Source organism: Streptomyces sp. NPDC059169, from assembly GCF_042755225.1.
Taxonomy (GTDB): domain Bacteria; phylum Actinomycetota; class Actinomycetes; order Streptomycetales; family Streptomycetaceae; genus Streptomyces.
The window spans coordinates 1-57671 of sequence record NZ_JBHZCF010000010.1 but is presented as its reverse complement, the minus strand read 5'-3'; the positions used below and the strand labels follow the sequence as shown (position 1 = coordinate 57671).

Annotated in this window: 41 protein-coding genes; 22 read left to right on the top strand and 19 right to left on the bottom strand. The window is 71.2% G+C overall.

What is annotated here, in order from left to right; all coding sequences use genetic code 11:
- Window positions 1-134: 134 nt before the first annotated feature.
- On the bottom strand, window positions 135-707 hold the full coding sequence (locus tag ACFXOM_RS19720; RefSeq protein WP_384930903.1) for a TIGR03086 family metal-binding protein: 573 nt from the start codon (window positions 705-707) through the stop codon (window positions 135-137).
- Window positions 708-891: 184 nt separating this feature from the next.
- Here ACFXOM_RS19720 and ACFXOM_RS19715 point away from each other — a divergent pair, with 184 nt between their 5' ends.
- The 3 genes from ACFXOM_RS19715 to ACFXOM_RS19705 all read left to right on the top strand — a co-directional run bounded on the left by ACFXOM_RS19715 (window position 892) and on the right by ACFXOM_RS19705 (window position 3046).
- A complete protein-coding gene (locus ACFXOM_RS19715; protein WP_384930905.1) occupies window positions 892-1701 on the top strand; it encodes a methyltransferase domain-containing protein in 810 nt (269 codons plus the stop codon).
- Window positions 1702-1835: 134 nt separating this feature from the next.
- Window positions 1836-2189, top strand: coding sequence for a VOC family protein (locus tag ACFXOM_RS19710; protein ID WP_384930908.1), 354 nt, complete (start codon window positions 1836-1838; stop codon window positions 2187-2189).
- A gap of 332 nt (window positions 2190-2521) precedes the next feature.
- Entirely contained in the window at window positions 2522-3046 is a 525-nt protein-coding gene (locus ACFXOM_RS19705; RefSeq protein ID WP_384930910.1) for a DUF4232 domain-containing protein, read from the top strand.
- 493 nt (window positions 3047-3539) lie between these two features.
- Here ACFXOM_RS19705 and ACFXOM_RS19700 read toward each other — a convergent pair whose 3' ends face one another.
- Both ACFXOM_RS19700 and ACFXOM_RS19695 read right to left on the bottom strand, forming a co-directional pair.
- Window positions 3540-4130, bottom strand: coding sequence for a GNAT family N-acetyltransferase (locus tag ACFXOM_RS19700; protein ID WP_384930913.1), 591 nt, complete (start codon window positions 4128-4130; stop codon window positions 3540-3542).
- 19 nt (window positions 4131-4149) lie between these two features.
- The gene (locus ACFXOM_RS19695) at window positions 4150-4398 is read right to left on the bottom strand and encodes a DUF1049 domain-containing protein (protein WP_384930916.1); all 249 of its coding nucleotides are present in this window, start codon (window positions 4396-4398) and stop codon (window positions 4150-4152) included.
- Between the two features lie 685 nt (window positions 4399-5083).
- Here ACFXOM_RS19695 and ACFXOM_RS19690 point away from each other — a divergent pair.
- From ACFXOM_RS19690 to ACFXOM_RS19665, 6 genes are all read left to right on the top strand, one after another.
- Window positions 5084-5830, top strand: coding sequence for a GntR family transcriptional regulator (locus ACFXOM_RS19690; protein ID WP_384945869.1), 747 nt, complete (start codon window positions 5084-5086; stop codon window positions 5828-5830).
- Window positions 5831-6219: 389 nt separating this feature from the next.
- A complete protein-coding gene (locus tag ACFXOM_RS19685; protein ID WP_384930921.1) occupies window positions 6220-7308 on the top strand; it encodes an adenosine deaminase in 1089 nt (362 codons plus the stop codon).
- A 1031-nt stretch (window positions 7309-8339) separates the two neighbouring features.
- Window positions 8340-9530: an AMP-binding protein gene (locus ACFXOM_RS19680; RefSeq protein WP_384930924.1), complete on the top strand. Its 1191-nt coding sequence runs from the start codon at window positions 8340-8342 to the stop codon at window positions 9528-9530.
- 55 nt (window positions 9531-9585) lie between these two features.
- Complete coding sequence (locus tag ACFXOM_RS19675) at window positions 9586-11175, top strand: acyl-CoA carboxylase subunit beta (RefSeq protein ID WP_385038619.1); 1590 nt, start codon at window positions 9586-9588, stop codon at window positions 11173-11175.
- A 489-nt stretch (window positions 11176-11664) separates the two neighbouring features.
- Window positions 11665-12882 carry a cytochrome P450 gene (locus ACFXOM_RS19670; RefSeq protein WP_384930928.1) on the top strand — a complete coding sequence of 406 codons (1218 nt, stop codon included), beginning with the start codon at window positions 11665-11667 and terminating at the stop codon, window positions 12880-12882.
- A 128-nt stretch (window positions 12883-13010) separates the two neighbouring features.
- Entirely contained in the window at window positions 13011-14078 is a 1068-nt protein-coding gene (locus tag ACFXOM_RS19665; RefSeq protein WP_384930930.1) for a Gfo/Idh/MocA family protein, read from the top strand.
- Window positions 14079-14195: 117 nt separating this feature from the next.
- Here ACFXOM_RS19665 and ACFXOM_RS19660 read toward each other — a convergent pair whose 3' ends face one another.
- Window positions 14196-15071, bottom strand: a complete 876-nt coding sequence (locus ACFXOM_RS19660; protein ID WP_385038617.1) for a 1,4-dihydroxy-6-naphthoate synthase — start codon at window positions 15069-15071, stop codon at window positions 14196-14198.
- 240 nt (window positions 15072-15311) lie between these two features.
- Between ACFXOM_RS19660 and ACFXOM_RS19655 the strand changes: the two genes are divergently transcribed.
- The 3 genes from ACFXOM_RS19655 (at window position 15312) to ACFXOM_RS19645 (ending at window position 17988) form a co-directional block, all read left to right on the top strand.
- Window positions 15312-16394 (top strand): arylcarboxylate reductase, encoded by a 1083-nt coding sequence (locus ACFXOM_RS19655; RefSeq protein ID WP_384930936.1) that lies wholly within the window; start codon window positions 15312-15314, stop codon window positions 16392-16394.
- A gap of 65 nt (window positions 16395-16459) precedes the next feature.
- Window positions 16460-17623 carry an aminofutalosine synthase MqnE gene (gene mqnE / locus ACFXOM_RS19650; protein ID WP_384930938.1) on the top strand — a complete coding sequence of 388 codons (1164 nt, stop codon included), beginning with the start codon at window positions 16460-16462 and terminating at the stop codon, window positions 17621-17623.
- A gap of 59 nt (window positions 17624-17682) precedes the next feature.
- The gene (locus ACFXOM_RS19645; RefSeq protein ID WP_384930941.1) at window positions 17683-17988 is read left to right on the top strand and encodes a ferredoxin; all 306 of its coding nucleotides are present in this window, start codon (window positions 17683-17685) and stop codon (window positions 17986-17988) included.
- 248 nt (window positions 17989-18236) lie between these two features.
- Here the strand turns inward: ACFXOM_RS19645 and mqnC are convergent, their stop codons facing one another.
- Genes mqnC through ACFXOM_RS19630 form a run of 3 tightly spaced genes read right to left on the bottom strand, consistent with a single transcriptional unit; the run spans window position 18237 to window position 21230 of the window.
- On the bottom strand, window positions 18237-19460 hold the full coding sequence (gene mqnC, locus ACFXOM_RS19640) for a cyclic dehypoxanthinyl futalosine synthase (protein ID WP_385038716.1): 1224 nt from the start codon (window positions 19458-19460) through the stop codon (window positions 18237-18239).
- A 46-nt stretch (window positions 19461-19506) separates the two neighbouring features.
- The gene (locus tag ACFXOM_RS19635) at window positions 19507-20412 is read right to left on the bottom strand and encodes a menaquinone biosynthetic enzyme MqnA/MqnD family protein (RefSeq protein WP_384942699.1); all 906 of its coding nucleotides are present in this window, start codon (window positions 20410-20412) and stop codon (window positions 19507-19509) included.
- A gap of 47 nt (window positions 20413-20459) precedes the next feature.
- Complete coding sequence (locus ACFXOM_RS19630; protein WP_385038614.1) at window positions 20460-21230, bottom strand: thioesterase II family protein; 771 nt, start codon at window positions 21228-21230, stop codon at window positions 20460-20462.
- Window positions 21231-21551: 321 nt separating this feature from the next.
- Here ACFXOM_RS19630 and ACFXOM_RS19625 point away from each other — a divergent pair, with 321 nt between their 5' ends.
- From ACFXOM_RS19625 to ACFXOM_RS19615, 3 genes are all read left to right on the top strand, one after another.
- Window positions 21552-21953, top strand: coding sequence for a DUF6069 family protein (locus ACFXOM_RS19625; RefSeq protein WP_384942696.1), 402 nt, complete (start codon window positions 21552-21554; stop codon window positions 21951-21953).
- Window positions 21950-22933 (top strand): hypothetical protein, encoded by a 984-nt coding sequence (locus ACFXOM_RS19620; RefSeq protein ID WP_384942694.1) that lies wholly within the window; start codon window positions 21950-21952, stop codon window positions 22931-22933. Before ACFXOM_RS19625 ends, ACFXOM_RS19620 begins: the two co-directional genes overlap by 4 nt.
- A gap of 281 nt (window positions 22934-23214) precedes the next feature.
- Complete coding sequence (locus ACFXOM_RS19615) at window positions 23215-26289, top strand: non-ribosomal peptide synthetase (RefSeq protein ID WP_385038611.1); 3075 nt, start codon at window positions 23215-23217, stop codon at window positions 26287-26289.
- 846 nt (window positions 26290-27135) lie between these two features.
- Here the strand turns inward: ACFXOM_RS19615 and ACFXOM_RS19610 are convergent.
- From ACFXOM_RS19610 to ACFXOM_RS19600, 3 genes are all read right to left on the bottom strand, one after another.
- A complete protein-coding gene (locus ACFXOM_RS19610) occupies window positions 27136-27750 on the bottom strand; it encodes an adenylyl-sulfate kinase (protein ID WP_384948845.1) in 615 nt (204 codons plus the stop codon).
- Between the two features lies 1 nt (window position 27751).
- Entirely contained in the window at window positions 27752-29086 is a 1335-nt protein-coding gene (locus tag ACFXOM_RS19605) for a sulfotransferase family protein (protein ID WP_384942687.1), read from the bottom strand.
- A gap of 163 nt (window positions 29087-29249) precedes the next feature.
- Window positions 29250-29981: a VC0807 family protein gene (locus ACFXOM_RS19600; protein ID WP_384942685.1), complete on the bottom strand. Its 732-nt coding sequence runs from the start codon at window positions 29979-29981 to the stop codon at window positions 29250-29252.
- Window positions 29982-30421: 440 nt separating this feature from the next.
- Here ACFXOM_RS19600 and ACFXOM_RS19595 point away from each other — a divergent pair, with 440 nt between their 5' ends.
- From ACFXOM_RS19595 to ACFXOM_RS19575, 5 genes are all read left to right on the top strand, one after another.
- Window positions 30422-31654, top strand: a complete 1233-nt coding sequence (locus ACFXOM_RS19595; RefSeq protein WP_384948839.1) for a class I SAM-dependent methyltransferase — start codon at window positions 30422-30424, stop codon at window positions 31652-31654.
- Window positions 31655-32025: 371 nt separating this feature from the next.
- On the top strand, window positions 32026-32646 hold the full coding sequence (locus ACFXOM_RS19590; protein ID WP_384948836.1) for a dTDP-4-dehydrorhamnose 3,5-epimerase family protein: 621 nt from the start codon (window positions 32026-32028) through the stop codon (window positions 32644-32646).
- The gene (locus ACFXOM_RS19585) at window positions 32639-33619 is read left to right on the top strand and encodes an NAD-dependent epimerase/dehydratase family protein (RefSeq protein WP_384942679.1); all 981 of its coding nucleotides are present in this window, start codon (window positions 32639-32641) and stop codon (window positions 33617-33619) included. The genes ACFXOM_RS19590 and ACFXOM_RS19585 overlap by 8 nt, the downstream gene beginning before the upstream one ends.
- Before the next feature lie 185 nt (window positions 33620-33804).
- Window positions 33805-34587 (top strand): ABC transporter ATP-binding protein, encoded by a 783-nt coding sequence (locus ACFXOM_RS19580; protein WP_384942677.1) that lies wholly within the window; start codon window positions 33805-33807, stop codon window positions 34585-34587.
- Between the two features lie 118 nt (window positions 34588-34705).
- The gene (locus ACFXOM_RS19575) at window positions 34706-35461 is read left to right on the top strand and encodes an ABC transporter permease (RefSeq protein WP_384942675.1); all 756 of its coding nucleotides are present in this window, start codon (window positions 34706-34708) and stop codon (window positions 35459-35461) included.
- A 251-nt stretch (window positions 35462-35712) separates the two neighbouring features.
- Here ACFXOM_RS19575 and ACFXOM_RS19570 read toward each other — a convergent pair whose 3' ends face one another.
- Both ACFXOM_RS19570 and ACFXOM_RS19565 read right to left on the bottom strand, forming a co-directional pair.
- Window positions 35713-36744: a ketoacyl-ACP synthase III family protein gene (locus tag ACFXOM_RS19570; RefSeq protein ID WP_384942673.1), complete on the bottom strand. Its 1032-nt coding sequence runs from the start codon at window positions 36742-36744 to the stop codon at window positions 35713-35715.
- 34 nt (window positions 36745-36778) lie between these two features.
- Complete coding sequence (locus ACFXOM_RS19565) at window positions 36779-43960, bottom strand: type I polyketide synthase (protein WP_385038608.1); 7182 nt, start codon at window positions 43958-43960, stop codon at window positions 36779-36781.
- A gap of 518 nt (window positions 43961-44478) precedes the next feature.
- Between ACFXOM_RS19565 and rfbH the strand changes: the two genes are divergently transcribed.
- Window positions 44479-45780 (top strand): lipopolysaccharide biosynthesis protein RfbH, encoded by a 1302-nt coding sequence (rfbH, locus tag ACFXOM_RS19560; protein WP_384942669.1) that lies wholly within the window; start codon window positions 44479-44481, stop codon window positions 45778-45780.
- Window positions 45781-45867: 87 nt separating this feature from the next.
- On the opposite strand, the gene ACFXOM_RS19555 is transcribed toward rfbH, so the two are convergent.
- The 5 genes from ACFXOM_RS19555 to ACFXOM_RS19535 form a co-directional block, all read right to left on the bottom strand.
- Entirely contained in the window at window positions 45868-47097 is a 1230-nt protein-coding gene (locus ACFXOM_RS19555) for a macrolide family glycosyltransferase (protein ID WP_385038605.1), read from the bottom strand.
- Window positions 47098-47198: 101 nt separating this feature from the next.
- A complete protein-coding gene (locus ACFXOM_RS19550) occupies window positions 47199-48206 on the bottom strand; it encodes an NAD-dependent epimerase/dehydratase family protein (protein WP_384942665.1) in 1008 nt (335 codons plus the stop codon).
- Window positions 48206-49207 carry a dTDP-glucose 4,6-dehydratase gene (gene rfbB, locus ACFXOM_RS19545; protein WP_384942663.1) on the bottom strand — a complete coding sequence of 334 codons (1002 nt, stop codon included), beginning with the start codon at window positions 49205-49207 and terminating at the stop codon, window positions 48206-48208. The genes ACFXOM_RS19550 and rfbB overlap by 1 nt, the downstream gene beginning before the upstream one ends.
- Before the next feature lie 99 nt (window positions 49208-49306).
- Window positions 49307-50374 (bottom strand): glucose-1-phosphate thymidylyltransferase, encoded by a 1068-nt coding sequence (locus ACFXOM_RS19540; protein WP_384942661.1) that lies wholly within the window; start codon window positions 50372-50374, stop codon window positions 49307-49309.
- A 66-nt stretch (window positions 50375-50440) separates the two neighbouring features.
- Window positions 50441-51688: an activator-dependent family glycosyltransferase gene (locus ACFXOM_RS19535; protein WP_384942660.1), complete on the bottom strand. Its 1248-nt coding sequence runs from the start codon at window positions 51686-51688 to the stop codon at window positions 50441-50443.
- 407 nt (window positions 51689-52095) lie between these two features.
- On the opposite strand from ACFXOM_RS19535, the gene ACFXOM_RS19530 reads away from it, so the two are divergent.
- A complete protein-coding gene (locus ACFXOM_RS19530; RefSeq protein ID WP_384948818.1) occupies window positions 52096-53322 on the top strand; it encodes a cytochrome P450 in 1227 nt (408 codons plus the stop codon).
- A 29-nt stretch (window positions 53323-53351) separates the two neighbouring features.
- On the opposite strand, the gene ACFXOM_RS19525 is transcribed toward ACFXOM_RS19530, so the two are convergent.
- Together ACFXOM_RS19525 and ACFXOM_RS19520 are read right to left on the bottom strand one after the other, a co-directional pair.
- Entirely contained in the window at window positions 53352-53555 is a 204-nt protein-coding gene (locus ACFXOM_RS19525; RefSeq protein ID WP_384942656.1) for a ferredoxin, read from the bottom strand.
- Window positions 53556-53730: 175 nt separating this feature from the next.
- A partial coding sequence (locus tag ACFXOM_RS19520) for a type I polyketide synthase (RefSeq protein ID WP_385038602.1) occupies window positions 53731-57671 on the bottom strand: 3941 nt, incomplete at its 5' end.

Here is a 57671-nt window from a genome sequence, read left to right as displayed (position 1 = left end):
TATACGGAGGTTCGGGCACTCCCGCCGCTCCGGGCGGGCCGTTCGCACGATGACGGGCGCCCGTCCCTTCTGGCCTGACCCTGCGACAGGTTCGGGAGCTGCGGGCACCACGAGGGGAACGGACCCCGGTCCGTTCAGGGCCGGCGGCCGAGCAGGCAGAGGAGCCTGGTCTGCGCATCGGCTCCCGGCGGCGGCTCCACGGGGTCCGCGAACAGTCCGCTCTTCCCCAGATCGGCTGCGTGGCGCGAGAGCTCGCTGCCGGCGGCCTCGACCAGGTCGTCGGGGAGGGCCTCGTCCGCCCCGATGCCGCGGGACAGGTCCCAGGCGTGCACCGCCACGTCTGCCGTCAACTGCGCGCAGTACGCCCGGACGGGGGTGTCGCCGTACGAGAGGTGCACGGTTCGGTCCAGCGCACCGGGCTCCCCGAAGGCAGCCTTTGCGGCGGAGGCCGCGCGGTCCCACGAGACGGCCGGGTGTTCGCCCAGGACGTCGCCGACGAAGGAGTCGCCGACGGCGGCAATGGTGCGCCCCGCACCAACCAACGGCGGCACCCAGAGCTGCTCGACGGTCACGTGGTTGACGAGATCGCGGACCGACCAATCGGTGCAGGGTGTCGGATCGTCCCACTGGTCGGGCCGGACGGCGTGCACCCGGTCGGTGAAGAGCGCCAGGGCTGTTCCGAGCCGGTCCGATACGTGCGTGTCCATGGGGTCCACTCTGCGCTGGCAGCGATCCCCGCGCGAGCGCGCGGACGGTACCGAGTCAGAACCGGGCGGGATGGCGACCCGCCTCGTGCGACAGCCCCATGACCATATAGCAAGACAGAAATCTCAGTATTCGACATGACGGCGTACCGTGGAGAGGACCACGTCGAAAGCCGGGAGGACGACCATGCCGAAGGAGACCGCCGTCTACACCCACGGGCACCACGAGTCGGTACTGCGCTCGCACCGCTGGCGGACGGCCGCCAACTCCGCTGCCTATCTCGTCCCCCGGCTGCGGCCCGGTCTGGAGGTGCTGGACGTCGGCTGCGGACCGGGCACGATCACGGCCGATCTGGCGGCTCTGGTCGCGCCCGGCAGGGTCACCGGGATAGACGCCTCCGAGGACGTCCTCGTGCGGGCCCGCACGGAAGCGGCTGAACGGAACCTGGACAGCGTCCGCTTCGCCGTCGCCGACGTCCATGCACTGGACCTGCCCGACGACTCCTTCGACGTCGTCCATGCGCACCAGGTCCTGCAGCACGTCGGGGATCCGGTGGCGGCGCTGCGCGAGATGCGCCGGGTGTGCCGCCCCGGCGGAATCGTCGCGGTGCGCGACAGCGACTACGGGGCCTTCACCTGGTTCCCCGAAATGGCTTCTCTGGACAGCTGGTTGGCGCTCTACCACCGGGTGGCGCGGGCGAACGGCGGCGAACCCGACGCGGGGCGCAGGCTGTACTCGTGGGCCCGCCGGGCTGGTTTTTCCGACGTCACGGCGACGGCGTCCGCCTGGTGCTTCACCACCCCGGAGGAGCGCGCCTGGTGGAGCGGGTTGTGGGCGGACCGCACGACGGACTCGGCCTACGCGCGACGGGCCGTCGAGGGCGGGCACGCGGGGACCGACGACCTCACCGCCATCGCGGACGCCTGGCGGGACTGGGCAGACCGTGAGGGTGCCTGGTTCATGGTGCCGCACGCAGAACTGCTCTGCCGCGCGTAGCGGTCGCCGGCACCGGGCGGTGTCCCTCGGTGGACCGCTCGCCCGGCGGCACCGGATCACGGGCCGAACCGGATCACGGGCGGGCACCGGCGAATGGATCTCGTTGCCGGGCAACGCCAACTACCCTCGCACATATGGAAATCCTGGGAACCACGCTGCGGATCTGCGTCGACGACCTGGAGGCCGCGACCGGCTTCTACGAACGCCTCACCGGTGCCCCCGCGTTGCGGTTCGAGCGTGGCGGCGTGTCCGTCGCGGCGGTGGGCTGCTTCCTGTTGATGAGCGGTCCGGAGACGGAGCTGGAGGTCCTGCGCAAGGTCACGGCGACGATCGCGGTCTCGGACGTCGACGCGGCACACGAGGCGCTCACCGAAGTGGGCGCCAAGGTCCTCGCGGGACCCCTGCCGACCCCGGTGGGCCGCAATCTCCTGGCAGTACACCCGGACGGGTCTGTCTTCGAGTACGTCGACCGCAAGGCGGCCGGGTAGCCCATCCCCGTCGGACGCGTCCGGAGGGCGCGGTCCACCGGCTCAGCCCTGCGGCGCGCCGTCCGGAGGGGCCGGGGCAGGATTTCCCCCGGACGGGATCCCGTCCGGTCGAGCGGCGTGCTTTGACCGTCCCCGCGGGTGCACATCCGCTCGGCGTGCATCACCCGGACGGCGGGTTTACGGTGGATCGGTCTGTGCTCGTGACGTACCCGAGCCGGACGAGGGACCGCGCGGCTGTTCAGGAAGCCGCGCACGCGCCGCAAGCGGCGCGACGTGGACCCGAACACCACGTCCCGAGCCCCGGAACCCACAGCTGATCACGGAGGTACTGCATGTCACGGCCCTATCGCGTCCGCACGGGCATCACTGCCGTCTCGGCCCTGGCCGCCGCGGCCACGGCCGCGCCGGTGATGGCCGCTTCACCGGCCGTGGCCGCACCGCCACCACCCTGCGCCACTTCGGCACTGGGGCTGTCCTGGGGACCCGGCGGGTCCGCCGTGCCGGGCGGAAGCGTTCCCGGGAGCCGACAGTCGGCCGTCGTCGCACTGTCCAACCTCTCCCGCACCACCTGCATGCTGGACGGCTTCCCCAAGATGACGCTCGTTCAGGGGGCCGCCACGACCACCTCCGCGGGCAGAACTTCGGCGCCGCACTCGACCGTGACGCTGGAACCGGGGACGACGGCTCGGTTCACGCTCGCCTTCACCGCTGGGCGGGCCGGCAGGTCAGGCGTCGTCGAACCATCGGTAGCGGTCGTCACCCCGCCGAACAACACGGGCGCCAAGGACCTGCACTGGCGATGGGGCCCGGTCGCCACCGAGGGAACTGCGCCGCTGGTGGGACCCGTCCGAGGCTGAGGTACGACGCGACGCGCGGCCGTGGCCGGCGGACGCGGCGAATCCGCGTGCGGCTGCGTCCCGGCGGGACCGTGCGCTCGCCGGGTGGGACGCCCCTGGCGCGTGGCTGCCGTCGTCGCGTGCGCCCACCCGGAGGACCGCCGCTCCGCCGCTCACTCCTCCGTGGGACGGTCTCGGCTCAGCGGCCTGGGAGGACCGCTCGACGTGCCCCGGCCGACGTCCTGGGGACCGGGCGGGCACGGGACCGCCTGCGGATTCCCCCGCGGAGGGCAGGCGGCGGCCGGGGCACGCGGCCCGCGCACCGCCCGCCTCAGTGGCGGCGGCCGGGCCGCGCGTTCCCGTGTCGCGGTGAGCCGCTCGCACCCGCACCGGTCCAGGGCGGGTGCGACACCGGCGGAATGTGCCGCACCGGTGCGGGCGCGTGCCGCACCCGGTCCACCGAAGGTGGCGGTCCGCCGAGGCTGGTGGACCGCCACCCGGACGGAGACGGTGGCTACCGGCCCCGGGCCGCCATCTCGGCCGTGATCGCCCACCGTTCGTGGTCACGCCACGCCCCGTCGATGAAGAGGAAGTCGGGCGAGAAACCCTCCCGGCGGAAACCGAGGCGCCGTACGAGGGCGATGGAGGACTCGTTGCGGGGCTGGATGTTGACTTCGAGGCGGTGCAGTCCGAGCGGACCGAACGCGTGCTCCACGACGAGCCCGAGACCCTCTTTCATCAGACCCCGGCCCGCGCAGTGGGCGAAGGCCCCGTAACCGACGGCGCCGCTGAGGAAGGCGCCGTGCACGATGTTGTTGATGTTGACGAATCCGGCGATCCGGCCGCTGTCCCGCTCGCAGACGAGGAAGCCCGCCTTGGTCGGGTCGTCGATGAGCTTGCGGGCGTAGACGGCGTAGGTCTCGGCCGTCTGCGGTGGGAAGAGCCACGGTCTGTGCAGTTCCCTGCTCTGCCGGGACAGTACGGTGAACTCCTCGGCGTCTTCGGGGCGGTAGTGGCGCACCCCTACGCGCGGCCCCACCGAAACGTAGCCGGCGGCGGGCCGCCGGGGCGCACCCGGACGGGAGGGCGCGGGTTCGGCGGGCATGCCGCCAGGCTAGCGTCCGTCATCGGGTGCGGCGCCGGAAGACGTACCCGCCGCAGAGGCCCCCGATGATCCACGTGGCCAGCAGGGCCAGGAAAAGGGGCATCGTGACCTCAGGGATCAGCAGTCTGATGGTCACCCTCGTGGTGTTCTCGAAGATGAAGACCAGGCTGATGACCGCCAGGACCAGAATGCCGATCCTGGACGGCGACAGCTTGCTCCGCCAGCCGTCCTTGCTCTTCACACCGGTCGCTGCGTCCTTGGGGCTCATGGGACCAGGATGGACGGGTCCTCGCCCCGTGGGGTGGATGGAACGGGCCGTACGGGTGACCGCCGTACGGGAGGGCGCGGGGCCAAAGACCCCGGGGCAGCGCTCGACGGTGGGCGCGGGTGGGCGCCGGCGGCCAGGCCGGGGGGAGACCGGCGTCCGGGTGTCGATGACCGCGACGGCGGCGGCGCGGAGCAGACGACGATGCAGGCGGAACCGATGGGGCCGGCGATCCGCCCGCCCGCGACGGCGGCGATCCCACGGGCCGCCGTCGACGACGGTGATGACGCCGGCGACCTCCCCGAGCCCGGCCGGGACCATGGCCGGCAGCATTGCTGCCGCGGCCCGCCGGGGCGGACTCGGTGCCGGAACGCGTCCGGCCGAGCGTGGAGGACATGCCGGCCGTTGTGCCCGGCGCGCCCGACCGTCTGTGCCTCGGATGTCCGGTCGCGGATGTCCGGTCGCGGCCCCCACCGGCCGGCGCATCGACAGGGTGCTCCTCGCAGGCGTACGAGACACTCGCCACCCACCACTAAAGTTGTCTGACAAGTAACGCCGAGACAGAGCGAGATCGACATGGATGGAACGTCAAGCCGATCCAGCAGTGAACTACGGTGAGCGAGAGTGGAGCAGTCTGCCGGCCCTGCCAGCAGAGCTCCCAGGCAGACAAGTGAGCCGAGGAGGGGCCGTGACAGTCGGCGGACAGCAGCGGAGACCGGTCGTCGCCCTGTACGAGCGGATCGCGGACGCCATCCACGACGGCACCTATCCGCCCGGCTCCACCCTGCCGTCCGAACCTCGACTGGCGACCGAGCTGGGCGTCAGCCGGCCGGCGCTCCGTGAGGCCCTGCTGCTGCTCCAGGAGGACGGACTGCTCACGGTGCGGCGCGGCGTGGGCAGGACGGTCAACGACCGCCCGCCACGGCGCGGCTTCGAACACATCCGGCCGCTGGAGGAGCAGCTTTCGGCGGGTGACCCGCTGCAGGTACGGGCGCTGCTGCGGACCGTGGAGGAGCCCACCGACTTCACCACGCAGCACCTGCTCGCCACCGCACGCGCCGAGCTGCGCTTCTGGGAGTCACTGCTCACCGGGGACGGCGCGGCGGCACTCAGCCAGGAGTGGGCGGCGGCCGACGACGTGCTGGGGCAGGTCCATCCGGCCTTCGCCCGGGCCTTGCACGCGCTACCGGAGGGCGAGCGGACCTCGATGCTGGCGGTGCTGACCGGCGCGTCGCGCGGCGTCCCTCTCACGGCACACTCGGGTGTGACGGCGACGGTGCTGGGGCAGCGGCGCGGGGCTCAGCTCGGCCGACCGGCCGATACGCCGGCCGTGCTGATCACCCAGGTCGTCCGGGTGGGCGAGGTGCCCGTCCTGGCCGCCAAGCACATGCTTCCGACGGGGGCGCCCGCGCTGCCGGTGCTGCAGTCCAACTAGACCGCGCAACGATCCGCACCGGCGACCGGCACCGCGGAAGGGGCGACAGGTACGCGTGGGGGTTCGGACAACCTGGAAGCGCCTCGCCCCGCTGCGCGGAGGGTGGGCCGGAGAAAGCGGGGCGCGGGGACCGCGAGGCGAGCTTCTCCGGAGGGGCATCGCGATGCGGGCACCGGGATGCGAGGGATGCGTGAATGCGGATAGCCGGGACGCCCTTCCGGCGCGGGCGCGGGGTGCCGACGTGGGGGCGCCGGGACGCCGACGTACGACGCACTCCTCCCGGCGGGATCGGGGGAGGGCCGGGCATGACTCCCCAGTGGTTCCCGGGAGCCGAGGCCCGTGCCCCCCGTCACGGCGCCGGGCGGCGTCGTGCCGTACACTCCCGGTGCATGCACTTGTCTGACAACTCTGCGGCTGTCGCCGACTGGATCCGCCGGGCCCCCAAGGCGGTACTCCACGACCACCTGGACGGCGGCCTGCGCCCCGCCACGATCATCGAACTGGCTCACGCGTGCGGCTACGCCGGGCTGCCCTCCGAGGACCCCGAGGCGCTCGCCGTCTGGTTCCGCGACGCCGCGGACTCCGGATCGCTGGAGCGCTACCTGGAGACGTTCGCGCACACCTGCGCCGTGATGCAGACCCCCGAGGCCCTGCACCGCATCGCGGCGGAGTGCGCCGAGGACCTGGCGGCCGACGGGGTCGTGTACGCCGAGGTGCGGTACGCGCCGGAGCAGCACCAGGAGCGCGGCCTCAGCCTCGACGAGGTCGTGGACGCCGTCAACGAGGGCTTCCGGGAGGGCGAGCGCCGCGCCGGGGGACGGATCACGGTCCGCGCCCTGCTCACGGGTATGCGGCACACGCAGCGGTCGCTGGAGATAGCCGAGCTGACCGTGGCCCACCGGGACCGCGGGGTGGCCGGGTTCGACATCGCGGGTGGTGAGATCGGCAACCCGCCTGCCAACCACCTCCCGGCCTTCCAGCACCTCAAGCAACACAACTGCCACTTCACCATCCACGCGGGTGAGGCCGTCGGCGCCGAGTCCATCCACGAGGCCGTGCAGGTCTGCGGCGCCGAGCGCATCGGCCACGGCGTCCGCATCACCGACGACATCCAGGTCCACGACGACGGCTCGGCAACGCTCGGGCACCTCGCCGCCTACGTCCGTGACAACCGGATCGCGTTGGAGGTCTGCCCCACCTCCAACCTGCAGACGGGCGCGGCGAAGGACTACGCCACGCACCCGATCGACCTGCTCCGTCGCCTCGGCTTCCACGTCACCGTGAACACCGACAACCGTCTGGTCTCGGGCACGACGATGAGCCGCGAGTTCCAGCACATGGCGGACGCCTTCGGCTACGGTCCCGACGTCTTCGAAGCCTTCACCGTCGCCGCGGTGGAGTCGGCGTTCCTGCCGCTCCCCGAGCGTCGCCGGATCATCGACGAGGTCGTTCGGCCGGGCTACGCGGCCCTGGCCTGATCTGCCCGGCGCTCCACCCTCTCCCCACACCGCCGTTCGCGCCCGCCGTGGACGGGAACGTGCGTACGGGCAGGGCTTGTTCCCCTGCCGGCGCCCTGCCGACGTCCAGTCCGCGGGCTCGGCCCGGGTCTGACGGGGGCTGTCCGGAGACGCGGTTGGGCCCCGCGTCCACGGCAGCGGTGGGGCCTCCCCGCCGGCTGCCCACTGGTCGGCACGGCGAGGACCGTGCCGGCGCCACGGCCCACGCCGGTCGGCCGTGACGGCGCTCGGCGGCGGCGTACGGACCGCGCCCCCGTGCGCACACCTCCAACCGAGCCGGGTCGAGCGGCAAGCCGCCCGTCCTCCGTGGGGTGCACCCGGGCGCGGGCGCGGTGGGGCGGATGAGGAGGGGAAGCACCCGCGGGAGGTGTCCGGGTTTCATCCCGGGCATACAGTCGTCGGGACGGCGATGGCGAGGTGGTGCACGCGGTCCCTGGCGGGCAGGACGAGCCCGGGAAGAGCCGCGTGCCGTACCGGGAGCCGCGTGCACCGGCTGCCCCGATACCGGTGAGACCGCCGTCGCGAGGCGGCCCGGCGCCCGCGCCGTCGTCCCCCCGCCCGCCGCCCCGGACAACCAGCAATTCTCCTAGTTCCCCGCAAACGTCCTTGTCAGCAGGCAAAACGTGCGGCGAAGCTGTCGATCGGCCGACGGTGCGCCTGATGGGAACGGCTGCTGCGGACGTGGGCAACGCTGCCGCGAGGCGCGGAGGGCGGTGCGTCCGATGCTGCGCCGGACCGTCCGGTGGTGCCGCGGCCGACGAGAGCCCCCTTCCCACCCTCCGCTGTGCGGGCAGGGCGCCGGTTCGAGCCACGACCGCGCAGCGGGATTACGGCGTGCACGCCACTCGCGACGTTCTTTTGTGGTTGCCGCACGAAAGGGGGACGAAGTGGTCACTCGGCAGACACTGTCCGACGGCAGCAGTCTCGGACCGGCGGAGCCCCGGCCGCACCGCCGGCGACCGCCGCAGACCCTGTCGCTCACCCTCGACGGCATGTTCAGCAGTACCGCCCGCAGGTTCCCGATGACCAGAGCCGTGCAGGAGGGGCAGCACCATCTGTCCTACGGAGAGGCCGAAGCCCGGGCCGGACAGTTGGCGTCGGCGCTGGTGCGCGGCGGGGTTCAGCTGGGTGACCCGGTGGTCGTCCACTGCGGTGACCACCGGCAGGCGGTCGTGGGCCAGCTCGCGGTGCTGAAGGCCGGAGGGGTGTGCGTGCCCGTGCCCGCGGCCTCCCGCGGTGCGCGGCTCGACCGGATCATCGAGGTCAGCGGTGCCCGAACGGTGCTGTGCAGCACCGCGACGCGGCCGGTGTGGAGCTACCGCTGCATGTCGTGGGTACTGGACGACCCGGCCACCTGGACAAGAATCGCCGCCCAGGCTCCGGACCGCGCGCTGCCGCGCTCGGGGCACACCGAGGCCGCCTACCTGCTGGTCTCCGAAACGGACTGCCACGGGGTCGGTGGCTATCTGGTCGACCACCGCGCATGGCGGTTGGCGCTGTCCGCCCGGATCCGCCGGGCCGGCAGTGCGCACGACGGGGTGATCGTGCACCACCCGCCCGTCCGTACGACGACGCTGCCCGCGATGTGGTGGGCGTTCGCCTGCGGGGGGACGCTCCACGTGCCGTCCCGCTTCGGAGGTGCCACCTGTTCGCCGACGCCCAGGCGCAGGGCCGCCGCGGTCTTCGGCCCGGAGGAGTACGCGCGGCTGTTGCAGCCTCCTTCCCTGGCCTCCCACCCGGTGTCCCCGCGGTTGACCGTGCTGATCGGCGGCGCCTGTCCGCGGACGGTGATCGACCGTCATTTCGAGGTGCTGCCCCGGGCCCCGCTGTGGGTGGAGTTCACCGCCGCGGACGGCACCCTGCCGTGGACGGTCCGGGAGTTCAGCCCCGACAATCCCTGGCCGGAACATCCGGGAGCCAGCCACCCGGTGCCCGGCGTCCATGTGCGGGTGGTGGACCCGGCCGGAAGCCCCCTGCCGAGTGGACAGACGGGTGAAGTCCACGCCACGGGGCCCGCGTTGCCCTACGGCAGCATCCGCAGCGCCGACGGGGCGTGCCTGGCGGAGGACACCGCGCCGGTGCTGGCGTCCGGGCGGCTCGGCCGCTGGAGACGGGACGGCACTCTGGAGTTCTGCGGTCCGGCCCCGGTGCCGCCGCTCGCCGCCCGGTTGCGGAACCCGTAGGTACGCCCGGGGACATGCGTGGAATCGCCGATGTGGAGAGGCGGAATCGCTGCCGATGACCTACCGAGAGAGAGGCCCCGCCGAAAGTGTGCCGCACGATACCCGGGGGCGGGTGGCCGAGCTCCACGCCCTGCACGAGAAGGCCCGGGTCGGTCCCGGCGAGCGTGCGACGCGGGCTCAGCACGACAAGGGCAAGCTGACCGTTCGTGAGCGGATCGCGCTCTTGCTGGACGAGGGGTCCTTCACCGAGGTCGAGCCGTTGCGCCGGCACCGTGCGAGCAGGTTCGGTCTGGAAGCCCGCCGGCCCTACACCGACGGTGTGGTCACCGGGTGGGGACGGGTGCACGGCCGGACGGTGTTCGTCTACGCGCACGACTTCCGGATCTTCGGCGGCGCACTGGGCGAGTCCCATGCCGCCAAGATCCACAAGATCATGGACATGGCGCTGGCGGCCGGCGCCCCGCTCGTCTCCCTCAACGACGGTGCCGGCGCCCGCATCCAGGAGGGCGTCGTGGCGCTCGCCGGCTACGGCGGCATCTTCCACCGCAACACCCGCGCCTCGGGCGTCATCCCCCAGATCTCCGTGATGCTCGGCCCGTGCGCCGGCGGCGCGGCCTACAGCCCCGCTCTCACGGACTTCGTCTTCATGGTCCGTGACACCTCCCAGATGTTCATCACCGGCCCCGACGTCGTCCGGGCCGTGACCGGTGAGGAGATCACCCAGAACGGCCTCGGCGGTGCCGACGTGCACTCCGAGACCTCCGGTGTCGCCCACTTCTCCCACGACGACGAGCCCACCTGCATCGACGACGTGCGCTACTTGCTGTCGCTGTTGCCGGCCAACAACCGGGAACGACCGCCCGCCGTTCCCACCACCGACCCGGTCGACCGCCGCTGCGACCGGCTGCTGGACCTGGTCCCGGCGGACGGCAGGAAGCCGTACGACGTCTGCGAGGTCATCGAGGAGATCGTCGACCACGGCGAGTTCCTGGAGGTCCAGGAACGCTGGGCGACGAACGTGGTGTGCGCGCTGGCCCGGCTCGACGGGGAGGTCGTCGGCATCGTCGCGAACCAGCCCCGGTCGCTCGCCGGTGTGTTGGACGTCCACGCCTCGCAGAAGGCGGCCCGGTTCGTCCAGCACTGCGACGCGTTCAACATCCCGCTGCTGACCCTGCTGGACGTGCCGGGATTCCTTCCCGGTGTCGATCAGGAGCACGGCGGCATCATCCGCCACGGGGCCAAGCTGCTGTACGCGTACTGCAATGCCACCGTTCCCCGTGTTCAACTGATCCTGCGCAAGGCCTACGGCGGCGCCTACATCGTCATGGACTCCCGCTCCGTGGGAGCGGATCTGTCCTATGCCTGGCCGACGAACGAGATCGCGGTGATGGGCGCCGAGGGGGCCGCCAATGTCGTCTTCCGCAAGGAGATCGCGGAAGCCGACGATCCCGAGGCGATGCGGGCACGGATGGTCAAGGAGTACAAGTCCGAGCTGATGCATCCGTATTACGCCGCTGAACGCGGCCTGGTCGACGATGTCATCGACCCGGCCGAGACGCGGGCGGTGTTGATCCGTTCCTTTGCGGTGCTGCGGACCAAGCAGGCCGATCTGCCGCTGCGCAAACACGGCAACCCACCTCAGTAGGGCGGTACCGCGTGACGACGGTCGCGGGGACCGTGCGGTGCGTCGTCGTGACCGTACCGCCCAGCCGCAGGAGGGCCCGTCCGGGGTGCGGGAGAGCACCCGCCCGACCCCGGGGAGGGTGCCCTCGCGATGCCGTCGCGCCGGCCGCCCCCGACTGGCAATTCCCTAGAATTCCCCCACCGGACTGGCTCCCTCCGACCGGTCCGTGCTGGGCTGTGGCTGTCATCGGGCCCGGGCCACACCGAAGGGGGAGTCGCCAGGGGAACCACCGCGACCCCGGGACGCCGCCCGCGCGCCGCGTAGTGCGGACCTGCTCCCGGCCGGCCGCTGCCCGCCCCGTGGTACGCGGCAGCCGGCCGTCCTTCTTCCCGCACCGGACCCTTTCCTCGGCCCGCGATCACCGCCCGTCGTGCCCGGTGCGGACCGCACACCCTGCACACGGGCTCCGAGCACGGCGCCCCAGTGGCCACCAACAGCAACGGAGGAGTCATGGTTTACGAGCCGAAAGCGCCGGTGATCCCGTACAAGCGCACCTGTCCCTTCGATCCGGCAGCCGAGTACGCGCAGCTGCGCGAGGAGGACCCGATCAGCCCGGTGGCCTTCGAGCTGTCGCCGCGCGAGAAGGACGGCTGGCTGGTCACCCGGCATGACCACGTCCGCCAGATCATGACCGACCCCCGCTTCAGCCACCGCAGCGAACTGCTGGCGTTGGTGCACTCGCCGCCGTTCCCCGTCGAGGACTACTCCCCCGAGCCGTCCGCGCCGGGCAACTTCGTGCGCATGGACGCTCCGGAACACACACGCTACCGGCGGCTGCTGACCGGCTTCTTCACCGTGCGCAAGATCCAGCAGTACGAGCCCACGCTGGAGCGGATCATCGACGGGGTGCTCGACGAGATGGCCGAGATGGAGCCCCCGGTGGACCTGGTGAAGGTCTTCGCGGAGAAGATCCCCGCCAGGTCGACCTGCTCCATCATGGGGGTGTCGGAGCGCGATCTCACGGCCCTGGCCGAGCACTTCTCGGTCATCATGCGGATCGACTACACGCTCGATGAGTTCATCCATCACAACACGGAGCTCAACGCGACGCTCGAGCGGATGATGGCCGAACGCTTCACCGGCGAGCCGGGGGACGACCTGCTCGGGCAGCTCATCGCGACCGGCGAGCTGACCGAACAGGAGATGTTCAACATCGCCTGGATCGCCATCGGCGGAGCACTCGACACCACTCCCAACATGTTCGCGCTGGGCACCTTCGCGCTGTTGGAGCACCCCGAACAACTGGCGAAGGTACGCGAGCGGCCTGAGCTGATGGACAACACCGTCGAGGAACTGCTGCGATACCTGACGATCTCTCATTTCGGGGCCAGTCGAGTGGCGCTGGAAGATGTCGAGATCGGCGGCAGGACCATCAAGGCCGGGCAGACGGTGGTGCTCTCACTGCCCTCGGCCAACCGTGATCCGCGGTATTTCGAGAACGCCGACGAGTTCGACATCGACCGCCCCTCGCGCCGGCACCTGGCATTCGGCTTCGGTATTCACCAGTGCCTCGGCCAGCACCTGGCGAGGGCGTCGCTGCGCATCGGCTTCCAGAAGCTGTTCGACCGTTTCCCGGACCTGCGGCTCGCGGTGCCCGCGGAGCAAGTGCCACTGCGGGAGACCGCGATGCACTACGGCGTGTTCGAACTGCCGGTGACCTGGGGCTGACTCTCCCCGGCCCGGCCGTTCACGGCAGGGCCGGCGTTCCGCTCCGTGCCCGAAGGCCCGCCCACCGATCACCGGGGTGGGGCAGACGCCCCAACCTCCGCCCCCAAGGACCTCCATTGGATGACTCCGTGCCGGCTCAGCCCATCACTCCCCCACGACAACTGTCCGCGCCCACCGGGCCGGCAGCCGACCCCGACGGCTCGGGGCCGGTGCGGTTCGGCGCGCTGGGGGCCTCGTCCTTCGGGGGACGGCGGGTTTTCCCGGCCATGAAGAACTGCCCGCAGACCGAACTCGTCGCGGTGGCCAGCCGCAGTCCGGAGCGCGCCCAACATTTCGCCGACCGGTTCGGCTGCGCCGCCGCGACCACGGAAGCACTCCTGGAGCGTGAGGACATCGACGCCGTCTACATCTCCCTACCGCCGTCCCTGCACGGCGAGTGGGCGGCGCGGGCGCTACACGCGGGCAAGCACGTCCTGGTCGAGAAGCCGATCGCGACGACCGCGGCCGAGGCCCGGGCCGTGGTGGGGCTGGCCGAGGACCGGGACCTGGTGCTGCGGGAGAACTTCATGTTCCTGCACCACCCGCAGCACGACGCGGTCGCCGCGCTGATCGCCGAGGGGCGTCTCGGAGGGCTGCGCGCGTTCCGCGGGGCCTTCTGCTTCCCCCCACTTCCCGAGCAGGACATCCGGTACGTGCCGGGACTCGGCGGCGGAGCGTTGCTGGACGCGGGGGTGTATCCGCTGCGGGCCGCCACGATGCTGCTGGGTCCCGGACTGCGGGTGGCGGGCGCCACGGCACGGGTGCGGCGGTCCGACGGACTGGATCTGTCGGGCCAGGCGCTGCTGGTGTCGCCGTCCGGCGTGCTGGCGAGCGTCGAGTTCGGCTTCGAGCACGCCTACGGCTCGTTCTACTCCCTGTGGGGCGCGGGGGCGAAGGTCACCGTGGACCGGGCGTTCACCCCGCCGGCCGGGTACCAGCCGGAGCTGGTACTGGAGGAACAGGACCACGTCGAGAAGTTCACGCTCCCGGCGGCGGACCAGCTGAACCGGTCCTTGGCCGGATTCGCCGCGGCCGTGACCGTCGGCGGCGCCGCTGCCGACCCCGCGGAGACTCGATGGCGGCAGGACGCGGTCGCCACGATGGAGCTGGTCGACGCGGTCCGCACGCAGGCCGTGCCGGTCGCCGTCGACGGATAGCGGCACGCGATCGAGGGGTACCGGCACGGGTGGACCCCGCGCGCCGTGTGCGCACCGTCGTCCAGCGGGTGCGCACACGGTCCGCGGGGTCCGCGTGCCGTACGGGCTCGGCCGGGGCTACGCCCGGTCGGCCCCCGGGAAGTCCAGCGCGCCGGGGGCGACGGGTGGTACGAGGCCCTCGGCGGCGGCCCGGCCGAGCAGCTCCCGTACCGCCGCGTAGCCGTTCCCGCCGAGGCCGGCGGTGAACTCGTTCACGTACAGTCCGATGTGCTGCTCGACCACGTCCGGGGCCATCTCCTGGGCGTGCTCCCGTACGTAGGACCGGGATGCCGACGGGTTGTCCCAGGCGAAGCGGACCGACTCGGCCGCGGCCCGGGCCACCGCCCGCAGTTGTTCCTCTCCGAGGTCCCGCCGGGCGACGATCGCGCCGAGCGGGATCGGGCAGCCACTGGTGGCCTCCCATTCCTCGCCCATGTCGGCGAGGCGGTGCAGCCCGTACTGCTGGTAGGTGAAGCGGGCCTCGTGGATGACGAGCCCCGCGTCGACCACGCCGTCCCGCACCGCCGGCATGATCTCGTGGAACGGCATCACCACGATGTCGCCCACACCGCCCGGCACGGCTCGTGCCGCCCAGAGGCGGAACAGCAGGTACGCGGTCGACCGCACGCTGGGCACCGCGACGATCCGCCCGGCCAGCCGCTCCGGGCAGGAAGGGCCGCCCGCGGGCCGGGTGAGCACCAGTGGCCCGCATCCGTGGCCCAGCGCCCCGCCGGACGGCAGCAGGGCGTATTCGTCGAGCACGTACGGCAGGGCAGCGTAGGAGATCTTCAGTAGGTCCCCGGCGCCGCGCTCCGCGAGGCCGTTGGTGACGTCGATGTCCGCAATGGTCACCGTGAGTCCGGGCGCCCGAGGGAGCAGGCCGTGGGACCAGGCGTGGAAGGTGAAGGTGTCATTCGGGCACGGTGAGTGGGCGATGGTCAGCCGCTGGGCCATGGGTCCCCTCCGACGGGGTTCGTTCGGGCTGCCGGCCCGGAGCTCCGGCGCCGTCCCCCCAGGAAACCCGTTGTGGGTATGGGGAATTCCCCAGAGTGGCCTCGGCGAGTATGAGAGGGGCCGCCGGTGTTGCCGCGTCGGACCGTCACCCCGGTGCCGGTCCGCCCGGATGGCACGGCGGCAGTCCGGCTCCCGCAGGTCCGCGCGCACTGCGGTCTTCCCGGCAGGAAAGGAACGGCGATGCTGCCGACCACCGCACCACTGGACACCTCCGCCATGGGGCGCTGGCTGTCCATGGACCTGGACGCGTGGACCCGGTACGTCGTACGCCGCCACTTCGCTCCGGACACCGGGAGTCCGTATTGGCTCAAGCGCCGTGACGCGCTGGATTTCGACCCGTTCGACATCTCTCGCTACGCCGAGCTGTCGGCGTTCGGTCACTTCGAACTCACCGAGCTGCGGGACCTCGACCCGGTCGACCTGGTCCCGCAGGCCGTGTCGCGCCCGCTGGCCGGCCGGGTCTTCGACTCGGGAGGCACCACCGGCAGGCCGTGCCACGTCTTCTACACCGCCTCGATGCTCGACCACCACGCCCTCTGGCGGCGGCTGGGTCTGGTCACGGCGGGTTTCGCACCGGGCCGCAGCTGGGTGTACGCCACTCCTGGAGGGCCGCACGTGGTGGGCGAGGGCGCGGCGCAGCTCGCCCACCTGTATGCGTCGGTGGTCTACGGGATCGACCTCGACCCGCGCTGGATCAAGCAGCTCATCCGGGGCTGCCGGTTGGCCGAGGTGAACCACTACGTCGATCACGTCGTCGACCAGATCACGGACCTCATGACCAGCCGTCGTATCGACTACCTGGAGACGACGCCCGCGTTGTTCCAGGCGCTGGTGCGACGGCGTCCGGATCTGGTCGGGCAGCTCGACGGCGTCGGACTCGGCGGTACCCAGATCGTGCCGGCGATGTACCGGGAGTTCGTCGGAGCGCTGGGCGACGGCCGGATCGGGACGGCCTACGGGAACACCTTCGGTTGCGCCATGGGCCTGCCCGCGGAGCAGGACGGCGACGTCCTTCCGTACGTCCCGAACTACCCGCAGGTCACCATGGCCGTCGTCGACAGGAACGACCCGGCACGCACGGTGGGCTACGGGGACGTGGGCCAGGTCAGGCTCACGGTGTTGCACGAGGACCTCTTCCTGCCCAACATCCTCGAACGCGACCAGGCCGTGCGGTACCGGACCTCGGCCGACTGGCCCTGCGACGGGGTGGCGAACGTCCAGCCGCTGCAGGTCTCCCGGGCCATGCCCGAAGGGATCTACTGACGACGACGCCCGCATCACCCAAGCGCACAGTTTGCCAAGTCAAGTACTCAGGAAGGTAGTTGGGGATGGACGCAGGACTCAAGCGTGAGCTGGAGGAGAAGGTCTATGCGGGAGAGCGGCTGTCCCGTGAGGACGGTATCGCGCTCTACGGGTGTGACGACCTGGCGTGGCTGGGCGGGCTGGCCCACGAGGTCCGAACGCGCAAGAACGGCGATGTGGTGCACTTCAATGTGAACCGCCATCTGAACATGACGAATGTGTGCACCGCGTCGTGCGCCTACTGCTCCTTCCAGCGCAAGCCGGGTGAGCAGGACGCGTACACGATGCGGATCGAGGAGGCCGTTCGCCTCGCCAAGGCGATGGAACGGGAGAACCTCACCGAGTTGCACATTGTCAACGGTCTGCACCCGACGCTGCCGTGGCGCTACTACCCGCGCTCGCTGCGCGAGCTGAAGAAGGCCCTGCCGAACGTCTCCCTGAAGGCCTTCACCGCCACCGAGATCCACCACTTCGAGACCATCTCCGGACTGACTGCCTCCGAGATCCTCGACGAGCTGATCGACGCCGGTCTGGAGTCGCTGACCGGCGGCGGCGCCGAGATCTTCGACTGGGAGGTGCGCCAGCACATCGTCGACCACCGCACCCACTGGGAGGACTGGTCGCGCATCCACCGCCTGGCCCACGAGAAGGGTCTGAAGACCCCGTCGACGATGCTCTACGGACACATCGAGGAGCCCCGCCACCGCGTCGACCACGTCCTGCGGCTGCGCGAGCTCCAGGACGAGACGGGCGGCTTCCAGGTCTTCATCCCGCTGCGCTACCAACACGACTTCGTGGACATGCAGGACGGCAAGGTCCGCAACAAGCTCCAGGCCCGGACCACCATGGCGTCGGGTGCGGAAGCCCTGAAGACCTTCGCGGTCTCCCGCCTGCTGTTCGACAACGTCCCGCACGTGAAGGTCTTCTGGGTGATGCACGGGGTTTCGACGGCGCAGCTGGCGCTCCAGCACGGCGCGGACGACATGGACGGCTCGGTCGTCGAGTACAAGATCACCCACGACGCGGACAACTACGGCACGCCGGACAAGCTCACCCGCGAGGACCTCCTCGACCTGATCCGCGACGCCGGCTTCCGCCCCGTCGAGCGCAACACCCGCTACGAGACGATCCGCGAGTACCCCGGACCGGACCCCGAGCGCCGTGAGGCGCCACAGCCCATGCGGGTCTGAAACCCGTCGGCCCGCGGCCCGAAACCACAGACCAAAACCACCATCGGCAGGCAGGCGGTATGTCCACCAACACGAACGCGAACAACGACGAACTCGAGGTCTGGATCGACCAGGACCTGTGCACCGGAGACGGCATCTGCGTGGAGTACGCGCCGGAGGTCTTCGAGCTGGACATCGACGGCCTCGCCTATGTGAAGGGTGAGGACGACGAACTGCGCCAGGCGCCCCGGGCAACCGTGCCGCTGCCGCTGGATCTGGTCCAGGACGTCGCGGACTCGGCCAAGAAGTGCCCGGGCGAGTGCATCCACGTACGGCGCGTCAAGGACTCGGTGGAGGTCTACGGACCGGAGGCCGAGTCGGCCTGACCGGCGGGCGACCGCAGGACGCACAACGGTAGGGCCGGTTCCCGAAGAGGTGTCTTCGGGAACCGCCCCTACCGTTGTGCACCGGTCAGCTTTCCGGCCGGACCGCGGGTGCGACTCCGCCGATCGGCCGCTGCGCACGGCGGCCATCCCGGTACGGCTCCACACGACGGTGACCGGATCAGCGGTCTGATCCGGTCACCGTCGTGTGGGGGCGGCCGGCGGGACGCGCGGCACGCAGGAGGGGCCGGTCAGCTGGCCCCGATCACCTTCAGCTCGGGATGGCTCCTCGCCCCGTCCGGGCCGTCGAGGGCGGTGGAGGACAGATGAGAGACGACGTGGTCGTCGAGCGGGTCGTTCGCCGGGTCCTCGTGCACCACGATGTGCTCGTAGGTCGTCGTCCGCTGCGCCGGCACCCGGTCGGCCGACCGGATCAGCTGGAGCAGTTCCCTGCGGTTGGATCGGTGCTTGGCGCCCGCCGAGGAGACGACGTTCTCCTCCAGCATCACCGATCCGAGGTCGTCGGCGCCGTAGTGCAGGGCGAGCTGGCCCGCCTCCTTGCCGACGGTCAACCACGACCCCTGGATGTGCGCGACGTTGTCCAGGAAGATCCGGGCGATGGCCAGCATCCGCAGGTACTCGAAGACCGTCGCCTGGGTCTGCCCCTTCAGGTGGTTGTTCTCCGGCTGGTAGGTGTACGGGATGAAGGCCCGGAAGCCGCCCGTGCGGTCCTGGACGTCGCGGATCATCCGGATGTGCTCGATGCGCTCCGCGTTGGTCTCGCCGGTGCCCATGAGCATCGTGGAGGTGGACTCGACGCCCAGCCGGTGCGCCACTTCCATGATCTCCAGCCAGCGCTCGCCGGACTCCTTCAGCGGTGCGATGGCCTTGCGGGCCCGCGCCGGCAGCAGTTCGGCGCCTGCACCCGCGAAGGAGTCGAGTCCGGCGGAGTGGATCCGCTGGATCGCCTCCTCGACACAAACCCCGGAGATCCGGGCCATGTGCTCCACCTCGGAGGCGCCCAGGGAGTGGATGACCAGTTGGGGGAAGTCCTTCTTGATGGCGGCGAAGTGCTCTTCGTAGTACTCCACGCCGTAGTCGGGGTGGTGCCCGCCCTGGAACATGATCTGCGTGCCGCCCAGCTCGACGGTCTCGGCGCAGCGCCGCAGGATGTCGTCGAGGTCGCGGGTCCACCCCTTGGCGGTGTCCTTCGGCGGCGCGTAGAAGGCACAGAACTTGCACGCCGTCACGCACACGTTGGTGTAGTTGATGTTGCGCTCGATGATGTACGTGGCGATGTGCTCGGTGCCCGCGTAGCGACGGCGGCGGATCGCGTCGGCCGCCGTGCCCAGCGCGTGCAGCGGAGCGTGGCGGTAGAGGTCCAGCGCCTCTTCGGGGGTCACCCTGCCGCCCTCGGCGGCACGGTCCAGGACGGACTGAAGGCCACGGTCGGTGGGTTCGGACGGTCGGGGCATGTCGACGGCCTTTCCGGGGGGGTTGTGGGGCTCGTTGCCGGTCATGTCAGGTGCTGGTCGCTTCTGGGCCCAGGAGCTGGACGCGGACGTCCGGCGGGAAGCCGGCCCGTCCGCCGCCGACCCGCAGGGCGAATTCCGCGATTCCGGCGAGCTGGCGCTCACCGAGGCTGAAGTCGAGGGCGGTGGTGTAGTAGTGCTCCAGGGTCCGGGCGTCGAAGGCCTCCCAACGGGCGGCCTGTTCACAGACCTCCCTGACTTCGGCGAGGGACAGATCGCGGGACGCCAGAAGATCGGCGTGTACGCGACGGACGGTCTCCGGCTCCCTGGCGAGGAAGTCCTTGCGGGCGGCGAAGACGGCGAAGACGAAGGGCAGTCCGGTCCAGTCGCGCCACATCTGACCCAGGTCGTGCACCTGCAGGCCGAGCCGGGGCGCGTCATGCAGGGAGGCGCGCAACGCGGCGTCACCGATCACGACGGCCGCGCGCGCCCGCTGCATCATTGCCGCCAGGTCCGGAGGGCAGACGAAGTATTCGGGCCGGACGCCGACCGACTCGGCGAACAGCAGCTCGGCGAGCCGCACCGAGGTCCGGCTGGTGGACCCGAGCGCGACGGGTGCTCCGTTCAGCTGGTCCAGCGGGACCTGGCTGACGATCAGGCAGGACTCCACGGGACCGTCGCTACCCACGGCGATGCCCGGCAGTGCCACCAACTCGTCTGCGTGTTTGAGGAATTCCATGAGACTGATCGGCCCGATGTCGAGCGCACCCGCGACGAGCGCGTCGCTCAGGCCGTCCGGGCTGTCCTTGCGCAGGTCCATGTCGAGCAGACTGCCGCTCTTGGCCAGTCCCCAGAACAGCGGCAGGCAGTTGAGGAAGTCGATGTGACCGACCCTGGGCCGGCGACCGGTGCGTGGTGCGGGCGTGGCCGACGCGGTGAGTAGCGGTTCAGGCATGACTGTCAGGGCTCCAGGGGCGCTCGGTCGGGGCAGCGGGGTGGCACCTACGCACGGTGGGGAAGGGCGGTCGAGGTGAAGTGGTCGCTGAGCACGTCCATCACCTCTTTCGGTCGGTCGACGAGGTAGAAGTGCCCGCCGGGAAAGACCTGGAGGTCGCATGTGCCGGTGGTGTGCGAGTCCCAGGACCGGGCCTCGCCGAGGGATGTCTTCGAGTCGTCGTCGCCGACGAGCACGGTGACGGGGCACCGCACGACGGCACCGGGCTCGCAGCGGTAGGTCTCGACGGCCTTGTAGTCGCTGCGCAGCGCGGGCAGCACCATCCGCAGCATCTCCTCGTCGTCGAGGACGCGCGAGTCGGTGCCGCTCAGGGCCCGCAGCTCGGCGACGATGCCGTCGTCGTCCCGCCGGTGCACCTGCTCGTCGCGGTACGCGGACGGCGCTCTGCGACCCGAGGCGAACAGCCGGACGGGGCCGTCCCCGTCGCGTTCCAGCCGCCGTGCCACCTCGAAGGCCACCACCGCGCCCATGCTGTGTCCGAAGAAGGTCAGCGGCCGGTCGGTCCAGGCTTCCAGCGCTTCGGCGATCAGGTCGGCCAGGAGCCCGATGTCGTCGACGGCGGGTTCCTGGCGGCGGTCCTGCCGCCCGGGGTACTGCACGGCGAGCACGTCCACTCCGGGACTGAGCGCGGCCGAGACGGGGTGGTAGAAGCTCGCGGAACCGCCGGCGTGCGGGAAGCACACCAGGCGCCGGCCCGCGTCCGGGGCCGGGTGGAACCGCCGGCACCACAGGCCGTCGTCCGCAAGGGGGGAACTCATCGTGGTGATCCGTCCTTTCCTGTGGACCGGCCCGGCCGCACCGCGGCCGGCACCGTCGTCCCGTGCGGATCGGGAAACACTTGCTGCCGCCACTATCCAGTGGGTCCGGACCACCGGCACAAGGTCTACCGGCCCGACACGGCCGAAGTCTGGACGTTTCCCCGGTTCTCGGGGGCGAGGGAACCGGACCGGTGGCGCGGCACCCCGCCCGGGGCCTAGCCTCGCGGTGCAGCGGTCGCTGCCCGAGGAACGATGGTGGTTCGGCACCCTTCGCGCCCGCCGTGCCAGTCCTGCACGCCCGCCTCAGGAGGTTGGTTCATCATGGCTGCGACATCGCCACGGTCCGCCCGGGTCCTGGCCGTCCTCGGGACCACGGCCGCCACGCTCGTGGTGTGGGCGATCGCCACGGTGCTGCTGGACGTGGAGCTCGATGTGCGGATGAAGCCCGGCGGCGCCCTCCAACACATCGGACCGGCCGCGGTCGTCCTCGCCGGCCTCGTCGCCGGATTCGCCGCCTGGGCGCTGCTCGCCCTGCTGGAGCGCCTCACCCTACGACCGCGCCGGGTGTGGACGGTCATCGCCGTCGTGGTGCTCGCCCTCTCGCTGATCGCTCCGCTGCAGAACGGTGTGACGACCGGTGCCAAGATCACGCTGCTGTGCATGCACCTGGTCGCGGCCGCGGTCCTGGTGCCGGCGCTGGGCCGCACGGCCGTCCGGCGATGACGCACGCCGGTCTCGCGTTCCTCTGCGGTACCGATCTCGATGCCTACGACCCGAGCGGGCTGGCCGCGTTCCATGACTGCTCCCCGGTGCTGCGCCACCGGTACCGCAAGGTCGCCGAGTGGACGGGCGTGGACGCCGGACGGCTGCTCGGCCGGGACCGTTCACGGGCCGGGCCGCACGAGCGTGCCCTCATCGGCCGGTTGGCGCTGGCGACGGCGATGCTGGGGATCCATGACGTGCTCGCGGTGCACAAGATCCGGCCCGGTGTGCTGGGCGGTCTGGGCATCGGGACGATGGTCGCGTCCGCCCTGGCGGGCACGCTCCCGCGCGACGCGCTGATCCGGACGCTGGCCGGGACCGGTCGCATCGAAGGCCCCGACCGTGCGGGAACCGTCGCGCTGGCCTTTCTACCGGCCGGCGCGGATCCCGGCTGGTACCGCTCTGCGGTGGGTGGAGGCGTCCGTTACGGCGGCTCCCTGGGCCGGGACACCAGTGGGGTGTACCGGGTGGTGCTGCTGACCGGGGACGGCAGGGCGCTGGCGCGGTTGGCCGCCGCGGCCCCGAAGGGCGCTGTCCGGATCAACGGGAGCAGCGGCGTCACGGTACACAGCCCGCTCGGCCGGAAAGCCCGTGCCGAGATGCAGCGGCTGGTGTCGGAACTGCCGTTCGCCGCCCCCACCGTGCCGCTGTGTTCCCCACTGGAGGCGAGGACCCTGCGTACGGCGGACGAGGTCGGCGAGCTCTTCGTGCGGAATGTCGTCCAGCCTGCTGAACTCGATGTGCTCACACGGGAGATGGCCTCGCACGGCACCCGTCTCGGGCTCGTCCTCGGACCGTCGCTGCCCAGGGATCTGCTCCGGTTCCCGTTCCCTGTCGTCCCGGTGGAATCCCCGGACGACATCGCCCAGGTGATCTCGGCGATCCTCGAGTTCGGGGTGGAGACGTCCCCCGCGGGGCACGCCGTGTCGCACTGGGCGTAGCGCCTTCGCCTCGGTGAGCCACAACGGTTGCTGACCCCGCACGGCACCAGCGGGTTTCCGCTCTCGTCACCGACCGCCACGGGCACGGGCAAGACCCGGGCTTCCCGTCGTCGAGCGCGGCGGACAACCCGACCGTCAACGCGGCCGTCATCACCACGACCAGGGTCCCCGATGTCGTAGTCCAGCGGTCCGGGAACACTAAGGGCCCCCCTAGCCACCTGCGACGGATGATATGCGCCGTACCGGCAGGACAGAGCCAGCTTTATCCGCGGAGGCCAGGAATGCGTGACCCTTCCGAGCGTCGGCCCTACACCAGACCCCTGTCGGCCGAGGAATGGCTGTACGTGGGCATGGGCGGCCGGAACACCATCCAGCACGTCATCGAGGGCGACGGGACCCTGGACGCCGAAGAGCTCGGCGCGGCGGTGGCGGTCGCCTCGGAGGCGTGCCCGGGCACCCGGCTCCGGCGAGAAGGGCGCCACTGGGTGGACGGCGGGACCGCACCCTTGGTGCACGTGCTGCCCGGACCGTTCGACGGTCGGCTACTGGACTCCCCCGCACTGCGGAAGCCGCTCAGCCCGTCCGGGCCGACCTGCGAGGTTCTGCTCGTTCCCGGCGATCCGGCCACCGTGATCTTCCGGGCGTGCCACGCCGTGACCGATGCTCGGGGCCTGCTGCCCTGGGTCGTCGATGTGTTCCGGGTGCTGCGCGGTCAGCAGCCGCTGGGCGCCCCCGACCGGCAGAACAGTGACGCGTTCCTACGACACCTCGACCTTCCGGACGGGCTGCCGCCGATCCCGCAGGGCGTGGGAAAGCTGGCTTGGCCCTCCCCGTTGGGTCACCTGCCCCGTAGTTCCCGGGGGATGCTCTGGCGGCGCCGGACCGTCGACGGCAGCCACCCGGCGGCCACGGCCAAGGTGACGACCGCACTGGCCGCGGCCTACGGACCGGGCGGCAGGGGCCAGTTCTTCGTGCCGGTCGACCTACGCCGCCATGACGCGGCCGTCCGGTCCACGGCCTGGCTGTCCCAGGCGCTGGTGCTGGATGTCGGTCCCGGGGACGGCTGGGAGGAGACGCATCACCGGATGCTCACCGCGCTCTCCGCGAAGGAGGAGCTGGCGCTGCGCACCGAACCCCGCCTGCTGAAGGCACCGTTGCCGGTGCTGCGCCTGATGTCGGCGGCGGTCGACCGTGCGGCCGTCCGCAAGGGCCGGTTCTCCGCCCTCGGCTTCGTGACACATCTGGGTGCCTACGACCTGCACGACTTCGGTACTGCCGGCTTCCGGGCCAGGACGCTGTACACGCTGGGCGGCACCGGCCCCGGCAGCCCGCCGTCGATCGAGATGATGGAGAGCGAGGGCCGCACGGAGGTCACCTTGGCCTGGCAGGACGGCCCCGGGGTCGCGGGGCGCGCCGAGGCGCTGCTCGACCGGGTGGAGGAGGCCCTGTCGCCCCGTGCGCACCGCCACTGGACGGGGAACGACACGGCGCGGGCGCTGCCGACGGACGGTTCGGTGGTCCAGCTGTTCCGTGAGCAGGTCCGGCGGACCCCCGACCGAGTGGCGCTCAGCGGGCCGGAGGGACCGGTCACCTACGCAGAACTGAGCCGCCGCGCGGACGCCGTGGCCGCCGAGCTGGCGCGGCGCGGCGCCGGCCGGGGCAGCGTCGTCGCCCTGCTCGCCGGCCGGTCGGTGGCGGGTGTGGCGGGACTGTGGGGCGTGCTGCGGGCCGGGGCCTGCTATCTGCCGGTCGACGCACAGCATCCGGACGCGCGCCTGGCCGGGCTGCTCGCGGACGCGGGTGCCGCCTTCTGCTTGATGGAACGGCCGTACGAGCAGCGCGCGTGTCTCCCGGAGGGATGCGTGCCGCTGGTGCTGGACGAGCTGGTGGCCGCGGCAGCCGATCCGGATCCGCCCGTCGGCACGGCCGACGCCCCGGCCGGCGACGGCGGCTTCAGGGACGCCGAGGTGGCACCGGACGACCTGGCGTACATCATCTACACCTCGGGCTCGACGGGCCGTCCCAAGGGCGTGCAGATCGAGCACCGCAACCTCCGGAACTACGTCCACTGGGCGACCCGGGAATTCGGGGTGGATGCCGAAACCCGGCTGCCACTGCTCACCTCACCGTCCTTCGACGTTTCGGGCACGTCCGTGTTCCTGCCCCTGCTGGCGGGCGGCGAAGTGATCCTCCTGCGTGACGAGCCCCATCACCTCTCGCTGCGTGGCCTGCTGGAGCACTCGGGCGCCAACATGCTGAACCTCACGCCCTCCCACCTCGATCTCATCGGGCAACTCGACATGCACCCGGCCGGGTTCCACACCCTCGTCGTGATCGGTGAACAACTGCGGGTGGAGGTCGCGGCGCGGGCACAGGAGATGTTCGGGGCCGACTGCCGGATCGTCAACGAGTACGGGCCGACCGAGGCCACCATCGGGTGCACGGCGTACACCTTCCGGCCGGAGCAGGACCGCAGCCGGGCCGTGGTGCCGATCGGGATGCCGGCCGACAACACACAGGTGTTCCTCCTCGATGCGCAACGGCGGTTCGTCCCCCGGGGTGAGGTGGGCGAGATGTATCTCGGCGGGGCACAGCTGGCCCGCGGCTACCGCGGCCGCCCGGACCTCGACCGGGAACGCTTCCCCGTGCTGGCGGACGGCACCCGGGTCTACCGCACGGGCGATCTGGCCCGGGTCCTTCCCTCGGGTGGGTTGGAGTTCATCGGACGCATCGACAACCAGGTCAAGGTGAGGGGCCACCGGGTGGAGCCGGCCGAGGTGGCGCAGTGCCTGGAGGGCCATCCCGCGGCCGACCGGGTCGTGGTGGTGGCACGGGCCCGACCCGGCCGTCCCGGCAAGTCCCTGTTCGCGTATGTGCTGTCCCACGGGGAGGTCACGCCGAAGGAGTTGACCGCCTACGCCGAGGAGCGGCTGCCCCGCTACATGGTGCCCGCCGCAGTGCTCCTCGTGCCGGAGCTGCCGTACACGGTCAGCGGCAAGGTCGACGAGAAGGCACTGCCGGACCCGTTCGCCGAGGGACCGGACGCCGGGGCGCCGGTCCGCGGGGGTGCGGCCGTGCGGGTGGATCCGGTGGAGGAGGCGGTGGCCCGGGTCTGGGCGCGCACCCTGGGAGTGGAGCGCTCCCGATTGGACGGCCAGGCCGACTTCCACCGGATGGGCGGTGATTCGCTGTCGCTGCTCGCGATGGTCGCCGGTGTCTGCCGCGAGGTGCTGGAGTCCGACCGGGAAGAGGCCTTCATGGCCCAACTCACCACGATCATCAGCGACCCCACGCTCGACCGGGTGGTGGCCCTCGCCCGCGCGACGGCCACCGAGGACCCGCGGCCCCAGCAGTAGGACCGCCGGCACCCTCCGTTCCGGCCCATGGTTCGACGCGGAGGGTCCGGGGCCCGGCCGGTCACGGCCCGGGGTGCCGGCACGCTCGGCGGCGCGGAACTCCTACGGCCTGAGGCGGCTGTGCACCATCCTCGACATCTCCCGCTCCAGCTTCGCCTGCTGGCGTCGTGCTCCTGCTCGGGCCGACCGGCAGGCGGCCGGCAACCGGCTCGCCACCCGGGTACGGGCTGTGCACCGGGAATCGGACGACGCCTGCGGCGTCCCCAGGGTCACCGCCGAGGTCCGCGAACGGGTCTGCCACCAGCGGATCGCGCGCGATGTGCGGAGCCTCGGGCTCGCCGGGCTCCGGCTGCGCTGCAGACACCGCACCACGACGACCCGGTCGCGGCAAAGGCCCCGGACCCGGTCGGCCGCGACCCCGAGCGAGCCGAACACGAAGTACGTCGGCGACTCACCTATCTCCCGCCGGATGGCGGGAAGTTGCTCCATCTGGCCACCGTGATCGATCTCGCTTCGCCTGGCCGGCTGGGCGTACCGCCGAGCACACGCGCACCGAACTCATCGGCTGGAGGGCGTACGGGCGGTCCACCTCGATCACCAGACCGGCACCTGGAACAAGCCGACGCCACCGCTGCCCGGGAGCCCGACGGCGACCACGTCACCCAACGCCGCTCCGAACAGTCCGCCGCCGAACGATCGCCAGCTCGAGCAAAGCTCGGCTACGCCGTCGACCCCAACCCGGGTGTCCGGCCCGACCCTCCGGGCCGGACACCCGGCAGCCGCCGACGACCGTGGGCTCCGCGCCAGGCCGCCACCTCCGGCCTCCTGCTCTTCACGCGTCAGAGGTCAAGAGACGGGCCAGACCCCTTGCCCGGCGAGTGGATCCGGTGGGGTCCCGTCCGTGGGACCGACGCAGCGGGACCGCACCACACCCATGTCGGCCAGCAGGGCGTACACGGCTGCGGCCGTTTGGCTGACCGACATGTGGTGCGTGATCAGGCGCAGGTCCGGGGCGGGAGGTGGCTCGTACGTCTCCTCCGGCGGCGTGGGGGCGCCGTGGTCCATGGGTGCCCCGGTGGGGCGGCGCTTCGCGCACACCGACTGCGGTGCGTCCAGGTGGATTTCCACGTAGGGGGTGCCGGTCGCCTCGTGACGTCGGCGGACGGCGTCGCGGCTCGCCGCGCCGGGAGCGGTGGCTGACACCAGGGTGAGGAAGCCGTTGCGGGCCAGGACCTCGGCGGCGAGGCCGGTGCGCTCGGTGTGCCGGTCGGGGTCGTCCCGGGCGGGTCCGGTGGGGAGGGTCGCGTGTCGGGGGTCGCCGTCGAGGATCTCCACCCGGTGCCGCCGTGCCCGCAGCGCGCCGGCGAGGGCCTGCGCGACGGTGGTCTTGCCGGCGCCCGGCGGTCCGGTGAACCAGACCGTCGCGCCGGCGCATCCACATATGAGACCGTCGTCGTCCATGTCAGCGCTTCTCCTGTGGTACGTCGAAGTGGTCGTAGTAGAAGGCGAAGCGCTCCCTGAGTTCGGAGACGTCCAGGGCGAAGTCCTCAGCGGCGTAGCGATGGCGGCCGCTGCGGTGTTCCTCGGCCTTCGCATACGCGCGCATCGCCTGCTCGGTGACGGCGTCCAGTTCGCGGTCGGCCGCCTCGTACACCCGGCGTACCTCGCGGAGCGGGTCCTCGACGAGCGGACGGAAGAGCACGTCCACGACCTGGTGTTCACGGCCCACGCGGTCCCTCAGCGAGGCGCGCAGGGACCGCTCGATGACGTCGGCGGCGTACTTGCCGATCAGATGGGGGTTGGGGTGGGCGAAGTAGACCCTGGCGCCGTAGGCGACCATGTTGCTGAAGGAGATCACCGAGGTCACCGGGTCCCGGTGGGTCTGCACCACCGTGGCGTCGTCGAAGGCGCCGAACAGTGGGAGCAGCATTTCGGCGTGGCCGGGGGACTTCAGCACCCAGCGGTCACCGGCCGGGCGGCTCCACTGAAGGAACTGCAGGACCCGTTTGAAGTAGCGGTAGCCGTCGGTGTGGTCGGTGGTGGTGTACCACCGGGTGTACGCAGGGACCAGCCCGATGTCCTCGTACATGGGTGAGCAGTGGCTCAAGGACAGAAGCAGGTTGTCCTCTTCGGCCTCGTCATACACCAGTTCGTGCATCGCCGCTTGTTCGGGCAGGATCCGGTTCGTCATCCCGACCTCGACCCGACTGGCCTTGATACGAGGGTCGGGGTCCTTGCGGGCGGCGGTCAGGTCACCGTCGGGCAGGGGGTGCGTCGATTCCCAGAGCGGGAGGGAGCGGGAGCGCGGGTCCCGGGCGATGAGCCGTTGCAGGAAAGTGGTACCGGTGCGCGGTGCACCGGTGATGAACAGCGGTTCGGGTACCGGTGCTTCGAAGATCTCCGGGCGCCGTGCGGCGAGTTCCGCCAGGCGCAGTCGGGTCGAGAGGTTGTTGACCAGTTGGCTGTGCAGCATGAAGCGGCCGTTCGCGGTCAGCTGGACTTCCTCGGTGAGCGAGTGGCACAGCAGGGCCAGTGGCTCCTCGAAGGTGGTGTCCGCTGCGACGGCCGGCACCTTGGCCCGGACGGCCGCCTTTCGGTTGAGCGCTTCGGGGTCGAGCGGCCACATCCGTGGTGCCAGTGGGCCGAGCAGCCCGTTCATCGCCCTCAGCGGCCAGGGGAGACGTGGGTACGCCAGGAAGGTACCGCGCGCGGTGAGCTCTTGACGTTGCGGAAGCGGCACGTGGGTCAGCATCAACTTCTCCCATGGCGGTGAACCGATCGCCGGTATCCTGGTCACGCGCTGTGACACCGGGCAAGGTCGTTCCGGAATAACTAGGAGTTCTTCTGGGCTTCCGGTGCTCGCGGCGACGGCTGCGTCCGGTCACCCGCCGGGTGGGGGCACCCACGCCGTTACGCTGCGTGCCTCCGTCCGGCGGCCGCACGCGCTGTTCCGGCTCCGCTCAGGCCGTCCCGTCGTCCTTCTTCTCCGTCCGGACCCGGGGCCTGCCCGGGCGTCTCCCCCGTCCGGGGAAGAGCAGTTGGAACACCCCGGAGCGGTGGAGCACGACGTGCGTGATCACCTGCAGCACGATGTACGTCACGAAGTACAGCGCACCGTCGAGCGCCGGCACCGTATCGACGGGCAGGGTGTACGCCATGACCACGCGCAGGGCCGCGTCGACGAGCAGCCCGCATCCCCAGAGCACGGTCAGCCCCCGCCAGATGCGCCGGAATTGGGGGTCGGTGCGCCAGAACCCTTCCAGGGCCTGCGACTTGCCCGGCAGCAGCGTCTTCAGTGCCCGGTAGGTGAACGGGCGGGAGGTGAAGAGCGATCCGAGGATCCACAGGGCGATCAGTCCGGTGAACCAGCCGCCTCTGGCCAGGGCCAGGCGTGGACTGCCGGAGATGAGCGAGCCGAGGCCGGCGAGCACGAGGATGGCGATGACGAACAGGCCGACGCTGTCGACCTTGCGCTGTTTGACGATGGTGTAGCCGGTGCTGAGTGCCGGCGCGGCGGCGCTGATCAGCAGCGACGCCAGTTCCCCGAGGCCCGCGCTGCGCAGCACGTAGTAGAGCCCCACGGGAAGGACGACATCGCAGAGCAGGGTCACCGCGAACTGACGGCGGGCTGCGGTCTGCTCGCGGTGATTGCGGTCTTGTGCCAACTCGGTTTCGTCACGCAGTGCAGCCATCGCTGCTCCTTGAGTCGTCTGTTGCTGTCCGTCCGCGCGGGATCGGACCACTCTCCGACGATTCCGCGCCCCGGAGTCCCGTCGGCTGCCTGATGGCCACGACCCGACCTCCACGGCGGACAACCACGGCGAGTTGCATAGCCAAGCAAAAAATAGCACAGGCGAGCAGGATCGGCGACCCCTCGCCGGGGTGAGCAGTGGTGCAGCGGAGGTGGGGCCGACCCCGCGCCCCAGAGCCTGCCACCGGCACATCCGCAAAGCGGCCGCGGCATGCGGGTTCTGGAGCATTTTCCAGAATGCACCCCGGAAGCAGGGTGGCCCGGCACTTCGGCACTAGGGTCACCGGCAGTTACCTGGCGGGGCTCGCCGCGCCTGGCGTGGGATCACGACGCCGGTTCCGATCCGGTCCAGCCGATGATGGAACGCGACCTGGAGAATCCATGATCATCGAAGACTGCCGCATCTGCGGCAACCGCAACCTGCTGCCGGTCCTCGACCTGGGCCCGCAGGCTCTCACCGGCGTCTTTCCCCGCACCCGGGACGAGGACGTCCCGGCGGTCCCCCTCGAACTGCTCAAGTGCTCGCCGGACGGCTGCGGCCTCGTCCAACTCCGCCACACGGCCGACTTCGGGCTCATGTACAACGAGAACTACGGCTACCGGTCGGGGATACGCCCGTTCATGGTCCAGCACCTCCACGACAAGGTCGCGGCGATCACCGGCCTGGTCGACCTGGGTCCGGACGATCTGGTCCTGGACATCGGCAGCAACGACTCCACGCTGCTGCGCGGCTACCCCACGCCGGGCCCGACCCGCGTCGGCATCGACCCCACCGGACCCAAGTTCCGCGACCACTATCCGCCGGACGTCGAACTGATTCCCGACTTCTTCTCCCGCGACCTGTTCACCGACAGGTTCGGCTCACGCCGTGCCAAGGCGGTCACCTCCATCGCGATGTTCTACGACCTGCCGCGGCCGATGGCGTTCATGCAGGACGTGTACGACGTCCTCGACGACGACGGCATATGGGTGATGGAGCAGAGCTACCTGCCGGCCATGATCGAGGGCACCGCCTATGACGTGGTGTGCCACGAGCACCTCGAGTACTACGCGCTGAGCCAGATCGAGTGGATGGCCGAGCGCGTCGGGTTCACGGTCCTCAAGGCCGAACTCACCGAGGTCTACGGCGGCAGCCTCTGCGTGACCCTCGCCAAGCGCCCCGGCCGCCACCCCGTGGACGAGGCCGGACTGGCCGCCGTCCGCGCCAGGGAGACCGCACTCGGGCTGGACACCATGGCCCCGTTCGAGGCATTCGCCAAGCGCGTTCATGACTACCGCGACCGCCTTCGTGACTTCCTCGACGAGTCGCGCAAGGCGGGCAAGGTGACCCTCGGGTACGGCGCTTCGACCAAGGGCAACGTGATCCTCCAGTTCTGCGGGCTCACCGAGGAAGACCTGCCGTGCATCGGCGAACCCAACGCGGACAAGTCCGGTTGCTTCACCCCTGGAACGAAGATTCCCATCGTGTCCGAGGAGCAGGCCAAGTCCCGCCGTCCCGACCAATTGCTGGTGCTGCCCTGGATCTACCGGGACGGCTTCGTCGAGCGGGAGAGCGACTTCCTGGCCGGCGGCGGCAAGCTGGTCTTCCCACTTCCCGAGCTGTCCGTCGTCTGACCCGCTGCTCCGCCCGACGGGACCCGTCCGGCTCCGGCGCGCCGGGCGGTGCCACCGGCCGGCCTGCGGCGAAACCAACCCGGATGACCGCTGATTCCCCGCACATCACACTAGGGAATCTTCCACATGGGTCCCGCCCATACTGGGGCAGCCACAGCCGGGGCAGGCTCGTCCCTCCGGCCTGAACACACGGACCGTGCGCGGTGCCGCGACGAGCCGCACCCGTCTGCGCAAGGCACAAACAGTTTCCGAACGTGGTGGGAGCGCGAAAACGTGAGTGACATGAGGCGCACCGAACCGACCCGGCCGCAGCGGCCCCGGACGTGCCCCCCGGCACCGTCCGCACATGACGCGACGGGCAGGTGACCGTGATGCGTACCCGAGAGCTCGCAGTCGCCGGCGGATTCGAGTTCACGCCCGACATCCACTCGGACCACCGCGGGCTGTTCGTCTCCCCGTTGCAGGACGAGGCGTTCCTCGCGGCGGTCGGTCACCGGTTCCCCGTGGCACAGACGAACCACAGTCGGTCGGCCCGGGGCGTACTGCGCGGCCTGCACTTCACGGCCACTCCCCCCGGCCAGGCCAAATACGTCTACTGCGCACGAGGTCAGGCACTGGACGCCGTCGTGGACATCCGGGTGGGCTCCCCCACGTTCGGTCAGTGGGACGTCGTCACGATGGATGCGGAGTCATTCCGCGCCGTGTACATCCCGGACGGGCTCGCCCACGCCTTTCTGGCGCTTGAGGACGACACGATCATGTCCTACCTCGTGAGCAGCGCCTACCAGGCCGAGTTGGAGCACGCGATCGATCCGCTCGACCCCGCGATCGGGCTGCCGTGGCCACCCGGAGTGGAGTTCCTACTGTCCGCGCGGGACACCGTGGCGCCCAGTCTGGCGGAGGCCGAGGCCAAGGGCATGCTCCCGCAGTACGCCGACTGCCTGCCGGTCGGGCCGGCCGCAGATCGGGGAGGAGTCCGGCCCGGTGAGTAGGGAGATGGTCGCCGTGGCACCGTTCAGGCCACCCTCCGCTCCCATGGGTGTGGCGGTGCTGGGGGCGACCGGTTGTGTGGGCAGGCATCTGTGTGCCGCCTTCGCGGCCGAGGGGAACGAGGTCGTCGCGATCGCTCGCCGGTACGCGCCGCAGGTAGCCGCCCACCGGTTCCTGCCCCTGGACGTCGCGGGGAGCACCAGCGACGAGCTCGCCCGGGTGTTGGCCCGCGAGGGCGTCGATGTGGTGGTCAATGCCACCCTCGGCTGGGGGGAGGAGCTGCACTACACCAACGTGCAGTTGGTAGAGCGGCTGCTCGGCACGCTGGAGCGGCTGCCGGCTCCTCCCCGGCTGGTCCACCTCGGCACCATCCACGAGTACGGCCCGACCCCCTTCGGGACGTCACTGCGCGAGGACACGGAGCCCGTCCCGGAGCATCCCTACGCCAAGGCGAAGCTCATCGCCTCACGGATGGTGCTCGACGCCGTCCGGGACGGCGGTCTGGACGCGGTGGTCATGCGGGTGGCCAACACGCTGGGGCCGCACCCCGCCCTGGAGAGCTTCTTCGGGTCGCTGGCGGTCCGGCTCCGCGGCGCCGACGCGGCCACGGGCATCGAGCTGACCATCGCGGACGCCCGGCGTGACTACGTCGATGTCCGGGACGCGGTGGACGCCGTGGTCCGGGCGGCCTCCATCACCCGCGCCGACCCCCTGGTCAACATCGGATCCGGCCGGGCCAGGGGCGTACGGGAGTTGGTGGACGAGCTCGTCGCGGCCGCCGGGCTGCCCCCGGAGACGGTCCGCGAGCAACGCGGTGAAGTGCACAGCAGGGGCGCCGACTGGATCCAGGTCGACATCGCGCGCGCCGGACACCTCCTCGGCTGGCGCCCCCGCTTCACCCTCAGGGAGTCCATGCGGGCCATGTGGGAGACCGTGGGCGCGGACCAGCCGATCCCGGCCCGTCAACACAGCTGAACGCCTTCCTGGGCGACGCTCCCGGAGAGGGGGTCAAACGCTAGGGATATGCCGGGGAGTTCGTGCTCGGCACGACAGGGTCCGATGGGATTTACTCAACCATGTCAGAATATGCTCAACCGAGCAAAACACTCGAGTGCGGTGGACGACGGACGAGATTCGCATCCGCGAGGCAGGAGGCCGCCATGACCGCTCCCATCATCAGCGCCAAGGGGCTCGCCCGCACGTACACGACCAAGAAGGGCCCGGTCGAAGCGGTGCGCGGCATCGACCTCACCGTGGCTCCCGGGGAGATCCTGGGATTCCTCGGCCCCAACGGCGCCGGCAAGACCACCACGATGCGCATGCTCACCACACTGCTGCCCCCCACCGGGGGTAGTGCCACCGTCGCCGGGCACGACCTGGCGAGCGACCCGGCCGGGGTACGCCGGTGCATCGGCTACGTCGCCCAGGTCAGCGGGGTCGACCCTGCCGTCAGCGTGCGCGAGGAACTGGTCACCCAGGGCCGGATGTACCGCCTCGGCAAAGCCCGGGCCAAGAACCGTGCACAGGAACTCGCCGAGGACCTCGACCTGGCCGACCTCCTCGACCGGCCCACGCGCGCGCTCTCCGGAGGCCAGCGCCGCCGCCTCGACATCGCCCTGGGCCTGACCCACCGGCCCGAGCTGCTCTTCCTCGACGAGCCGACGACCGGACTCGACCCCGGCAGCCGCTCCGACGTGTGGGACCTTGTGCACCGCATCCGCGCCGAGGGCACCACGGTCTTCCTCACCACGCACTACCTCGACGAGGCGGACGCCCTCTCCGACCGGCTCGTCGTCGTCGACGACGGCCTGGTCGCCGCCGAGGGCACCCCGCAGGAGCTGAAACTGCGGTACGCCGGCTCCGAGACGGCCAGCCTGCGCGAGGCATTCCTCGCCATCACAGGCCACCACACTCCCGCTCCCGAAGCTCCAGTCGCCGTCTGACCGGACGCTCCCCACGGAGGTTGACTTGCCGCACTCGTCCCCCGCCGCGCCTGTGCCGACCGCGTCCGAGCCCGCGGCCGTACCGACCCGACGTCATGCGGCCAGGCGGAGTTCCGGCTTGGCCGACCTGGCCGCCGACACCCGCCTGATCCTCGGCCGCTATCTGCGGCAGACCCTGCGTGCAAAGATCGGCCTGGTGGTGGGCGTCCTCATGCCGCTGCTCGTGCTGTTCTTCTTCGGCCCTCTGCTGACGCACGTTCAGCTGGGTACCGGCGGTGACGCCTGGCAGACGCTGGTGCCGGGGCTGCTGGTACAACTCGGCATGTTCAGCGCCGCCTTCGCCGGCATCGGCATCCTCATCGAGAAACAGCACGGTGTGATCGAACGGATGCAGGTCACCCCGGTCAGCCGGCTGGCGCTCCTCATGGGCCGGGTACTGCGCGACGTGGTGCAGATGATGGCCCAGTCACTGCTGCTGGTTCTCGCAGGGATGGCGATGGGGCTGCGCGCCCCGGTGCTCGGCGTCCTCATCGGCTTTCTCTTCGTCGCCGTACTCACGGTGGCACTGGCCTCGCTGTCCTATGCGCTGGCCATGCGGCTGAACTCCCCGGAGGAGTTCGCCCCGGTGGTCAACACCATCAACCTGCCGGTCATGCTGCTCTCCGGCATCCTGCTGCCGATGGCACTCGCGCCCCGGTGGCTCGACATAGTGTCGAAATTCGTCCCGCTGCGCTACTTGGTGGAGGCGGTCCGGGCCGCGTTCCTCGGTCAGTACGACAGCACCGCCATGCTCCGGGGCGCCCTGGTGGCGGCGGTACTCGCCGCGGTCGCGGTGTTCCTCGGCGCCCGGATCTTCCGCAAGGCCGGGGCGTAGGGCGACTGCCCTCGCGGCCGACCGGCCCCGCGTCGTCCACAGGCCGCGCCCCCCCCCACGCCGGGACGACGTGCGGGGTTCGGCAGAGTCGCACGAGCCGCCGGGCACCTGTGCGCCGTGCGATGAGGCGGTCATGGCGGGGCACTTCGCCCTTGCCGTGACCGCCTCGTCCCATGACGTGTTCACCGATCCCGGAGCACGCCCACGGTGCACCGGCTGACCGGTCAGGTCCCAGGCCGCGTGAAGCGGCGTCAGACGGACCACGGGGGCAGATCCAGGATGGTCACGACGCTCGCCGTGCAGATCCACCCGGGCCCCTGGGACACCAGCAGGACGTTGTCTCCCGCTGTCACTTCGCCGGTGCGCACCAGGTGCTCCAGCGAAATGAAGACATCGGCCCCACCCACGTGCCCGACCGACTTCCCGTAGTCCCAGCTGGAGCGCGACATGGGCAAGCCGAGCGGCATCATGGTGCCGAATTCGACCATGCGGCCATCCATGTTGATGGGTATGACCTTGGCGAGGTCGGATGCGTTCAGATCAGCGTCGACAAGCGACCGGTGAATGATGTCGAGGTTGAACAGCGTGATCTTCTCGAGGGCCTCGGACAGCGGCATTTCGGTTTCGTTGAACTGCTCGGCCCGCTCCGGCATCGTGGGGACCCGCACGTCGCGCTCCAACAGCGGTCCGTTGCCGCGGTGCCACTTCTCCAGTGCGTGCAGCACACCCGCGTTGAGGGAGCGTACCTGGGCGAATCCCTCGTCGGCGCTGAGCAGGACCGCCATGCCTCCGTCGGAGAAGAAGTAGGACTGGCCGAAACCGTCGTTCCAGCGGTCGGCTCCCGGGGCGGTGAAGTTCTCGCCCGAGGTCAGCAGGACGGCCTCGGCCTCCGCTGCGCCGGTCATCTGGCCGATGGCCACCTCCAGCGCCCCCAGCATGCCGTTGCAACCCTGCTGGACGTACTGCGCGGGGACGTTTTCGAGAGCCAGTTCACGCATGATGTAGCCCGGTGGATAAGCACCCACGGGGCCCTGGTAGTTGACGGAGCTATGGATGTGGAAGCTGATCGTCTCGATGTCCAGCTTCGAACGTTCAAGGGCCGTACGGGCAGCGGACACCGCCATGTCCATCGCCGGAATGTCCCCGCCGACGTGGGCGCCGGTGAGTCCGTTGCTCTTCGGGATCTCTGCGTCCAGGATGCCGTCGGCGACCGCCTGCTCCGCGCTCGCCCATTCCGGAAGGAAAGCTCCCAGCGAGTCGATGTAGACGTCTTCCACCTTCATGAACATTCTCCTCTGTACGTGCTGGCGGGCCCGATCAGCATTCGAGAAGCTCTCGCTTGAGGTGCTGGGCCAGGGCGCCGGGGTCGGGGAAGTCGAATACCACCGCGGGCGGCAGGGAGAGCTTCGTCGCCGCGTTCAACTCGTTGCGGACGGTCAGCGCCGTCAGGGAGTCGAAGCCGAGGTCCTTGAATTCCTGCTGCGTGCCGATCGCGTCGGGGGAAGCGTGCCCCAGTCCCGCGGCCACCAGTCGTAGCACGAGGTCGAGGAGGGTCGCGTCCCGTTCGGCGTCGGTCATCGCGGCGAGGCGGTGCTTGAGCTCGGAGGCTTCCGCGGGCGCGTTCCGCGCGGCCGGCCGGGACTGCTTGTGCACCAGGGAACGCAGCGTCGGCGGCAAGCCCCCGGACGCGGCCTGGCGGCGGAGTTCCGCGGTGTCCAGACGCGCCGCGACCGGGTTGGCGTGATCAAGCCCGCAGAGCGCGTCGAACAGCTCCAGACCCTCGGCGACTGGGAGCGGGTGCACCGGCAGCCGGGAGGTGCCGGACGTCGTGAGGTCCCGGCCGGCCCACAGGCCCCAGGCAAGGGAGGCTGCCGGGAGGCCCTGGGCGTGGCGGTGCCGGGCGAGGGCATCGAGGAAGACGTTGGCCGCTGCGTAGTTGCCCTGGCCGGCGCCGCCCAGGATCCCCGCCACGGAGGAGAAGACGACGAACGCGGCGAGGTCGAGGCCCTTCGTCGCGTCGTGCAGGGCGAGCGCGGCGTCGACCTTGGGCCGCAGTACGGCGTCCAGCCGCTCCGGGGTCAGGGACAGCACGATTCCGTCATCCGTCACCACCGCGGTGTGCACGACGGCCTTGAGCGGGCGGTCGTCGGGCACCGTCGCCAGCAGCCCGGCGAGCGCCTCACGATCGGCCGTGTCGCAGGCGGCGATGGTCACCCGGGCACCCAGGGCGGTGAGTTCGGCCTCGAGTGCGGCCGCGCCGGGGGCAGCAGGGCCCCGGCGGCTGGTGAGCAGGAGATCCCGTACACCGTGTCGGGTGACGAGGTGGCGGGCGAGCGTGGCACCGAGCAAGCCGGTGCCGCCGGTGACGAGGACGGTGCCGCCCGGAGCGGCGAGCAGCGGTGCGCTCTGGGCGGGGGCGGCGAGCCGGGCCAACTGCGGTATCCGCAAAGCGCGTTTACGCAGGGCGAGCTGCGGCACCTCGGCGCCGGCGACCTTGAGCAGGGCGCGCCACGCGGGCTTACCGGCGTCGGTGTCGACGAGGGTGAAGCGGCCGGGGTTCTCGGTCTGTGCGGACCGGATCAGCCCCCAGACGGCAGCCGTCGTCAGGTCCGGTTCCGGAGTGTCGTCCCAGGCGGCCACCGCACCACGGGTCAGCAGGATCAGCTTCGAGGAGACGAAGGCGGGGCTGGTCAGCCAGGTCTGGGTCCAGGCCAGCGCCTGCCGGGTGCGTTGGTGGACGATGCGGGCCAGGTCCGCGGGGTTGTGGTCCGCGGTGTTCCGGTCCGTTGCGGGGGCGACGGTCATCACCACGCAGTCCGGTGCGGCAGCGCCGCCCTCGATCTCCTTGGCGAGGGCGTCCAGATCGGGGTAGGCCTCGGCGTACTGTCCGGCGCCCATGAGTCCGGACCGCGCACGCAGCGGGTCCTCGCCGACGACGGCCCAGGCCGACGGGGTGTCCGCGGCGACCGACGCGACCGGTACCTCGGTCCACTCCACCTGGAACAGGCCGTCCTGCTGAGCCGCGGCGGCGCCCCCGACAGTGCGGGCGGACACCGGTCGGGTATCGAGGGCGTCGACGCTCAGCACGGGCCGACCGGTCGCGTCGGCAGCGGCGATCGCCAGGCCATCGGACTCCGTGCGGGTGATACGGACCCGCAGCACCTCGGCGCCTGCGGCGTGCAGGGTCACGCCCCGCCACCGTGCGGGCTGCCGCGCCTGCTGACCGTCGTCGGCGAGACCCGCCCATACGGGATGCAGTGCGGAGTCCAGCAGGGCGGGATGCAAACCGAACGCCGCGGCCTGTGTCGCGCGGTCCTCGGGCACGGTGACCTCGGCGAAGAGGTCGTCTCCGCGCCGCCACACGGCCGTCAGGCACCGGAAGGCGGGGCCGTGCTGGTAACCGGCGTCGGCCAGGGCGGCGAACACCTCGTCCGTCGCGACGGCGGTCGCCCCCGCCGGTGGCCACACCTCCAGGTCCCAGGCGGGCGTGACCCCGTCCGGTGCCAGGGTGCCGGTGGCGTGGCAGGTCCACGGCCTGCCGGTGCCCACGTCGGCACGTCGCGAGTGGACGGCGACGGACCGGTGGCCCTTCTCGTCCGGGGCGCCGACGGTGACCCTGAGCTGAACGGCGTCCCGCGCGGGAACCACCAGCGGTGCGTGCAGGGACAGCTCTGCCAGCCGATCGCAACCCGCCTCGTCGCCGGCGCGCAGTGCTAGCTCGACGAAGGCCGGGCCGGGCACCACGGCGCTGCCGGCCACGCGGTGGTCGGTGAGCCAGTCGTGGGTGCGGGCCGACAGCCGGCCGGTGAAGAGCAGGATCCCGGTTTCGGGCAGTTCGACGGCAGCGCCCAGCAGCGGGTGCTCCGCCTCGGCCAGTCCCAGGGCGGAGGCATCGCCCGCGCCGTCGGGAGGCGACAGCCAGAACCTGTCCCGCTGGAACGCATAGGTCGGCAGGTCGGTGCGAGCCGTCGCGGCGGCGGGAAACGCCGGCCGCCAGTCCACCGGTGCTCCGTGCACCCACGCCTCGCCCAGCGACATCAGGAAGCGGTCCCAACCGCCGTCGTCGGCGCGCAGGGACGGCACGGCCACCGCGGCGGACCCGGTGGACTGGAAGGTCTCCTGCAGGCCGACCGCCAGCACGGGGTGGGCACTCGCCTCCACGAAGATCTCGTACCCGTCGGCCAGCAGGACGCGGGTCGCGGCCTCGAAGTCCACGGTCTGCCGGAGATTGCGGTACCAGTAGGCCGCGGTCAGTTCCGGTCCGTCGATCCTTCCGCCGGTCATCGACGAGTAGAACGCCACCTCACACGACCGTGGTGACACCGGCGCGAGCAACTCCAGCAATGCCGTTTCCAACTGCTCGGTCTGCACCGAGTGTCCGGCGAAGTCGACCGGGACCCGGCGCACCCGCGCGCCTTCGCCCTCCATCAGTGCCATCGCCTCCTCCAGCGCCTCCGCATAACCGGAGATCACCGTGGATGAGGGACCGTTCACCGCGGCGACGCCGACCTGACCGTGCCAGCGTTCCAGGTGGGCCTGTACGTCGTCCGCGGGCATGCCCACCGACGCCATCCCACCGGATCCGGCAACCCGGACGATCGCTTGGCTGCGCAGGGCGACGACCCGTGCCGCGTCGTCCAGGCTCAGGGCCCCCGCCACGCAGGCCGCCGCGATTTCGCCCTGGGAGTGTCCCACCACCGCGTCGGGCCGCACGCCGAACGAGCACCACAGCTCCGCCAGAGAGACCATGACGGCGAACAGCACCGGCTGCACCACGTCCGCCCGCTCCAGCCCCGGAGCGCCCTCGGCACCCTCCAGTACCTCCGCCAACGACCAGTCCACGTAGGCCGACAATGCCTCTTCGCACTCGTCCAGCCGGTTGCGGAAGACCTCCGAGGCTGCCGACAGCTCCCGTGCCATGCCCACCCATTGGGAGCCCTGGCCGGGGAACACGAAGACGGTGCCGCCCGGGCGTGCGGTTCCCCGCACCACACCGGCGGCGGCCTCGCCCCGTGCGAGCGCCTCCAGTCCCGCCGGCAGTCCCGCGCCGCTGCCGACGACCACGGCCCGGTGGTCCAGGGCGCTGCGGCCGAGCAGCCCCAGACCTATTCCCGCCTCGTCCACGACGTCCGCTCCGACGTGGATGAACTCCCGCAGCCGGGCGCCTTGTCCGGCCAGTCCCTGAGGCCCGCGGCCGGAGATCACCCAGGGCAGAACGCCGGGCGCCGTGACGGGCTCCGCCGTCGAGCCGCCCGCCACGGGGGTCTCAGGCGCCTGCTCCAGGATGAGATGCGCATTGGTGCCGCTGGCTCCGAACGAGGAGACCGCGGCGCGCCGGGGCCGGCCGGTCGCCGGCCAGCTGACCGGCTCGGTCAACGGCCGCACCGCTCCGGCGGACCAGTCCACGTGGAGGGACGGTTCGTCGATGTGCAAGGACTGCGGCAGTACGCCCTGCCCGATGGCCTGCACCATCTTGATCACGCCGGCCACCCCGGCCGCCGCCTGGGTGTGGCCGATGTTCGACTTCAGAGAGCCCAGCCACAGCGGCCGCTGAGGTGCCCGCCCCTGTCCGTAGGTCGCCATCAGGGCCTGCACTTCTATCGGATCACCCAGGGTGGTGCCCGTGCCGTGGCCCTCGACCGCGTCCACCTCGTCGGGGGACAGACCGGCACGGTCCAACGCCTGTCGGATCACCCGCTGTTGGGCCGGTCCGCTGGGCGCCGTCAGGCCGTTGCTCGCGCCGTCCTGGTTCACCGCGCTGCCCCGCACCACGGCCAGCACCGGGTGTCCCAGCCGGCGGGCGTCCGACAGTCGCTCCAGCAGAACCAGGCCCGCGCCCTCGGAGAACCCGGTTCCGTCGGCCGACGAGGAGTACGCCTTGCAGCGGCCGTCGGCGGACAGCGCGCCCTGCCGGCTGAATTCGACCAGGGCGGTCGGCGCCGTCATCACCGTCACCCCGCCGGCCAGGGCCAGGGAGCACTCCCCCTGTCGGAGCGACTGGGCGGCCAGATGGATCGCCACCAGCGAGGACGAACACGCCGTGTCGACGGTGAGGGCGGGGCCCTCCAGGCCGAAGCTGTAGGCGATCCGCCCCGAGGCGATGCTGATGGCACTGCCGTTGCCGAGGTGCCCCTCCAGGTCCTGCGCCGACCGGTCGTGCGCGCCGGGGCCGTAGCCGCCGTGCATGACACCCGCGAACACCCCGGTGCGGCTGCCCTTCAGGCACGCCACATCGATGCCCGCACGTTCGAACGTTTCCCACGCCGTCTCCAGCAGCAGCCGCTGCTGCGGGTCCATCGCCAGCGCTTCGCGCGGGGAGATGCCGAAGAACGCGGCGTCGAAGCGGTCCGCTTCGGGCAGGAACGCCCCTTCGTGGGCGTCCGAACGGCCGCCGGCGGCGGGGTCCCTGCCGAGGAGCCGTTCCAGGTCCCAGCCGCGGTCCTCCGGCAGCGGACCGACGGCGTCCGCCCCCTCGGCCACCAGCCGCCACAGGGCTTCCGGGGAGTCGCTGCCGCCCGGGTAGCGGCACCCCATCGCGATGATCGCGACCGGTTCGTCCGGATCCGCACGCGGTGGGGTCGGCGCGACGTCCTCCTCCGGTTCGTCCAACAGCTCGGCATGCAGGTGCCCGGCGAGCGCGGCGGGGGTGGGGTAGTCGAAGGCGATGGCGGCCGACAGCCGTTTGCCGGTGAGGGACCGCAGCCGGTCGCGCAGCTGGACCGCGGCCACCGAGGTGAAGCCCAACTCCTTGAACGCCTTGTCCGGCGCGACGTCGTCCACCGCGCCGAGGCCGAGTACGTCGGCGACGGCCGAGCGCACCATGGTCAGCAGAGCGCGGCTGCCCTGGGGGCCGTTCAGCCGACGCGTCAGCAGTCCGGCAGCCCTTTCGGCCGAGCTGTGCGTCGGGGAGAGCGCCTCGGTGCGCAGCTGCGCCAGCGGGTTGACCGCCAGCAGCCGGGCCGGCAGTCGGGTCAGTTCCCCCCGGGCGATCTTCCCGGCCGGGGTGCGGGGGACGGCGGCAATCTCGTGCAGCGCGTCGGGCACCTTGTAGGCGGACAGTTGCTCCTGGCAGGTGGCGAGGACGAGGTCGGGGTCGATCCCCTCGGGGCCCGGAACGAGGTAGGCGACGGGGACCTCGCCGAGCACCTCGTGCGGGGTGCCCGCGACAGCGGCCTCCGCGACCCCGGGGACCTGCTGGAGGACCTCTTCGACCTCGCGCGGGTGGATGTTCTCACCGCCGCGGATGATGAGTTCCTTGACCCGGCCGGTCAGGGTCAGGTAGCCGGCGTCGTCGAGGCGTCCGAGGTCACCGGTGCGGTACCACCCCTCGGTCACCACATCGGCCGTTGCCTCGGGCTGGCGGTGGTAACCGAGCATCAGGGCGGGGCTGTTGACCCACACCTCCCCCTCCTCGCCGGTGCCGACCTCGTCCCCGGTGCGCGCATCGGTCAGCCGTAGGTCGAGCCCGGGCAGGGGCAGCCCGCAGGAGCCCTCGACCTGCGGCCCGTCGGGGAGGTTCGTGGTGATGGCGCCGCCGGTCTCGGTGCTGCCGTAGCTGGCCAACAGGGAGATCCCGAAGGTCTCCTGGAAGGCGTGGTGCAGCCGGACGGGGCAGGCGGATCCGGCCACCATGCACAGCCGCAGCTCGGGCGCGGCGAAGCTGCCGTCGCGGGCTGCCTCGACCATGTGGTGGAAGAGCGTCGGCACGCCGACGAGGAAGGTACTGCGCTCGGCCCGCAGGGCGTCCAGGACCTCGTCGGCCGCCAGGCCCTGCATGAGGTGCGCCGTGGCGCCGACGGCCACGACTCCCAGCAGGCACACGTTGTGCGACACGCAGTGGAACAGCGGCAGCGGCCAGAGCACCCTGTCGCCGGCGGACAGACCCAGTATCGGTGCGGTGCACGACGCCGTGGCCCACAGGGACCGGCGCTGGGTCGACAGCACGCCCTTGGGACGGCCGGTGGTTCCGGAGGTGTAGAGCATCCAGGCCGGTTCGTCCAGGCCGAGGTCGTCGCGCGCCGGGGTGACCGGTTCGGTGCCGGCGAGGGCCTCGTAGTGCGAGGTGCCCTCGGGGTTGGGACCGTCACCGGTGACCACGACGCGCAGGGCGGGGCGCTGCGGCAGCATCCGCAGCACCTGTTCGGCCTGGGCCGGACCAGCGATGATCACTTGGACGTCGCTGTCGTCGAGCAGGTGCGCCAGCTCGGCGTCGGAGGACTGGGGGTTGAGCGGCACACCGACGGCACTCGCCCGGGAGGCAGCGAGGCAGCTCTCCACCATCTCCACGCAGTTGCCCAGGTAGACGGCCGCCCGGCCGCCGCGGTCCAGGCCCAGATCCGCCAGGTGGCCGGCCAGCCGTGCGGTGCGACGGTCGAGCTCAGCGTAGGTCACGCTGCGCCGAGCGTCGGAGAAGGCGGTCTTGCCGGCGAACCGGACGGCGTGCTCGGTGAGCAACTCGTGCACCGGTCGGATCAGTTCGGTGCGCATCTTTGCACTCACGTCTTTCGCGCTCCCACCACTTCGGAAACAGGTCCTTGGCCCCGGGCAGGCGCAGGCCGTCCGGGCGGCCCGGGCACCTGGCGCCGGGCGCCGGGATCGTCCCGTCCGCTCTGCCGAGACCGCCTCGCGAAAGGTCTCGACGGAACGTCGTGCGCTTTCGGGAGGGAGAACACATTCCGTCGCTCCGACCGTGGAGAAAGCGCCGTCCCCCCGTCCGGCCCCAGTATGGTCAGCGGCGATGTGGGACATTCCCTAGTGTCCGCCCCGCCCGCGGGTCCGGTGGTGCCGCGCGGCACACCCTCTATGGCACTCCCTAGACTTCGCCGACCCTACTGGCACCGCCCGGTCCCGGCGTGCTGAGCTGATGACCCCGATCAGCCGACCGGTGACGGGAACCGGTGTACCGCGTGGCCGTGACACGCCGTCGGCCTGTCGTACTCAGCGCCGCGACCCGCGGATCGCACCCCCCGCGGCAACGCGACGATCACCCGCAGGACACTCACAGGAGGCGGCAGCCGATGGGGTACAGCAAGAGCGACATTCTGGATCAGGTACGCAAGTACCACCAGGACGATGTCGCGGCCGAGTTTGTGCCCGGGGTGACGCCGGTGGCGGCGTCCGGCGCTGTCCTCGACGAGGAGGACCGGGTCGCCCTCGTCGAGGCGGCCCTGGATCTGCGGATCGCGGCCGGCACCAGTTCCCGCCGGTTCGAGCGGGCGCTGGCCCGGTACTTCGGGCTGCGCAAGGCGCACCTGACCAACTCGGGTTCCTCGGCCAACCTGCTGGCGCTCAGTGCGCTGACTTCACACCAGCTTGAGGACTTGCGGCTGCTGCCCGGCGACGAGGTCGTGACCGTGGCGGCGGGTTTCCCCACGACGGTCAATCCGATCCTGCAGAACGGCCTGGTACCGGTCTTCATCGATGTGGAGCTCGGCACGTACAACGCCTCGCCGGAGCGGATCGCGGAGGCCATCGGTCCGCGCACCCGGGCCATCATGATCGCCCATGCGCTCGGCAACCCCTTCGCCGTCGAGGAGGTCGCCGGGATCGCCGCCGACCGCGGGCTGTTCCTCATCGAGGACAACTGCGACGCCCTCGGCAGCACCTACCGGGACCGACTGACGGGGACGTTCGGGGATCTGGCCACGGAGAGCTTCTACCCGGCCCACCACATCACCATGGGCGAGGGCGGCTGTGTGCTGACCGACAACATGGTGCTCGCCCGCATCGTGGAGTCACTGCGGGATTGGGGGCGGGACTGCTGGTGTGAGCCCGGTGAGGACAACCGGTGCTTCAAGCGGTTCGAGCAGCAGATGGGCACCCTGCCGAAGGGCTACGACCACAAGTACATCTTCTCCCACATCGGCTACAACCTGAAGTCGACGGACCTGCAGGCCTCGCTCGGGCTCAACCAGTTCGGCAAGATAGGGGAATTCGGTACCGCCCGGCGGCACAACTGGGCGCGGCTGCGCGCGGGGCTGGACGGACTGCCGCATCTGCTGCTGCCCGAGCCCACCCCGGACAGCGACCCGAGCTGGTTCGGCTTCGTGCTCACGGTGCTGGACAGCGCGCCGTTCTCGACGGCGGAGCTCATCGACCACCTGGAGTCGCGCCGAGTGGCCACCCGGCGCTTCTTCGCAGGCAATCTCACCCGCCACCCGGCCTACCTGAACAGCCCGTTCCGGGTGAGCGGGCCGCTGACGAACAGTGACATCATGGCCGAACGGACCTTCTGGATCGGGGTCTTCCCCGGGCTGAGCGACGAGATGATCGACCACAGCATCCGCAGCGTCACCGAGTTCGTCACCCGCCGCACCTGACGGGCCCGGCGGCCGACGGGCGCCCGACACGCTCAGGAACGTGCCGGGCGCCCGCGGTCCGGGCGCGGGCGGGTCGGCCCGGACGATTCAGGCCCCGGAGACGGACGGGGTCAGCTCGTCGGCCCACTGCTCCAGCAGGTCGGCGGCCCGCACCGCGCCCCCGGCCCCGCGGACGTGCGCACGCATCCGCGCCATCCGCTCCGGTGTCCCGGGGTCGGTCACGATCTCCCGAACTGCCGCGGCGAGGGTCTGCGACGTCAGCTGGTCCCGGTCGATCCACCGGCCCAGCTTGAGTTCGGCCAAACGCCGTGCGGTCAGGGCGAGCTCGAAGGTCTGCGGAACGGCGATCAGCGGTGTGCCGAAGTACAGCGCTTCCATGACGCTGCCCATGCCCGCGTGGCAGACCAACAGATCGGCGTGCGGCAGAACCACGGGGTGCGGCAGCCACTCGTGGACCTCCACGTACGGCGGCACGGGCCCGAGCCCGGCGATGTCCCTGCCTCGGCCCAGGGTCATCACCACGTGCCAGTCGTCCCCGTCGAAGGCGTCCAGACAGGTGCGGAAGAAGTCGCGCTGCCGGTTGGACTCGGTGCCGAGCGAGACCAGTGCCAGCCGTCGGTCGTCGCCGGGCGGCGCCCACGGAACGGCGGCGCCGTCCTCGACGACCGAGGGGCCGACGAACGCGAAGCGGTCGTCGAAGCTCCCGCCCTCGATCTGGAACTCACGTGGCTGGAACACCACGTTGCGGTCGTCCCATTCGGCGAGGAAGCGGCCCAGTTCCTCTGGGGCGAGGCCGTGGTCACTGGTGAAGCGCATCAACGCCTCGCCTCCCTCGCGCATCGAGGGGTCCTCGGGGTCGAGCATCTGGGCCCGCATGGAGAACGTCTCGTTCGACGCGTGGCTGGGGCTCAGCTGCACGGTGGTGGTGCAGCCCAGGAGGTGTGCGGCCATCCGGGCGGCCGCGAACGACTCGAAGTCGTAGAGCACGACGTCGGGTACGTCGGATGCGAGGGCGGCCACGGCGAGCGGACAGACCGTGTCCATCGTCTCGACCAACAGCTGGTAGCCCTCGGCGGCCAAGCGGGCGGCGCTCGGGTCGGGCACCTTGCCGAACGCACCACGCCGGGAGGCGTACCCCACTGCCCGGGCGCCGGCCCGCTCGACCAGTTCGGTGTAGCGGTGGTCGACGACGTAGGTCACCCGGTGGCCGCGCGCGACGAGTTCACGGGTCAGGCCGAGCGTCGGGTTGACGTGCCCGAAGTCGGCGAAGACGAAGACGGCAACATGCCTCTGGGATACCACTCGGGACCCTGACACTTCCACACCTCTGCTCGCTGCTCTACCGGAGCGGGACCAGGAGCCTTCGACATCAGCCGAGCCCCTGCTGCCACCGTAGCGACGGATGCCTAGGGTTTCTGCTAATGCTGCGCCGGCGACGAGACCCCGAGGGAGACGGGCTGGGCGCAGGCCTCCCGCCACAGTTCCCGGGCCGAGCTGTCGAGGCTGTGGCGTGCCGACCAGCCGAGCAACCGTTGGGCGGTGTCGGTCGCCACCTGCATCCAGTCCAGGCCGGTATGGGTCCGCACGCCCGCCCCGGCTCCCTCGACGATCCGGGCGGGTCTCCCGCTGGCCTCGATGAGCCGCTCCACCATCGTGCGCACCGGTACCGCCTCGCCGCGCCCGACGTTGATGACCTGCCCGTCGACGGGCAGCGATGCCGCGGCCAGAACGGCGTCCGCGGTGTCCCGGACGTCCACGAAGTCGCGGCTCGCCCGCAGCGGACTGACCCGCACCACCGCCTCCTGCCCGGCGTCCGCGGCACGCAGTTGGGCGGCCACCTGTCCGAGCAGGCTGCTCGGTGAGGTGCCGGCCCCGATCACGTTCGACAGCCGCAGCACCACCGCATCCGCCCGCCCCTCCCCGGACGCCGCCAGGACCGCCTGGGTGCCCCGTAGTTTCGACTGTCCGTACGGCGTGGTCGGCCGGGTCGGTGCCTGCTCGTCCAGGGCCGTCCCGGGTGGGGGCGGGGCGTACTCGAACACCGACCCGAGGTGGACCAGGCGAGGGCGCCAGGAGGCCGCGGCGATCGCCGCCAGCACCGTTTCGACCAGGGTGTGGTTGGCCTGGCGCATGGTCTCCTGCGCGCGGGACCACACGGCTCCGGCGGCATTGACCACAGCATCGGGTCGCTCGGTGTCGAGGAGACGACTGAGGGCGTACGGTCCGTCGCCGACCAGGTCGAGCGGCACGCAGTGCGCGGCGCCGGTGCCGAAGGGGCGGCGGGCCACGTGCAGCGGCTCGCCGCCGGCCGCCCGGACCGCGGCGGACACCTGTCGGCCGATGAATCCGCTCGCGCCCAGTACGACCACCCGGCGTACCGGGACGTCCGGGTCCCGGTCCGTTCGCGGCGTTTCACTGCGGGCCATCAGCGCGTCCCGGCGAGCCGCGTGGCGCGCTGCTTGAGCGGCTCCCACCAGTCGCGGTGGTCGCGGTACCAGGCGACCGCTTCGGCCAAGCCTTCGGCGAAGTCCTTGCCCGGCTTGTAGCCCAGCTCGTCCTGGATCTTCCGCCAGTCGACCGAGTAGCGCCGGTCGTGACCCTTGCGGTCGTCGACGTACTCGATCATGTCGGGCGACGCCCCGCAGGTGGCCAACAGCAGATCGGTCAGTTCCCTGTTGCTCAGCTCGGTGCCGCCGCCGATGTTGTAGACCTCGCCGGGCCGACCGCCGGTGCGGACCAGTTCGATGCCCTGGACGTGGTCGTCGATGTGCAGCCAGTCGCGGACGTGCAGGCCGTCGCCGTACAGCGGGACCTTCTTGCCGTCCAGGAGATTGGTGACGAACAGCGGGATGACCTTCTCCGGGAACTGGCGGTGCCCGTAGTTGTTGGAACAGCGCGTGACCCGTACGTCGAGGCCGTGGGTGCGGTGGTAGGCGAGGGCGATCAGATCGCTGGAGGCCTTGGAGGCGGCGTACGGCGAGTTGGGGTTGACCGGCTGGGTCTCCGAGCAGGCCCCCGTGGCGATCGAGCCGTAGACCTCGTCGGTCGAGACGTGGACGAAGGTCTGCAGTCCGTGCCGGAGCGCGGCGTCGAGCAGGACCTGGGTGCCCAGGACGTTGGTGCGCACGAACTCGGCAGAACTGAGTATGGAGCGGTCGACGTGCGACTCGGCCGCGAAGTGGACGACCTGGTCGTGGGCGGCGATCAGATCGCCGACCAGCGCTTCGTCACAGATGTCGCCGGGCGAGAAGCGGAAGCTGTCGAGGTGGCGGACCTCATCGAGGTTGGCCATGCTCGCCGCATAGGTGAGGCTGTCGAGCACGGTGATCTGGATGTCGCCAGGCCCGAAGGGTCCCAGGAGCGTACGGACGAAGTGCGAACCGATGAAGCCGGCGCCGCCGGTCACCAGGATTCTCGTGGGGCTCATCGAGGTTGTGGCGCGGGGCCTGGGAGCCAGGCGTGGAGCGCCTACCCCCTTCCGTTGTTCGGTGCGGGTGGGATCTGTCGGGCGGCCTCGCGGGCGGCGTCAGGACTGGATGTGGACCTTCGCGTGGTCGCCGATGACCAGCCGGTGAGCCACCGGACGCTGTGGGGCGAGCGCCACCTCGGCGTTGCGTCCGACCAGTGAGGCTTCGACCCGGCGCACGCTCTCGAACGACGAACCGCGTAGCACGATCGAGGAGGCCAGTTCGCTGTCGTGGATGCGGCAGTCCTCCGCGATGGAGGTGGACGGGCCGATGTAGGAGTCGGTGACGACGGTGCCGGCACCGATCACGGCCGGCCCGACGATGCGTGACCCGCGGACCGTGGCGCCGGGGCCGATGCGCACCCGACCGAGGACCTCGCTCGCACTGTCCACGGACCCCTCGATGCATCGGTCCTGGCTCTCCAGCAGCATGCGGTTGACCTCGAGCATGTCGACGACGCTGCCGGTGTCCCGCCAGTAGCCGGACAGCTCACCGGAGCGGACGTCCTGTCCCGCCTCGACCATCCACTGCACCGCGTCGGTGATTTCCAGTTCGCCGCGCGCGGACGGCCGGATGGCCCGCACCGCCTCGTGCACCGCGGGGGTGAAGAGGTAGACGCCGACCAGTGCGAGATCGCTCTTGGGGTGCTGCGGCTTCTCCTCCAGGCCCGTGACCCGGCCCGTGGCGTCCAGTTCCGCCACCCCGAAGGCGGTGGGGTCGGGGACCCGGCTGAGCACGAGCTGCGCGTCGGGGCGCTCCTTGCGGAAACCCTCGACGAGATCGGTGATGCCGCCGGAGATGAAGTTGTCGCCCAGGTACATCAGGAAGTCGTCGTCGGCCAGGAAGTCGCGGGCGATGACGACGGCGTGCGCGAGGCCGAGCGGGGCGCTCTGCGGAATGTAGGTCACCTGCAGGCCGAACTGCGAGCCGTCGCCGACCGCCGCGCGGATCTCCGGCCCGGTGTCGCCGACGATCACACCGACGTCGATGATGCCGGTCTCGGCGATGGCCTCCAGCACGTAGAAGAGGATCGGCTTGTTGGCGACCGGGACGAGTTGTTTGGCGGAGGTGTGGGTTATGGGCCGCAGGCGCGTACCAGCGCCTCCCGAGAGCACAAGAGCCTTCACGGTTTCCATCCAGGGGCGAGTGGTGTCAGGGGAAGGGCCTGTCGGTCGCCGGCCGACGCGGCCCGGTCATCGGTCCGCGACCAGTTGCTCCAGTGTGGCGACCATGTCGCGCGGACTGGGCATCGCATCGGACTCGTCGCGCAGTCGCTGTGCGGCGGTGGCGAAGCCAGGGTCGTCGAGGATCTGCAGGGTGTGACGGAGTACCAGGTCGGGGGTGACCTCGCTGTGGTGGGCGAAGATCCCCGCGCCGGCGCGCGCCAGGGACCGGCCCCGCCACTCCTGGTCGGCGACGTTGGTGGAGAGGGCGAGTTGCGGTACCGCGTTGATCAGGGCGGTGGCGTAGGTTCCCCAACCGCCGTGGTGGATGACGGCCGAGCAGCTGGGCAGCAGGGTGTGCAGCGCCACGCCGTCGACGGCGCGCACGTTGGCGGGGACGTGGACGAGCTCCGCCCGCTGCTGCGGCAGGAGCGCGGCGACAACCTCGATGTCGAGCGCGGCCAACGCTCCGAGGATGTCGGGAACGGAGACGAAGTCGCCGCCGTACGCTTCGGTGTTGCTGGTTCCGAGGGTCACGCAGACTCTCGTCCGCTTGGGTGCCTCGCGCAGCCACGGCCACCACACCGCGTCCCCGTTGTACGGGACGTAGCGCATGGACAGTGACCGCAGCGTGGTGGGCGGACGCAGGCTCGGCGGCAGGGTGTCGAGGGTGTACTCGCCGTTGATCAGCTCTTCGTCGCAGGAGACGCCGAAGGGAGCGCCCCGCTCGTCGAGCCAGTCGGCAAGCGGGTCCACCCGTTCCTCTGGCGGGGCCTGGCCCATCAGGCTGAGGTAGGTCTGCCGCGCCCTGCCGTACACGTCGGCGCACCACAGCAACCGCACGTGGACGGCGTCGCAGGCGCGGGCGGCCAGGGCTCCTGCATAGCAGAGCGGGTCGCGGATGACCAGGTGCGGCCGCCAGCTCTTCGCCAGGGCGGTCATCTCCTCGATGACCGGCTCGTTGTAGAGCGCGAAGCCGTAGGGGACGCTGATCTCGTAGCGGCTGCGGAGGGCCGGCCAGTCCACTTCCTCCGGTCCCAGCCTGCTCCAGTTGGCGACGTCCTGGTCCTGGGATTCGGGGGCCAGCTTCATGGCCTGGTGGAGTTCGTGGTCACGACCGACGGGGGCGGCGACCAGGCCGGTGCCGGTGACGATGTCGGTGAGTGCCGGGGAGTTCGCCATGCGCACGTCGTGTCCTGCCGCGGTCAACGCCCAAGCCAGCGGCACCATGGAATACAGGTGCGACTTCTCGGACAGTCCGGCGAACAGCACGCGCATGGGGGTCCCCTCTCGATCGCGCACAGTTTGGGTGGCCTCGACATGACCGCCAGGCCCGCATGCACGGCCAGAGCGTGGACGGTGTCGATGCTCATCCTGTGGTCTGCGACAGTGGCCTGCGGTACCGCGCCGCCAGGGTCTGGGGATTCCTCCAGACAATGGCGGCCCGGCCCGCTGCCGTTTCCCGCGCGCCCACGGTGGGCCGGTCCGCGCCCCGTCGGTGGCCGTCGGGCACGCGCCTCCTCACTGCCCGGTCCGAGGCTTCGGAAATCCCTAGAACTTCGCCGCGTTCCTTTCCGGTGCCGCGTTGCCGTGCTGAGCTTCGGTCCTATCTGTGAAGAGTGGTTTCGACGGCAGGGCGCGTGCTGCGGGTATGCGACCGGGCCGGCGCGAAAGGGGAATCAGCGGTGCCGCAGAACATGTCGAACGTCCTCCCGAACGTGCCGCATCCGCAGTGGGCACCCGGCCCGGAGGTGGTTCAGCCTCCGACGGTGGAGCCGGACGGCGGGGCGACTCTGCTGGCCTGGATGCGCCGGATGCGCAACGAAAGCCCGGTCTGGCGGGACGAGTCGGGGAATGCCCACGTCTTCAGGCATGCGGACGTGGTGCGCATCATGGCGGATCCCGGGTTGTACTCCTCCGACACGGTGGGGCGACTCAGCGGCGGCGAGACTCCCAGCGGAGTCCTCCTGCTGCTCGATCCGCCGCAGCACGGCAAGCTGCGCCGCCTGGTCAGCCGGGCGTTCACCAGCCGGCTGATCTCCGAACTGACCCCGCAGATCACCACTCTCACAGAACAGTTGCTCGACGCGGTCGACGGTGACCGGTTCGATCTGGTCGACGCGGTGGCCAATCCGCTGCCGGTGATGGTGATCGCCACGATGCTGGGGGTGCCGCTCTGCGACCAGGACAAGTTCCAGGCGTGGGGCGAGCAGTTGCTGGCCACGGATGCGGCGGACCCGGAGAGCGTTCGGCGGATGGAAGTGACCGGCGAGGAAATCTCGGCGTACTTGCAGGAGTTCGTCGATGCCCGCCGGCGCACCCCGCACGACGACTTGATCGGCACCCTGGTCCAGGCGGAGGTCGACGGGCAGCGGCTCTCCGACGACGAGATCGTCAGCTTCGCCACGCTGCTGCTGCTGGCGGGCCACATCACGACCTCGGTGCTGCTCGGCAACGTCCTGCTGTGCCTGGACAGCGCGCCGGAGCGCTGGGCGGCACTGCGCGCGGACCGGTCCGGGGTGCCCGCGGTGATCGAGGAGACACTGCGCTGCCGCCCGCCGTTCACCCGCGTCGAACGGGTACCGACCCGTCAGGTGGAGATCGCCGGGGAGGTCATCGAGCCGAACACCCTCATCCACCTGTGGCTGCTCTCCGCCAACCATGACGAACAGGTCTTCGACGATCCCGCGGCCTTCGTGCCGGAGCGGTCCAACTCCCGGCAGACGGCGTTCGGTCACGGCATCCACTACTGCATCGGGGCTCCGCTCGCCCGGCTGGAGAGCCGCGTCGTGCTGGAGCTGATGTTGGACCGCTTCCGCACCGCGCGGGTGGACGCCAGCTCCCCGCTGTCGTTCCACGGCAGCAACGTCTTCGGCGCCGAGCGGCTGCCGCTGGTGGTCCGGCGCGCGTGAAGTCGCCGTGACCTCCCTCGCCGCACCGATCAGGAAGCCGCGGGATCCACCCTGATGGCCCGCGACGGACACAGCTGCTCCGCCTCTTCCACCTCGTCCGCCCACTGCTCGGGCGGCTCGGCCATCCGCAGCACGACGCGTCCGTCGTCCTCGTGCTGTTCGAAGACCTCGCCGGCGGTCATGGCGCACATCCCGGCGCCGACACACCGGTCCCGGTCAACCGTGATCTTCATTGTGTCTCCCTCGTTTCGTGGCCCGCGGCCTCATCGTGTGGGCCTGTGACCATGGTGTCGGCTGTGCGGCACACCGCCGACGGTCACCGGCCGGATCTGGTGAATCGCCCAGACAATCGCCCGGGGCCGTGCGCCCCGGGCGTCCGTACGACTGTCGCAGGCAGCTGTGCGCCGCTCATCGCTGCGTGTTCCGCTGCGGTCCCGGTAGGGCCTCCGTCCAGGCGGCGACGGTCTTGGCGGTGGAGGCCGCGTGGTCCTCCATCATCGTGAAGTGGTTGCCCGGCACCTCGGTCACGGTGTCCGCACCGTCCCAGGATGCCTGCCACTCCTCCGGTGCGAGAGGCGCCCCCTGCCCGGCGCTCACCGGTGGCTCGCTGGAGCGCACCAACAGCACCGGGCAGGCCAGCCGGTCCGGTGACCAGGCGCCGACGACGTGGATGTACCAGCTCATCGCCGTGAGCCGGTCGGCGTCCATGTGCGCGAACAGGGACTCGCGGTCGAACATTCCGCCGATCATCTCTCCGGCGAACCGGGTGAAGGGCGAGTCCTCGCGCGGCAGATAGGTGTCCAGCAGCGCCACCCCGACGGGCGGTGTCCCCGCCTTCTCCAGGTGGTGCGCCACGGCGAGCGCCAGGATGCCGCCGGACGACGAGCCGAGCAGCACGAACGGGCCGCCGTCCGCGCACCGCAGCACCGCCTCGGCCTGCAGCCGTACGACCGCGTCGAAATCGGCGGGCAGGTGCTCGTCCCTGCCGAAGCCCGGGGTGGGCAGCGCCCAGACGTCGCGTGTGCCCCGGTAGGCGGAGGCGAACCTGGCGTACTGGTGCACCCCGGCGAGCGCCACGTACGAGCTGAAGCAGATCAGTGCCGGCTCGGCCGTGTCCTGGGTGGCGCCGCCACGCGCGAGGCGTACGGGAGTGCACTGGGCCCCGGCGTCCTGCGGCGCGTCGAACGTCGGCCGTAGCCGGGCGGCGGCCTGCAGCAGCGCGAACCCCTCTTCCACCCGTCCCGATTCGCAGGCTCCCCGGAAGAGGGCGCCAAGGCCGTCCTGCGCCCGCGCCGTCGCGGACGGCCCGTCGTCGGACCCCGTGGCCCGGGACTGCGGGACGTCGCCCGCGGCCAGTTCCTCGCCCAACCGGGCGGCGAGCTCCTGGGGGGTCGCGACGTCGAACACGAGGGTGGGCGGGAGGCGCAGGCCGGTAACGGTGCCGAGCTGGTTGCGCAGCTCCACGGCCGTCAGTGAGTCGAAGCCCAACTCGGTGAATTCGCGGTCCGGTTCGACGTCCTCGGGCGATCCGTGGCCGAGGACGGAAGCGACCTGACGCCGGACGAGATCCACCAGCAGCGGGTCCCGTCCGTCGGGTCCGGCGGCCGTGAGACGTGCGAACAGATCGTCCTTGTCCGTCGCGGACGCGGAGACCGTGCGCCGGGGCCGGCCGGGAGCGGCGCCGCCCAGCAGTGCCGCCTGTCCGCCCCTGCCCAACCCCACGGTGACCAGGGCGGGATCGCCCGTCGCCAGTGCGGCGTCGAACAGCGCGAGCCCGTCGTCGGCGGAGAGCGGTCGCATCCCGCCGCGGGCCATCCGCATCCGGTCGGTCTCGGCGAGCCCGGTGGTCATCCCGCCTTCCGCGGCCCACAGACCCCACGCCAGGGATGCGGCCGGCAGCCCATGGGCCGCCCGGTGTGCTGCCAGACCGTCCAGGAAAGCGTTGGCAGCTGCGTAGTTGGCCTGCCCCGCCGAGCCGAAGGCGCCGGCCGCGGAGGAGAAGAGCACAAACGCCGACAGGTCCTGATCAGCCGTCAATTCATGGAGCAGCCATGCGGCGTCGGCCTTGGGCCGCAGCGTCCGGTCGATCCGCTCCTCGTCGAGGGCGGTCAGCACACCGTCGTCGACGACGCCCGCGAGGTGCACGACGGCGGTCAGCGGGTGGTCTGCCGGGACCGCTTCGAGGAGCGCCGTCACATCCGCGCGCTCGGCGACATCGCAGGCGACCACGGAGGCTTCCGCTCCCTCCGAGGCCAGCTCCGCACAGAGCTGCGCCACACCGTCGGCCACGGGCCCGCGGCGGCTCGCCAGCAGGAGGTGCCGCACGCCGTGCCGGACGACCAGATGACGCACCAGGAGCCGTCCGAGCGCACCGGTGGCACCGGTGACCAGCACCGTCCCCTCCTGATCGAACGGGGACGTGGGGACCCGTGGAGGCTCGACGCGGGCGAGGTGCGGCAACCGCAGCTCACCGGTCCGCAGCACCGCCTGCGGAAGGGCCGCGGCCACGGCGTCGGCGAGTGCGCCGCGGGAAGCCTCGCTGTGGTCGATGTCGAGCAGCCACAACCGCCCGGGGTGTTCCCGCTGCGCGGAACGGACCAGACCGCACAACGCCGCGCCCGCGAGGTCGCTGACGTCCTCCCCGGGCGTGGCGGCGACGGCACCCCGGGTGACGAGCACCAACCGGGATCCGGCGAACCGCTCTTCGGCAAGCCACTGGCGGCAGGTGGCGAGGGTGGTGGCGAGCACCCCCCGGACGTCCGGGACGGCCTCACCGGCTTCCGGGGCGCACACCAACAGCACGGTGTCGGGCATCGTCATCCCCGTACCCACCGCGGCCGCCAGCGCATCGAGGTCGGCGTACGACTCGGTGTGCACGCCCGCGCCGTCCAGCGCCTCCGTGATCCCGGCGTCCGCGGATCCGCCGCTCGTGACGCCGACCGGGCTGCCGAGCACGACCCACCGTGCGGCGGCCGAACGTGCGGGCGGGGGAGCGGCGGCCACCCAGTCGATGCGCATCGGTGCATCCGGCCCGGGGTGGGGGGTGGCGGACATCTGCTCGGGAATCACCCTGCGCAGGGTGAGCGCGTCGGCGGTGACGACGGGCCGCCCGGAGACGTCCGTGACCAGCACCGAGAAGGCATCCGCCCGGCCCTCGGCGGGCGCCAGACGGACCCGCAGCGCATCGGCCCCCTCGGCGTGGAACGTCACCCCGCTCCAGGCGAACGGCAGCATAGGCGCACTGTCCACCGCACCGCCGTCCCCCACCTCACCGGCGTCCCGCCCGTCGACGAGCAGCGTCTGCACGGCCGCATCGAGGAGCGCGGGGTGCAGCGTGAACCGTGCGGCGTCGGCGCGGTACGGTTCGGGCAGGGCGGCCTCGGCGTACAGCTCCTCGCCGCGCCGCCAGACCCGCCCGAGCCCCCGGAACGCGGGCCCATAGGCGAACCCGTTCTCGGCGAAGGCTTCGTACCACTCCCCCGTGCCGACCGGCTCGGCGCCCTCGGGCGGCCAACTTCCGGGCATTTCCACCCCGTTCGGCGGCGTGGTGGTCAAGGTGCCCTGGGCGTGCCGGGCCCACGGCGCGGCGTCGTCCTCTTCCACGGGCCGGGAGTGCACGGTGAACGACCGGCAACCGGCGTCGTCGGGTGCGCTCACCGCGACCTGCAGTTGGACCGCGCCGTGCTCCGGAAGGACCAGTGGCGCCTCCAGGGTGAGTTCGGCGAGGTGATCGCACCCGGTCCGGTCACCCGCGCTGACGGCCAGGTCGAGGTACGCGGTCGCCGGCAGGATCACCCTGCCCAGCACCGCATGGTCGGCGAGCCAGGCATGGGTGGCCAGGGACAGCCGCCCCGTGAAGACCACGGACTCCGCACCGGCCACGGTGACCGCTGCACCGAGCAGCGGGTGACCGGCCGCACGCAGTCCCACGGCGTCGAGATCCCCGGCCGTGGCCACGGCGTCCCACCAGTAGCGCTTCCGCTGGAAGGCGTAGGTCGGCAGGTCGACGCGGCGAGCTCCGGGAAACAACGCAGGCCAGTCGATGCCGGCGCCCGAGGTGTGGAGGGCGCCGACCGCGGCCGTGATCCCGAGCGTCTCGGGACGGTCCTTGCGGAGGGCGGGGACGAGCGTCCGATCGCTGTCGAGGCAGCCCTGTGCCATGGCGGTCAGGGTGCCGTCCGGCCCGATCTCCAGGAACCTGGTCACACCCTGCTGCTCCAACCACCGCACACCGTCGGCGAAGCGCACTGCTTCGCGGACGTGGCGCACCCAGTAGTCGGGGGACATCAGCTCCTGCGGTGTGGCGAGGGTGCCGGTCACGTTGGAGACCACCGGGATGCGTGGCTCGG

Coding starts and splice junctions, on each gene's coding strand:
- ACFXOM_RS19625 (WP_384942696.1), top strand. CDS start 21,552: ATGGCTGCGACATCGCCACGGTCCGCCCGGGTCCTGGCCGTCCTCGGG.
- ACFXOM_RS19705 (WP_384930910.1), top strand. CDS start 2,522: ATGTCACGGCCCTATCGCGTCCGCACGGGCATCACTGCCGTCTCGGCC.
- ACFXOM_RS19580 (WP_384942677.1), top strand. CDS start 33,805: ATGACCGCTCCCATCATCAGCGCCAAGGGGCTCGCCCGCACGTACACG.
- ACFXOM_RS19710 (WP_384930908.1), top strand. CDS start 1,836: ATGGAAATCCTGGGAACCACGCTGCGGATCTGCGTCGACGACCTGGAG.
- mqnC (WP_385038716.1), bottom strand. CDS start 19,460: ATGCCCCGACCGTCCGAACCCACCGACCGTGGCCTTCAGTCCGTCCTG.
- ACFXOM_RS19535 (WP_384942660.1), bottom strand. CDS start 51,688: ATGCGCGTGCTGTTCGCCGGACTGTCCGAGAAGTCGCACCTGTATTCC.
- ACFXOM_RS19595 (WP_384948839.1), top strand. CDS start 30,422: ATGATCATCGAAGACTGCCGCATCTGCGGCAACCGCAACCTGCTGCCG.
- ACFXOM_RS19620 (WP_384942694.1), top strand. CDS start 21,950: ATGACGCACGCCGGTCTCGCGTTCCTCTGCGGTACCGATCTCGATGCC.
- rfbB (WP_384942663.1), bottom strand. CDS start 49,207: ATGAGCCCCACGAGAATCCTGGTGACCGGCGGCGCCGGCTTCATCGGT.
- ACFXOM_RS19570 (WP_384942673.1), bottom strand. CDS start 36,744: ATGAAGGTGGAAGACGTCTACATCGACTCGCTGGGAGCTTTCCTTCCG.
- ACFXOM_RS19700 (WP_384930913.1), bottom strand. CDS start 4,130: ATGCCCGCCGAACCCGCGCCCTCCCGTCCGGGTGCGCCCCGGCGGCCC.
- ACFXOM_RS19610 (WP_384948845.1), bottom strand. CDS start 27,750: ATGGACGACGACGGTCTCATATGTGGATGCGCCGGCGCGACGGTCTGG.
- ACFXOM_RS19660 (WP_385038617.1), bottom strand. CDS start 15,071: ATGGCCCAGCGGCTGACCATCGCCCACTCACCGTGCCCGAATGACACC.
- ACFXOM_RS19590 (WP_384948836.1), top strand. CDS start 32,026: ATGCGTACCCGAGAGCTCGCAGTCGCCGGCGGATTCGAGTTCACGCCC.
- ACFXOM_RS19655 (WP_384930936.1), top strand. CDS start 15,312: ATGCTGCCGACCACCGCACCACTGGACACCTCCGCCATGGGGCGCTGG.
- mqnE (WP_384930938.1), top strand. CDS start 16,460: ATGGACGCAGGACTCAAGCGTGAGCTGGAGGAGAAGGTCTATGCGGGA.
- ACFXOM_RS19680 (WP_384930924.1), top strand. CDS start 8,340: ATGTTCAGCAGTACCGCCCGCAGGTTCCCGATGACCAGAGCCGTGCAG.
- ACFXOM_RS19525 (WP_384942656.1), bottom strand. CDS start 53,555: ATGAAGATCACGGTTGACCGGGACCGGTGTGTCGGCGCCGGGATGTGC.
- ACFXOM_RS19685 (WP_384930921.1), top strand. CDS start 6,220: ATGCACTTGTCTGACAACTCTGCGGCTGTCGCCGACTGGATCCGCCGG.
- ACFXOM_RS19645 (WP_384930941.1), top strand. CDS start 17,683: ATGTCCACCAACACGAACGCGAACAACGACGAACTCGAGGTCTGGATC.
- ACFXOM_RS19675 (WP_385038619.1), top strand. CDS start 9,586: ATGACCTACCGAGAGAGAGGCCCCGCCGAAAGTGTGCCGCACGATACC.
- ACFXOM_RS19600 (WP_384942685.1), bottom strand. CDS start 29,981: ATGGCTGCACTGCGTGACGAAACCGAGTTGGCACAAGACCGCAATCAC.
- ACFXOM_RS19550 (WP_384942665.1), bottom strand. CDS start 48,206: ATGGCCCGCAGTGAAACGCCGCGAACGGACCGGGACCCGGACGTCCCG.
- ACFXOM_RS19715 (WP_384930905.1), top strand. CDS start 892: ATGCCGAAGGAGACCGCCGTCTACACCCACGGGCACCACGAGTCGGTA.
- rfbH (WP_384942669.1), top strand. CDS start 44,479: ATGGGGTACAGCAAGAGCGACATTCTGGATCAGGTACGCAAGTACCAC.
- ACFXOM_RS19630 (WP_385038614.1), bottom strand. CDS start 21,230: ATGAGTTCCCCCCTTGCGGACGACGGCCTGTGGTGCCGGCGGTTCCAC.
- ACFXOM_RS19615 (WP_385038611.1), top strand. CDS start 23,215: ATGCGTGACCCTTCCGAGCGTCGGCCCTACACCAGACCCCTGTCGGCC.
- ACFXOM_RS19670 (WP_384930928.1), top strand. CDS start 11,665: ATGGTTTACGAGCCGAAAGCGCCGGTGATCCCGTACAAGCGCACCTGT.
- ACFXOM_RS19695 (WP_384930916.1), bottom strand. CDS start 4,398: ATGAGCCCCAAGGACGCAGCGACCGGTGTGAAGAGCAAGGACGGCTGG.
- ACFXOM_RS19720 (WP_384930903.1), bottom strand. CDS start 707: ATGGACACGCACGTATCGGACCGGCTCGGAACAGCCCTGGCGCTCTTC.
- ACFXOM_RS19635 (WP_384942699.1), bottom strand. CDS start 20,412: ATGCCTGAACCGCTACTCACCGCGTCGGCCACGCCCGCACCACGCACC.